59 protein-coding genes, 2 pseudogenes and 1 other annotated feature (1 of these 62 running past the window's edge) are annotated in these 57,671 nt (G+C 35.7%); of the genes and pseudogenes, 6 read left to right on the top strand and 55 right to left on the bottom strand.

What is annotated here, in order from left to right:
* The 38 genes and pseudogenes from I7822_RS11485 to gpr form a co-directional block, all read right to left on the bottom strand.
* Positions 1-509, bottom strand: partial view of a tRNA (adenine(22)-N(1))-methyltransferase gene (locus tag I7822_RS11485; protein ID WP_207978188.1) — the 5' portion only. Its footprint begins 208 nt before the window's first position; 509 of the gene's 717 nt are visible here — the first part of the coding sequence; the start codon lies at positions 507-509; the stop codon falls past the left edge of the window.
* 114 nt (positions 510-623) lie between these two features.
* A complete protein-coding gene (gene cccA / locus I7822_RS11480; RefSeq protein ID WP_066334747.1) occupies positions 624-986 on the bottom strand; it encodes a cytochrome c550 in 363 nt (120 codons plus the stop codon).
* A gap of 323 nt (positions 987-1,309) precedes the next feature.
* Positions 1,310-1,861 (bottom strand): hypothetical protein, encoded by a 552-nt coding sequence (locus I7822_RS11475; RefSeq protein ID WP_207978186.1) that lies wholly within the window; start codon positions 1,859-1,861, stop codon positions 1,310-1,312.
* Between the two features lie 196 nt (positions 1,862-2,057).
* Positions 2,058-3,173, bottom strand: a complete 1,116-nt coding sequence (gene rpoD / locus I7822_RS11470) for an RNA polymerase sigma factor RpoD (protein WP_066334743.1) — start codon at positions 3,171-3,173, stop codon at positions 2,058-2,060.
* A 149-nt stretch (positions 3,174-3,322) separates the two neighbouring features.
* Complete coding sequence (gene dnaG / locus I7822_RS11465; RefSeq protein WP_207978184.1) at positions 3,323-5,140, bottom strand: DNA primase; 1,818 nt, start codon at positions 5,138-5,140, stop codon at positions 3,323-3,325.
* A 32-nt stretch (positions 5,141-5,172) separates the two neighbouring features.
* A complete protein-coding gene (locus tag I7822_RS11460) occupies positions 5,173-5,625 on the bottom strand; it encodes a YaiI/YqxD family protein (RefSeq protein ID WP_207978182.1) in 453 nt (150 codons plus the stop codon).
* Between the two features lie 425 nt (positions 5,626-6,050).
* A complete protein-coding gene (locus tag I7822_RS11455) occupies positions 6,051-6,866 on the bottom strand; it encodes a pyruvate, water dikinase regulatory protein (RefSeq protein WP_066334734.1) in 816 nt (271 codons plus the stop codon).
* Positions 6,867-6,890: 24 nt separating this feature from the next.
* On the bottom strand, positions 6,891-7,529 hold the full coding sequence (gene ccpN, locus I7822_RS11450) for a transcriptional regulator CcpN (protein ID WP_207978180.1): 639 nt from the start codon (positions 7,527-7,529) through the stop codon (positions 6,891-6,893).
* 292 nt (positions 7,530-7,821) lie between these two features.
* A complete protein-coding gene (gene glyS, locus I7822_RS11445) occupies positions 7,822-9,885 on the bottom strand; it encodes a glycine--tRNA ligase subunit beta (RefSeq protein WP_207978455.1) in 2,064 nt (687 codons plus the stop codon).
* Positions 9,878-10,768, bottom strand: coding sequence for a glycine--tRNA ligase subunit alpha (gene glyQ / locus I7822_RS11440; protein WP_207978178.1), 891 nt, complete (start codon positions 10,766-10,768; stop codon positions 9,878-9,880). Before glyQ ends, glyS begins: the two co-directional genes overlap by 8 nt.
* Before the next feature lie 242 nt (positions 10,769-11,010).
* Positions 11,011-11,195 (bottom strand) — a binding site (T-box leader).
* A gap of 57 nt (positions 11,196-11,252) precedes the next feature.
* The gene (gene recO, locus I7822_RS11435; protein ID WP_207978177.1) at positions 11,253-12,005 is read right to left on the bottom strand and encodes a DNA repair protein RecO; all 753 of its coding nucleotides are present in this window, start codon (positions 12,003-12,005) and stop codon (positions 11,253-11,255) included.
* A gap of 33 nt (positions 12,006-12,038) precedes the next feature.
* Entirely contained in the window at positions 12,039-12,182 is a 144-nt protein-coding gene (locus I7822_RS11430; RefSeq protein ID WP_066334717.1) for a YqzL family protein, read from the bottom strand.
* A gap of 361 nt (positions 12,183-12,543) precedes the next feature.
* Complete coding sequence (gene era, locus I7822_RS11425) at positions 12,544-13,455, bottom strand: GTPase Era (protein WP_066334715.1); 912 nt, start codon at positions 13,453-13,455, stop codon at positions 12,544-12,546.
* On the bottom strand, positions 13,448-13,801 hold the full coding sequence (locus tag I7822_RS11420; protein WP_243459430.1) for a cytidine deaminase: 354 nt from the start codon (positions 13,799-13,801) through the stop codon (positions 13,448-13,450). Before I7822_RS11420 ends, era begins: the two co-directional genes overlap by 8 nt.
* A gap of 224 nt (positions 13,802-14,025) precedes the next feature.
* A complete protein-coding gene (locus tag I7822_RS11415) occupies positions 14,026-14,418 on the bottom strand; it encodes a diacylglycerol kinase family protein (RefSeq protein ID WP_207978173.1) in 393 nt (130 codons plus the stop codon).
* Positions 14,390-14,785, bottom strand: a pseudogene (ybeY, locus tag I7822_RS29910) (rRNA maturation RNase YbeY); the annotation flags it as partial. The gene I7822_RS11415 and the pseudogene ybeY, both read right to left, overlap by 29 nt.
* 99 nt (positions 14,786-14,884) lie before the next feature.
* Positions 14,885-17,041 (bottom strand): annotated as a pseudogene (locus I7822_RS11410) (HD family phosphohydrolase); the annotation flags it as partial.
* 184 nt (positions 17,042-17,225) lie between these two features.
* Positions 17,226-18,191: a PhoH family protein gene (locus I7822_RS11405; protein ID WP_207978170.1), complete on the bottom strand. Its 966-nt coding sequence runs from the start codon at positions 18,189-18,191 to the stop codon at positions 17,226-17,228.
* A 3-nt stretch (positions 18,192-18,194) separates the two neighbouring features.
* On the bottom strand, positions 18,195-19,382 hold the full coding sequence (gene yqfD / locus I7822_RS11400; RefSeq protein ID WP_207978168.1) for a sporulation protein YqfD: 1,188 nt from the start codon (positions 19,380-19,382) through the stop codon (positions 18,195-18,197).
* Positions 19,383-19,613: 231 nt separating this feature from the next.
* Positions 19,614-19,901, bottom strand: a complete 288-nt coding sequence (gene yqfC / locus I7822_RS11395) for a sporulation protein YqfC (RefSeq protein ID WP_066334695.1) — start codon at positions 19,899-19,901, stop codon at positions 19,614-19,616.
* Between the two features lie 71 nt (positions 19,902-19,972).
* Entirely contained in the window at positions 19,973-20,464 is a 492-nt protein-coding gene (locus I7822_RS11390; RefSeq protein ID WP_207978166.1) for a YqfB family membrane protein, read from the bottom strand.
* A 111-nt stretch (positions 20,465-20,575) separates the two neighbouring features.
* Positions 20,576-21,568, bottom strand: a complete 993-nt coding sequence (floA, locus tag I7822_RS11385; RefSeq protein ID WP_207978164.1) for a flotillin-like protein FloA — start codon at positions 21,566-21,568, stop codon at positions 20,576-20,578.
* A gap of 112 nt (positions 21,569-21,680) precedes the next feature.
* Positions 21,681-23,000 carry an NfeD family protein gene (locus I7822_RS11380; protein WP_207978158.1) on the bottom strand — a complete coding sequence of 440 codons (1,320 nt, stop codon included), beginning with the start codon at positions 22,998-23,000 and terminating at the stop codon, positions 21,681-21,683.
* A gap of 509 nt (positions 23,001-23,509) precedes the next feature.
* Complete coding sequence (locus I7822_RS11375; RefSeq protein WP_066334668.1) at positions 23,510-23,956, bottom strand: GatB/YqeY domain-containing protein; 447 nt, start codon at positions 23,954-23,956, stop codon at positions 23,510-23,512.
* Between the two features lie 14 nt (positions 23,957-23,970).
* On the bottom strand, positions 23,971-24,144 hold the full coding sequence (gene rpsU / locus I7822_RS11370) for a 30S ribosomal protein S21 (RefSeq protein ID WP_015595024.1): 174 nt from the start codon (positions 24,142-24,144) through the stop codon (positions 23,971-23,973).
* Between the two features lie 348 nt (positions 24,145-24,492).
* Positions 24,493-25,161, bottom strand: a complete 669-nt coding sequence (deoC, locus tag I7822_RS11365; protein ID WP_207978157.1) for a deoxyribose-phosphate aldolase — start codon at positions 25,159-25,161, stop codon at positions 24,493-24,495.
* A 373-nt stretch (positions 25,162-25,534) separates the two neighbouring features.
* The gene (gene mtaB, locus I7822_RS11360; protein WP_207978155.1) at positions 25,535-26,896 is read right to left on the bottom strand and encodes a tRNA (N(6)-L-threonylcarbamoyladenosine(37)-C(2))-methylthiotransferase MtaB; all 1,362 of its coding nucleotides are present in this window, start codon (positions 26,894-26,896) and stop codon (positions 25,535-25,537) included.
* Between the two features lie 6 nt (positions 26,897-26,902).
* Positions 26,903-27,658 (bottom strand): 16S rRNA (uracil(1498)-N(3))-methyltransferase, encoded by a 756-nt coding sequence (locus tag I7822_RS11355; protein WP_207978150.1) that lies wholly within the window; start codon positions 27,656-27,658, stop codon positions 26,903-26,905.
* A 67-nt stretch (positions 27,659-27,725) separates the two neighbouring features.
* Positions 27,726-28,664 (bottom strand): 50S ribosomal protein L11 methyltransferase, encoded by a 939-nt coding sequence (gene prmA, locus I7822_RS11350; RefSeq protein ID WP_207978148.1) that lies wholly within the window; start codon positions 28,662-28,664, stop codon positions 27,726-27,728.
* Between the two features lie 48 nt (positions 28,665-28,712).
* A complete protein-coding gene (gene dnaJ, locus I7822_RS11345) occupies positions 28,713-29,834 on the bottom strand; it encodes a molecular chaperone DnaJ (RefSeq protein WP_207978146.1) in 1,122 nt (373 codons plus the stop codon).
* 205 nt (positions 29,835-30,039) lie between these two features.
* A complete protein-coding gene (gene dnaK, locus I7822_RS11340) occupies positions 30,040-31,875 on the bottom strand; it encodes a molecular chaperone DnaK (protein ID WP_207978144.1) in 1,836 nt (611 codons plus the stop codon).
* A gap of 33 nt (positions 31,876-31,908) precedes the next feature.
* Positions 31,909-32,490, bottom strand: a complete 582-nt coding sequence (gene grpE / locus I7822_RS11335) for a nucleotide exchange factor GrpE (RefSeq protein ID WP_207978137.1) — start codon at positions 32,488-32,490, stop codon at positions 31,909-31,911.
* 111 nt (positions 32,491-32,601) lie between these two features.
* Positions 32,602-33,633, bottom strand: coding sequence for a heat-inducible transcriptional repressor HrcA (gene hrcA / locus I7822_RS11330; protein ID WP_207978135.1), 1,032 nt, complete (start codon positions 33,631-33,633; stop codon positions 32,602-32,604).
* Between the two features lie 153 nt (positions 33,634-33,786).
* Positions 33,787-34,926 (bottom strand): radical SAM family heme chaperone HemW, encoded by a 1,140-nt coding sequence (gene hemW / locus I7822_RS11325; protein ID WP_207978452.1) that lies wholly within the window; start codon positions 34,924-34,926, stop codon positions 33,787-33,789.
* A 150-nt stretch (positions 34,927-35,076) separates the two neighbouring features.
* Positions 35,077-36,900 (bottom strand): translation elongation factor 4, encoded by a 1,824-nt coding sequence (lepA, locus tag I7822_RS11320; protein ID WP_207978133.1) that lies wholly within the window; start codon positions 36,898-36,900, stop codon positions 35,077-35,079.
* Positions 36,901-37,139: 239 nt separating this feature from the next.
* The gene (locus I7822_RS11315) at positions 37,140-37,490 is read right to left on the bottom strand and encodes a YqxA family protein (protein WP_207978131.1); all 351 of its coding nucleotides are present in this window, start codon (positions 37,488-37,490) and stop codon (positions 37,140-37,142) included.
* 21 nt (positions 37,491-37,511) lie between these two features.
* Complete coding sequence (gene spoIIP / locus I7822_RS11310; protein ID WP_207978129.1) at positions 37,512-38,711, bottom strand: stage II sporulation protein P; 1,200 nt, start codon at positions 38,709-38,711, stop codon at positions 37,512-37,514.
* A 221-nt stretch (positions 38,712-38,932) separates the two neighbouring features.
* Positions 38,933-40,057 carry a GPR endopeptidase gene (gene gpr / locus I7822_RS11305; protein WP_207978127.1) on the bottom strand — a complete coding sequence of 375 codons (1,125 nt, stop codon included), beginning with the start codon at positions 40,055-40,057 and terminating at the stop codon, positions 38,933-38,935.
* Between the two features lie 692 nt (positions 40,058-40,749).
* Here gpr and rpsT point away from each other — a divergent pair.
* Entirely contained in the window at positions 40,750-41,016 is a 267-nt protein-coding gene (gene rpsT, locus I7822_RS11300; RefSeq protein ID WP_207978125.1) for a 30S ribosomal protein S20, read from the top strand.
* Positions 41,017-41,130: 114 nt separating this feature from the next.
* On the opposite strand, the gene holA is transcribed toward rpsT, so the two are convergent.
* The gene (gene holA / locus I7822_RS11295; RefSeq protein ID WP_207978124.1) at positions 41,131-42,150 is read right to left on the bottom strand and encodes a DNA polymerase III subunit delta; all 1,020 of its coding nucleotides are present in this window, start codon (positions 42,148-42,150) and stop codon (positions 41,131-41,133) included.
* Between the two features lie 339 nt (positions 42,151-42,489).
* On the opposite strand from holA, the gene I7822_RS11290 reads away from it, so the two are divergent.
* On the top strand, positions 42,490-42,624 hold the full coding sequence (locus I7822_RS11290) for a YqzM family protein (RefSeq protein ID WP_207978122.1): 135 nt from the start codon (positions 42,490-42,492) through the stop codon (positions 42,622-42,624).
* A 148-nt stretch (positions 42,625-42,772) separates the two neighbouring features.
* On the opposite strand, the gene I7822_RS30230 is transcribed toward I7822_RS11290, so the two are convergent.
* The 4 genes from I7822_RS30230 to I7822_RS11270 form a co-directional block, all read right to left on the bottom strand.
* Complete coding sequence (locus I7822_RS30230) at positions 42,773-44,233, bottom strand: DNA internalization-related competence protein ComEC/Rec2 (protein WP_279381955.1); 1,461 nt, start codon at positions 44,231-44,233, stop codon at positions 42,773-42,775.
* A complete protein-coding gene (locus I7822_RS30225; RefSeq protein ID WP_207978117.1) occupies positions 44,233-45,096 on the bottom strand; it encodes a ComEC/Rec2 family competence protein in 864 nt (287 codons plus the stop codon). The genes I7822_RS30230 and I7822_RS30225 overlap by 1 nt, the downstream gene beginning before the upstream one ends.
* Positions 45,097-45,378: 282 nt before the next feature.
* Complete coding sequence (locus tag I7822_RS11275) at positions 45,379-45,939, bottom strand: ComE operon protein 2 (protein WP_207978110.1); 561 nt, start codon at positions 45,937-45,939, stop codon at positions 45,379-45,381.
* Between the two features lie 159 nt (positions 45,940-46,098).
* Positions 46,099-46,734 carry a helix-hairpin-helix domain-containing protein gene (locus I7822_RS11270; protein ID WP_207978108.1) on the bottom strand — a complete coding sequence of 212 codons (636 nt, stop codon included), beginning with the start codon at positions 46,732-46,734 and terminating at the stop codon, positions 46,099-46,101.
* Positions 46,735-46,822: 88 nt separating this feature from the next.
* On the opposite strand from I7822_RS11270, the gene comER reads away from it, so the two are divergent.
* Positions 46,823-47,656, top strand: a complete 834-nt coding sequence (comER, locus tag I7822_RS11265) for a late competence protein ComER (protein WP_207978106.1) — start codon at positions 46,823-46,825, stop codon at positions 47,654-47,656.
* A gap of 147 nt (positions 47,657-47,803) precedes the next feature.
* Here comER and I7822_RS11260 read toward each other — a convergent pair whose 3' ends face one another.
* The 8 genes from I7822_RS11260 to I7822_RS11225 are packed head-to-tail and all read right to left on the bottom strand — an operon-like array spanning position 47,804 to position 52,837.
* Entirely contained in the window at positions 47,804-48,553 is a 750-nt protein-coding gene (locus I7822_RS11260; RefSeq protein ID WP_207978104.1) for a class I SAM-dependent DNA methyltransferase, read from the bottom strand.
* On the bottom strand, positions 48,550-48,906 hold the full coding sequence (rsfS, locus tag I7822_RS11255; protein WP_207978102.1) for a ribosome silencing factor: 357 nt from the start codon (positions 48,904-48,906) through the stop codon (positions 48,550-48,552). Before rsfS ends, I7822_RS11260 begins: the two co-directional genes overlap by 4 nt.
* A 4-nt stretch (positions 48,907-48,910) precedes the next feature.
* Positions 48,911-49,477 carry a bis(5'-nucleosyl)-tetraphosphatase (symmetrical) YqeK gene (gene yqeK, locus I7822_RS11250; protein WP_207978095.1) on the bottom strand — a complete coding sequence of 189 codons (567 nt, stop codon included), beginning with the start codon at positions 49,475-49,477 and terminating at the stop codon, positions 48,911-48,913.
* Positions 49,467-50,039 (bottom strand): nicotinate-nucleotide adenylyltransferase, encoded by a 573-nt coding sequence (locus I7822_RS11245; RefSeq protein ID WP_207978093.1) that lies wholly within the window; start codon positions 50,037-50,039, stop codon positions 49,467-49,469. Before I7822_RS11245 ends, yqeK begins: the two co-directional genes overlap by 11 nt.
* Positions 50,040-50,062: 23 nt before the next feature.
* Complete coding sequence (gene yhbY / locus I7822_RS11240) at positions 50,063-50,356, bottom strand: ribosome assembly RNA-binding protein YhbY (protein ID WP_066334591.1); 294 nt, start codon at positions 50,354-50,356, stop codon at positions 50,063-50,065.
* On the bottom strand, positions 50,350-51,192 hold the full coding sequence (gene aroE, locus I7822_RS11235) for a shikimate dehydrogenase (RefSeq protein ID WP_207978091.1): 843 nt from the start codon (positions 51,190-51,192) through the stop codon (positions 50,350-50,352). Before aroE ends, yhbY begins: the two co-directional genes overlap by 7 nt.
* Before the next feature lie 18 nt (positions 51,193-51,210).
* Positions 51,211-52,317, bottom strand: coding sequence for a ribosome biogenesis GTPase YqeH (gene yqeH / locus I7822_RS11230; RefSeq protein ID WP_207978089.1), 1,107 nt, complete (start codon positions 52,315-52,317; stop codon positions 51,211-51,213).
* Positions 52,318-52,321: 4 nt separating this feature from the next.
* Positions 52,322-52,837: a YqeG family HAD IIIA-type phosphatase gene (locus I7822_RS11225; RefSeq protein WP_372442147.1), complete on the bottom strand. Its 516-nt coding sequence runs from the start codon at positions 52,835-52,837 to the stop codon at positions 52,322-52,324.
* 375 nt (positions 52,838-53,212) lie between these two features.
* Between I7822_RS11225 and I7822_RS11220 the strand changes: the two genes are divergently transcribed.
* Positions 53,213-53,353, top strand: coding sequence for a sporulation histidine kinase inhibitor Sda (locus I7822_RS11220; protein WP_207978451.1), 141 nt, complete (start codon positions 53,213-53,215; stop codon positions 53,351-53,353).
* A gap of 226 nt (positions 53,354-53,579) precedes the next feature.
* Here the strand turns inward: I7822_RS11220 and I7822_RS11215 are convergent, their stop codons facing one another.
* A complete protein-coding gene (locus tag I7822_RS11215) occupies positions 53,580-53,735 on the bottom strand; it encodes a hypothetical protein (protein ID WP_207978085.1) in 156 nt (51 codons plus the stop codon).
* 219 nt (positions 53,736-53,954) lie between these two features.
* Between I7822_RS11215 and sigK the strand changes: the two genes are divergently transcribed.
* Positions 53,955-54,677 carry an RNA polymerase sporulation sigma factor SigK gene (sigK, locus tag I7822_RS11210; RefSeq protein WP_066334573.1) on the top strand — a complete coding sequence of 241 codons (723 nt, stop codon included), beginning with the start codon at positions 53,955-53,957 and terminating at the stop codon, positions 54,675-54,677.
* 170 nt (positions 54,678-54,847) lie between these two features.
* Here sigK and I7822_RS11205 read toward each other — a convergent pair whose 3' ends face one another.
* The 3 genes from I7822_RS11205 to mtnN all read right to left on the bottom strand — a co-directional run bounded on the left by I7822_RS11205 (position 54,848) and on the right by mtnN (position 56,786).
* Positions 54,848-54,994 carry a YrzI family small protein gene (locus I7822_RS11205; RefSeq protein ID WP_207978083.1) on the bottom strand — a complete coding sequence of 49 codons (147 nt, stop codon included), beginning with the start codon at positions 54,992-54,994 and terminating at the stop codon, positions 54,848-54,850.
* 670 nt (positions 54,995-55,664) lie between these two features.
* A complete protein-coding gene (locus I7822_RS11200; RefSeq protein ID WP_207978081.1) occupies positions 55,665-55,901 on the bottom strand; it encodes a YrhC family protein in 237 nt (78 codons plus the stop codon).
* 192 nt (positions 55,902-56,093) lie between these two features.
* Complete coding sequence (gene mtnN, locus I7822_RS11195; RefSeq protein WP_207978079.1) at positions 56,094-56,786, bottom strand: 5'-methylthioadenosine/S-adenosylhomocysteine nucleosidase; 693 nt, start codon at positions 56,784-56,786, stop codon at positions 56,094-56,096.
* Positions 56,787-57,065: 279 nt separating this feature from the next.
* On the opposite strand from mtnN, the gene I7822_RS11190 reads away from it, so the two are divergent.
* Positions 57,066-57,269, top strand: a complete 204-nt coding sequence (locus I7822_RS11190; RefSeq protein ID WP_207978074.1) for a DUF2536 family protein — start codon at positions 57,066-57,068, stop codon at positions 57,267-57,269.
* Positions 57,270-57,671 lie beyond the last annotated feature (402 nt).

The following is a 57,671-nucleotide window of genomic DNA, read 5'->3' as shown; positions in this document are numbered from 1 at the left end:
GTTTTATATGGGAGCATTGGGTTTCCTTTTTCAGCTACAAGAATCTCATATATTTTATTGTCTTCATCAATGATATCTTCATCAATTAATTGCCAACCATTTTCTATCATCCATTGTCTTATGTAAATCGCGTGGATATTCGGTTGTAAAACGAGTCGCTTGACTCCAGATAATTTTGTACTACCTTCTTCCAAAATTCGTTTAATTAGACCTCCTCCCATTCCTGCAATTGTTATACAATCGATTGAGTCTTCTTCTTCAATAACGGATAAACCGTCTCCTTGCCTGACAGAAATAACGTCTGACAGTTCGCATTTCTTTACTTGTTTCTTTGCGGATATAAAAGGTCCGTCGGTAATTTCCCCGGCAATTGCAGCTTTCGCAATTCCCTGCAAAATAGAGTAGCATGGTAGATACGCGTGATCTGAACCAATGTCAGCAAAAACTGCATCTTTTGGGATATAACCAGCAACTGTCGCAAGCCTCTTTGATAGCTTCATTTCATTCATATTGTCACCACTATTTCATGTATTGTTATTTTCTCTTGTGCATTTTCCCTATAACGCTTATTAGTTAAAGTATAAAAAAAGTCCTTCACATATGCAAAGGACTTTCTTATACTATTATTTGATTTGAGAAACCCATTCAGCCATTTCATCCAGTTTTTCTGCAGGAACTAAATTAGCTGGCATGCCACCTCTACCCTCTTTTAGGGTTGTTTTGATTTCATCAACAGATAATTTCTCCCCAACACCTACTAGACTCGGTCCTGAAACACCTTGATAGTTATCACCATGACAACCAATACAGCCCTTTTGTGTATAAAGTTCTTCAGGTGTAGCGTTTGCAACATCCTCAGTTTTTGGCTCTTCGTCACCTTTAGCTAATTCTTCATGATCGCCAATACCTTTAAATGATAAAAGGAACATAAGGCCGATTCCTAGAACAGCGATTAATAAAAATGGAATAAGTGGATTGCGATTCATCATGTAACCTCCCTTATGTAAATAAGTAAATCACCACTAGCTAGGCTACAATGCCTTCTAATGGTTAGTTGAATTATCTAGCTTTTACAGGCAGTTAACACATTAATATTTTACGCTTAACTATATTTAGGTTCTTACTGCCCGTTACTGCGGGATAAATTTCATAAGTACATTTTTTTGTAAACAACCTCTATTTTACTGTAATTTTACAATAAGTAAAAGACCTATCTTATAACATCTCCATGTTTTTCACACTTTAGACAAAAAATAAAAAAGAGAATTATTTCTTTCAAAAAACCCATTGACAATTCATTATATTAATATTAGAAGATCATAGTAGTCAATATAAATATAGCCAGACCGACACTTCCACTGATTAGAAGATATATCACACGATACTTTCTCCCGATCAAGATCCAAAGTAAGCAATTAACAATAACTGTTCCACCAATCCACAAGCGATCACCATTTGTTATTTTCTCTATTATGGATAGTGAGACAATTAATAGTTGAATAAAAGTTATACTTAAAGGCACTTGAAAAAATGCTCTTTTTCTTATAAAGTAAGCGGTAACAAACATTGAAGATACTAGAAAAAAACCTACTATGGTTATTTGCAAATCGAAAGACAATTCAGTAAAATAAATGACAAGGAGCATTGCTGGAAGCAACAATAGTAACCAGCCGTATAAAATAACTTGATAGACAGTTATTGCTTTTCTTTTTTGTTCCTTTTGTGATGTTATTTCTATATCCTTTTGATTACCTTCAGTATAAAGCGCTAACAAAAAATCACAATATGTTTCAGGCAGGAGCTTATTGTTCTTCCAATAGTGAATTTCATTAATAATGATGTTCTTTTTATTATTATTCATTTAGGTCATCCTTTTACGTCTACTCTGCCCTACCAAGAATAGCGCAAGCTCCTTAGTCAGCATCCATAGTCTTATCTAAGCACATGACTGTACCTCAGAAGTAAGAGGATGTGTTGGAGCAAGACACCAAAACTTAGTACAATATAACTTAAACTTTCTGATCATTTAAAAAGACGGACAATGTTGTCCGCCTCATCTATTCTAGAAAGTCCTTAAGACGTTTACTACGACTTGGATGACGTAATTTACGAAGAGCTTTTGCTTCAATTTGACGGATACGCTCTCGAGTAACACCGAAGACTTTACCAACCTCTTCAAGTGTTCTAGTTCTGCCATCATCAAGTCCAAAGCGAAGACGTAACACATTTTCTTCACGATCTGTTAATGTATCCAATACATCTTCTAACTGCTCTTTTAATAACTCATATGCAGCGTGCTCAGATGGTGAAGTTGCGTCTTGATCTTCAATAAAATCGCCTAGATGAGAATCATCCTCTTCACCAATAGGTGTTTCCAGTGATACAGGTTCCTGAGCAATCTTTAAGATTTCTCTTACCTTATCTGGGGTTAATTCCATATCTTCCCCAATCTCCTCTGGAGTTGGTTCTCTACCTAAATCCTGAAGTAATTGACGTTGTACTCTTATTAATTTGTTAATTGTTTCAACCATATGAACAGGGATACGAATAGTCCGAGCCTGGTCTGCAATCGCACGAGTAATCGCCTGGCGAATCCACCAAGTAGCATACGTACTGAATTTGTAGCCTTTACGGTAATCAAACTTTTCAACAGCTTTCATTAAGCCCATATTACCTTCTTGAATTAAATCAAGGAATAACATTCCACGACCTACGTAACGTTTAGCAATACTTACAACAAGTCGAAGGTTAGCTTCAGCAAGTCTACGTTTTGCTTCCTCGTCACCTTCTTCGATACGTTTAGCGAGATCAATTTCTTCATTTGCAGATAAAAGATCAACTCGCCCGATTTCCTTCAAATACATTCTTACTGGGTCGTTTATTTTCACACCAGGGGGAACACTTAAATCATTTAGATCGAACTCTTCTTCTTTTGCAAGATCTTGAACATTTGGGTCACCTTCAGTCTCACCAGCCTCACCAATTAGTTCGACACCTTGCTCACCAAGAAATTCATAATACTCATCCATTTGGTCTGATTCAATTTCAAAGTTGGACATACGTTCTGCTATTTCTTCATACGTCAAAACTCCACGTTTTTTCCCAATTTCAGTTAACTGATCTTTCACCTGTTCAAAGGTTACTTCCGTCTCATGGGTTTGTTTATCAGCCATAGGATCCCCTCCTTCCAAACTTATCACATGTTAAGATAAGCCATCGGATTACTGTTTAGCGGTATTACCTATAATATAGGAATGTGCATGATTTAAACGCATGACACATCATTTATAACTCACTTACCCTTTAATCTTCAGCTTACTTACTATGATTTGAGCGCTTGATTTAATTGAATGATTTCCATCGCAATTTGAGCTGCTTCTTTGAACTGTTTGTTTCTTTCAGCTTCATTTTTTTCAGCTTCTTTTTCTTTTATCATTAACATTTTTTGATGATTCAACACCTGTTTTATATAATCTGATAGTTCTTGCTCACTCACTTCGGTGTTTAATGTGATCATCGCAATGTTGGATACAATATGTTGTAAATCAGGACTTGGTAGCCTTGAAAGAAAAGAACTTACATTCTCTTCATTTCCTTCTTCATAAAATCCATATAAATAAGTAACAATTGCTTTATGCTCTTCAATATTAAATTGAAGTCCAAGTCGTTCGAGAACCTTTTCTGCAAAATCCTTGCTTCTTAGCATATGTCCGATTAACATTCGTTCAGCAGTATGAAAGGCTGGTAGCAGCCTTTTCGATTGAATAGGTGCTCTTTTACGATGTTGCTGGTCTAAGCTTTTCTGTGGCGAAGCTTTCTGTGGTTTTATTTGCTGTTCCTTTTGGTGAAGTTGGTCCTTTAGAACCTCCATCGAAAGGTCAAAGTCTCTAGAAATTTGTTTTAAGTAGATCTCTTTTTCAACTGCACTTTCTAGCTTACTTAGTTCTAAAATAACATTTTCAATATACTGTAGCCTTTCACCTTCATTTTGAAGGTTTTTTCCCCTACGGTAATAACTCATTTTAAATGTCATTAAAGATACGCTGGCCCCTATTACATCATTTTTGAACTTATCTGATCCAAATTTTTGGATGTAGTCATCAGGGTCTAAACCATCTGGAATCATTGCAACCTTTATTTTACAACCCGCATCTTTTAATATCTTCGATGCTCTAATGGTCGCTTCAATGCCAGCAGAATCTGAATCATAACAAATAATGATCTCAGATACATTTCTACGGATAATTTTCGCCTGTTCATCAGTAAGAGAAGTACCCATTGTAGCAATAGCATTCTGGACTCCAGATCTTGTGGATGAAATAACATCTGCAAATCCTTCAAAAAGAATAGCTTGTTGGTTTTTTCGAATATGTACTCTTGCACGGTGGAAATTATATAGCAATTTACTTTTGTTGAAAATCTTCGTTTCAGGGCTATTTAAATACTTGGGCTTTTCATCGCCAAGAACCCTTCCAGAAAAAGCAATTGTCATTCCATTGTGGTCTGCTATTGGAAACATAATTCGATTACGAAATCGGTCAAAGTACTCGTCTGAATTGTTTTTCTTAACTAATAAACCCGCTTCCTCCATCAAAGATCCATCAAAACCTCTTTTTACTAGAAATTTTGTAATGAAATCCCATGAATCAAGGGCATACCCAATCTCAAACGTATCAATGATTTCTTTTGTAAAGCCACGATTTAATAAGTAGTCTAAAGCTTGCTGACCCTCTTTTGTGTTTACTAATAAATGATGGTAAAATTTCTTTAAGAGTTCATGAGCTTCAATCATTTTTTCTGCATCTTTAGAAACAGATTGCTGCACTTGATCTACTGGAGTGAGCGACGGCATATCAATATTCGCCTTATCTGCAAGGTGTTGTGCGGCTTCAATAAATGCATAACCCTCATGCTGCATTAAAAAAGAAAAAACGTTTCCCCCTGCTCCACATCCAAAGCAATGGAAAATTTGCTTATCAGCAGAAACTGAGAACGAAGGAGACTTTTCTCCATGGAATGGACATAACCCAAAATAGTTACGACCTTGTTTCTTCAATTGAACATATTCACTTACCACATCAACAATGTCAGAAGTTCGTTGTATTTTTTCAATTAATTCTTCGGGAATTCGATTTCCCATGCTAACAACCCCGTGTTAAAGATATTCGAGATTCATTTAAGATCTCCTGCATCTTTCGACAAAATTTTTTCCATTGTTGTGATAAAATTCAAAGTGTCTTCTTCTGTGAATTTTTTTGGGCCTTTTGTATACTTGCCACCACGTCTTTCCATTGCTGATAAATATCGGAATTGTAGGGCAGTATCAATATTAGCTTCTGTATATCGTTTACCCCTAGGAGTAACAACAATAACGTCTTTCCTTAATAAAAGGCCGGCTAACCCAATATCCTGTGAAATGACAAGATCACTTTTTTGCACATGGTTGACTATGTATAAATCAGCCTCTTCCTTACCGGTATCAACAAAGATCCATCTACCACCATACGTTTTGTCTGATGTATGATTATAGGATGCAACGAAGATGACTTCAATGTTGTATTTGCCTGCAATATTCATTATTTCTTGTTTTACAGGACAAGCATCAGCATCGACATAAATTTTCATTGTTTTTTCGCCATATTTCTCTATTCTACATCACTCCGACAGAATCCTTCTAAAAATTTGCTAGAAACTTAAAATTCGTGATAACCAACCCAATTTCCTTTTGTCGAAAATTATTTTTCATTAAATCTTGACAGTTTACAATTAATAGTTTATTCCTATATGTCAAGTTCTAAACCTAAAAAAAATATTTTTATCACAATTTTTTATTATAATACAAAGTTAGTTAAATATCTATTGTTTTTTTATGTATTGAAACATAAGGAGTTTGCATGAATAATCCGTTCGATTGATTACACTTCAATTAATATACAATCTAAATGCTGTCCTAAAACAAAATACGAGTCAAACTCATCATAAAAGCGAAGAGGCTGACATTAACAAAGTGTTTAACACTCCTAAAGTCACCCCCAATCATTTACAACGCCCTACCCATTATGTTTATTCATAAAATTTGCTATAATGTTTGCTGTTTCCTCTACCGCTTTATTGGAAACATCAACTACCTGACAGCCAATCTTATCAACTACTTTATCAAAGTATTCTAATTCTTCTTTGATCCGGTTAATGTTAGCATAAAAAGCTTCATCATTAAGGCCCAATGATTTCAATCGTTCTCTACGAATGTGATTGAGTTTATCTGGACTAATTCGTAAACCAATACATTTTTGAGCAGAAACCTTATACAGCTCTTCAGGTGGTTCAACCTCTGGAACTATTGGAACATTAGCAACTTTGAAGCGTTTATGTGCAAGATATTGAGAGAGAGGTGTTTTCGATGTTCTAGACACACCAATTAAAACGATATCTGCCTTCAATATTCCCCTCGGATCTCGACCATCATCATATTTAACTGCAAACTCAATTGCTTCTACTTTTTTGAAGTAATCTTCGTCAAGCTTACGAACTCTACCTGGCTCATATTTTGCTGCGGTTCCATAAGAGTTTTCCATTTTATCAATTAAAGGACCAATAATATCATAATATATGACACCTTGTTTATTTGCCTCTTCAATTAAAAACTCTCTTAGCTCTGGAATTACGAGAGTAAAGCAAACAATGGCTTGATCTACCTTCGCTAAAGAAACAACCTCAAGAATTGTTCCTTTGTCTTCTACATATGGAATACGTTTAATTTTTGTATTAGCCGATGCACCATTAAATTGACTTGCAGCGGCTTTTACAACAAGCTCAGCGGTTTCACCTACAGAATCTGATACTACATAAATCATACGGTGTCTCATTTTTTTATCCCCATTTCTTTTTACTTAACTAATGTCATCACTCGCAAAATCCACCAAGATTTTTGTCATGTTTGTCTTTGTTATTCTGCCTATTACTTCAAGTCCCATCTCATTGTCCTTAACTACTGGGAGAGCATCTATTTGTTTTTCAATAAGAGCATTTGCAACATCTAATATAAGATCATCCTGCCTACATACAGTAATGTTAGGCATCCTGGTCATAATAATATTTACAGGAATGGATGAAAGCTCCTGTTTGCCTATGCTAGTACGTAATAAATCTTTACGTGAGAGTACACCAACTAAATAAGAATGATCATCAACTACAAATAATGTTCCAACATCTTCTAAGAACATTGTACAAATCGCGTCATATACTGACACATTTACACTTACGACAATTGGGATTGATTGAAAATCCTTTACTTGTAGTTTTTTCAGCTCGTCTGTTAAGCGCTGTATATCTGTTTTGCCTGTATAATAATAACCAACTCTTGGTCTCGCTTCAAGAAACCCTGCCATTGTTAAAATAGCTAAGTCTGGTCGTAGAGTGGCTCTCGTTAGATGAAGCTGGTCAGCTATTTGTTCCCCTGTAATCGGACCATTCGCCTTAACAATTTCTACAATTTTTTCTTGTCGTTTATTAAGCTCGATTTTACTCACCACCCTGCTTCATCTAGTTTTTATCTATAAAAATTGCTACCTAACTAAATAGGTTATACTATATAAAATTATTATATACTTTAATATCTTTTTGAAAAGTAATTTGTTTTATCTATTTTGAATACAATCATATAATGGCAAGTATAAAATTGGTAAAAATAAAAAGGGCTGACGATATAATTGTCAGACCCTTTTTAAGAAAACGTGGATGAAACTAGGCTAATTAAGATTCAATCTCTTTTTCTAGTGCTCGCTTTAATTGAACCACCTTATTGGATTTACGTTCTGATTATTACTTTACAAGGATTACATTCATTTTCGCAAATGATTCGATAAGCTGTGCGATTTTAACCATCTGAGCTAATCGATTTGTTTTGATGTTTTCGTCCTCAGACATTACCATCGTATGATCAAAGTAGTCGTTTATAACATCTTTTAACCCTGCAAGAACATTATAAATTTCTTCTTCTTTACCTTCTGCTTGTAATGATTTAATTGAATTTGTTGCATGTACAAATGAAGTGAAAAGAGATTTTTCATATTCACTATCAAATAATTGTTCATTTATATCTTGTTCTGTGCCTTTTTTCGCTATGTTCATAACGCGTGCAAGCGCCTCAATCGTTTCTTTAAATTCTTCCTGGCTTGATCTTGACTCAAGAACTTTTGCTCGTTCAACTAAAGAAGTCACTTCTAAAACTGAGGATTCTAAGACAGCATCAACTAAATCATAGCGAATATGATCTTCTGCTAATAAATATTTTAAGCGAAGTCTAAAAAATGATAATAACTCTTGTGCAGCAGCAGCTATAGCTTTATCACCATATAAATCAAGCGCCATTTGGAACAATTCTGGTAGTTCGAGCTTCCATTTCTTTGTTAGAAGAATTTGCACAATTCCGCTTGCTTGTCTTCTTAATGCATAAGGGTCTTGTGAGCCGGTTGGAATTTTCCCAATTGCGAAAAACCCTACAATGGTATCCAATTTATCCGCTAGTGCAACAACACCTCCCACCGTTGATTCAGGTGCAGCATCCTCTGCATGGCGAGGCATATAATGTTCATTGATTGCAACAGAAATGGATTCCTTCTCACCACTAAGTCGTGCATATTTTTCACCAATTTTCCCTTGTAACTCAGGAAATTCGTAGACCATATGTGTTACTAAATCAAATTTACAAATGGAAGCAGCTCGTTTAATATCTTGCTTTTCCTCATTACTTACATGTAGTTTATCTGCTAATAGGCAAGAGAGTTCAACAACACGTTTAACTTTATCACCTAATGTACCTAATTCTTCATGGAATACAATTTTATCTAACTTTTGTACAGCATCTTCAATCTTTAGCTTTTGATCTTCTTTATAAAAGAAATTCGCATCAGAAAGTCTTGCACGAAGAACTTTTTCATTCCCTCTAGCAACATTTTCAAGATGGTTATGGTCACCGTTTCGTACTGTTACGAAAAATGGCTGAAGCTCACCTTGTCGATTTCTAACCGGAAAGTAACGTTGGTGCTCTTTCATCGTAGTAACCAATACTTCGTCCGGTAAAGATAAATATTCCGTTTCAAATTTACCAAACAAAGCTGTTGGGTATTCAACGAGATTATTTACTTCCTCAAGTAATTCCTCATCAACTGGAATCACCCAAGTTTGTTCATTCTCTAGTTCTGAAAGCTGATTGCTTATCGCTTCTTTACGCTTTACTGGATCAACCAATACAAATTGTTCTAATAATGTCGCTTCATATAATGATGGTGCTACAATCTCAACCTTATTACCTAAAAACCGATGTCCGTAGCTGTATGAGTTCGTTGTTACACCTGCAATTTCAAAAGGTATAACATCTTTACCAAATAAAGCAACAATCCATTTTATCGGTCTAATATAGCGCATCTCTTGGCTGCCCCATCGCATGTTTTTAGGGAAGGTTAAACCTGTGATGATTTGACTTATATCTGCTAAAAGTAACTTCGTTTCCTGACCTTTTGTAAATTTTTGCACATGTACATATTCAATACCATTGATTTCTTTAAAATAAATATCGTCTACAGAAGCACCTTGACCCTTTGTAAAACCAATTGCCGCTTTGGACCAATCACCATTCTCATCTAACGCAATTTTTCTCGCAGGACCTTTTGCTTCTTCCTCAATATCAGGTTGTTTATCAGATACTTCTTTTACTAAAACAGCCAGTCTTCGTGGTGTTGAATAAGACTTAACAGTTCCATAAGAAAGTTTTTTATCCTCAAGCCAGTTTGTTACCTTTTCAGTAAACTGATTCATTGCATCTGTTACATAATGTGCAGGAACTTCTTCTAATCCGATTTCAATTAATAGATCCTGTTTATTCATCATGTGCTCCTCCTTCCTTATTCAACATTGGGAAACCAAGTTTTTCTCTTTCATCATAAAAGGTTTTTGCCACTTTCCGTGCTAAATTACGCACACGGCCTATGTAACCTGTTCGCTCAGTAACAGATATAGCCCCTTTTGCGTCTAGTAAGTTAAACGTATGAGAGCATTTTAAAACATAATCATATGCAGGATGGACAAGCCCATCATCCATTTGACGATTCGCTTCTTTTTCATAAGTTGAAAACAATTGGAACAACATCTCTGTATCTGATGTTTCAAACGTATACTTCGAATGCTCATATTCAGGCATTAAGAAAATATCACGAACTGTGTATCCATCTGTCCACTCAAGATCAAAAACATTTTCCTTGTCTTGAACATAGGAAGCTAGCCTTTCAATTCCATATGTAATCTCAGCTGAAACTGGTTTACATTCTAAACCACCAACTTGTTGAAAATACGTAAATTGCGTGATTTCCATTCCATCAAGCCATACTTCCCAACCTAAACCAGCACAGCCTAATGAAGGATTTTCCCAGTTATCCTCAACAAATCGGATGTCATGTTTTAAAGGATCAATACCTAAAGCTCGTAACGAATCTAAATATAACTCTTGAATATTATCAGGTGATGGCTTCATAATGACTTGGAACTGGTGATGTTGATAAAGCCTATTAGGGTTTTCACCATATCGTCCATCAGCAGGTCGTCTCGAAGGCTCAACATATGCAACCTTCCATGGTTCTGGACCAATACTACGTAAAAACGTATAAGGACTCATTGTACCTGCACCTTTTTCAGTATCATACGCTTGCATTAAAATACAGCCCTGATCTGACCAATGCTTTTGCAGCGTTAAAATCATTTCTTGAATATTCATGTTACCTTACACCTCCATATTTGATAAGGACTAATTCCGTTAATCTCATTGTTATTAGACTTACATCATCCACAGCGACAATATATTTTTGTCACTTGACTCTCATAAAACAGAGTTAGTCTAGAAGAAATTTGGAAAGAGCCTTGTGAAAACAACTTAGTAAAATCAGCATCTATACTTTGCATATCATTCATATGCTTGCTGAAATACAAAAAGCTCCCGCCACTATGCCAAATCAATGACATAGGGACGAGAGCATACCCGCGGTTCCACCCTAATTGCTTACCTAATCTACTTGCTAACGTAAGCCACTTTAAAAAGCTGCTCCAGAATGCCTTTCGTTACGTACCAATCCTTAGCTTTCACCATCCTAAGGTCGCTTAAATTGGTTTAACCCGTAAGTACTCTTTTCCTTCAACGCAAAAATGTTAAATTATATTTGCATATTAATCGAAAAATAGTCTAATGTCAACATCAGTACACCTTAAAGCTTACCTTTTAAAGAATCTAATTGATCAAGAAATCGTTTCGATTTAATTGATAAGCCGGAAAACTCTTGATAATAAGCTTGGATTACATCCTTTAGTTCCTTCTTTGTTTCAGGCTTTACTGATATATTCCCTAAACGACTTAAGTCAAAATAATAAAACAACCGTAATAATTTAACAGTTATTTGTGAAATGGGTAAACGATATGGATCCTGCTCAAAACATCTATGACACAAAAAACCACCTTCTCGTATTGAAAAGTGGAATGTACCATCTTTGTTTCCACATAAAGCACATCCATCTAACTGTGGATGAAGACCTAAAACTGTCAACATTTTCATTTCGAAAATATTTAGCAATATATCAGGATCAACTTCATCATCTAAATATTGGAGTGTCTGTTTTAGTAGTTCAAATAAGAATGGATTTCGTTCATGATTTTCTGTGCTTTTATCTAATAGCTCTGCTATGTAAGAAGCATAAGCAGTTAGGAAGATATCTTCTCGAATACCTCTTAGCGAAAGGAGTGTTTCACCCTGTTGAAGACTTCCTAATCCGCTTGTCTTCTGAAATAAAAATGTTCCATACGTGAAAAGTTGGGTAATTGACGTGAGCCGACTATTTGGTTTCTTTGCACCTCTTGCCATAACCCCAACTTTTCCGAGTTCCCGAGTATATATTGTAATAATTTTGTTTGTTTCACCGTAATCCGTTGAGCGAATCACAATTCCTTCACATTTTTGAAGCAAAATTTCCCTCACCTTCCAAAGGTTCAGGCAAGATCAGGAAATTGGAAAATCCATTTCAGCTAGTTCATCATCTTGAGAATCGGGTCCGTCATCATTCTCCTTTTCTAATTCTTTAAAAAGAAGATACGTATCAATGCTACCTGTTTGCGAAAAGACCTTCCAGGTAAAATCCAACATAAAAAACCCCACCTTTCAGTTGTTAAGACTAGCAAGCAATATGTCCAATTTCTTTACATTTATCTTGACCTTTTATTCTCCAATTCATGTCAAACAATTTTTGCTAATATTTTTACTGTATACTTCAATTCTATTTAAAATGCGCTGTTAAACTTGGTTGTTAATTTCCGCTTCAGGCGTTCGCTTTCCGCAGGCGGTTCGGGAGCCTTCCGAGGAGTCTCACATATCCGTTCCAATAAACAAAGTGTCAAAATTAACAGTGAGCTTTTACAGAGACATTTAAAAAGAAATTCTGATATAAATCCCAATTCAGCAACTTGAACGTCTTTGACCTCGGCTTACAATGGAATTCCGCATTTCATTAATACTCATCATCTCTAAAACCATAATCTCTTAATTGTGAAGCTTTGTTACGCCAATCCTTTTGTACTTTAACCCATAGCTCTAAAAATACTTTTGATCCTAGTAAGGCTTCGATATCAACTCTTGCTCTTTTTCCTACTTCCTTAAGCATGCTTCCTTGTTTGCCAATTACAATTCCTTTTTGGGAATCACGTTCAACTATGATGGTTGCTCCAACAAAAATAGCTTGATTATTTTCTCTTCTTTCTAGTGTGTCCATAACAACTGCAACTGAGTGTGGAATTTCCTCCCTCGTTAAGTGTAGGACTTTTTCTCGAATCAATTCTGTTATGATAAAACGCTCTGGATGATCTGTTACTTGATCCTCTGGGTAGTATTGTGGACCTTCTGGTAATAGCATTTCAATTTGTTGCAATAATGTATCAATATTATTTCCTTGTAAAGCAGAGATTGGGATAATTTCTTTAAAAGGATATAACTCCTTATATTGCTCGATTAAAGGTAAAAGCTGGTCAGGATGAATTTGGTCAATTTTATTAATGATCAAGAAAACGGGTGTTTTGGTTTCGTTTAATCGTTCAATGATAAATTCATCGCCACGACCATAGCCTTCCTCGGCATTAATCATAAAAAGAATCAGATCGACTTCTTTTAATGTGTTCTGAGCAACTTTCATCATAAAATCCCCAAGCTTATGTTTAGGCTTATGGATACCTGGTGTATCTATAAAAATTGTTTGTGAATTGTTCGTCGTATAAACCCCTTGAATTTTATTTCTAGTCGTTTGGGGCTTATCACTCATTATAGCGATTTTTTGACCGATAACTCGGTTAATAAATGTTGATTTACCAACATTTGGTCTGCCAATAATTGAAACAAAACCTGATTTGTATGATTGATTATTATTCATGTAAATCCTCCGCTGAAAAAGCTCCTGGTAGTAATTCTTGTACTGTTAATTCTTCTATATCACCTTGGAGGTTTGTTAAGATTACTTTCATATCCTTTGGACAAAGTTCCGCAATTACTTGACGGCATGCTCCACATGGTGGAACTGGTCGTTTTGTATCTGCAACAACTGCAATTGCAGCGTACTCTTTGTCTCCCTCAGAAAAGGCTTTAAATAATGCTGTACGCTCAGCACAATTCGTCATGCTGTATGCTGCATTTTCTATATTGCAGCCTTTATATATTATACCATCTTTTGTTAACAAAGCGGCTCCCACATTAAATTTAGAATAGGGAGTATACGCCATGTCACGTGCTGCTTTCGCTTCTTTGATGAGTAGCTCGATGTTCACTAATTTCTTCCTTTCTGAGACGGCCAATAGCCATCTGCTCTTCTTTATTTTACCTAACTTTCACACAAATTTCACGCCTTCTTCGCTTTTGTAATTTAATTGTAAGAATTTTCGAAATACAATTAAAATAAAATAAAAAGTGTGTTTTATATCCTTACAAGTACTTAGTAATTTGTAGTTCATTTGAACAATTCAAAAGATATATGATTCGAAAGGATAATTATCCCTATTATAACCGAAAGAATCGCATAAACAAAAACAGCTCCAGCTGCCGCATCCTTTGCTGCTTTTGCCAGTGGCTTAAACTCACTTGTGATTAGATCAACAACGTGTTCTAATGCCGTATTCATTAATTCGAGGGCCAACATTCCTCCAATTAAAAACAAAATGACAATCCACTCGGATTTTGTAAAATGGAGGAAATAACCAACTATTATGATAATGATAGAAATAAATACATGTATTTGAAAATTTCTTTCGGTTTTAAATGTTTGAATAATCCCACTCCACGCAAAGCTAAAACTCCTATAAAACCGCTTCCATTCAGAGATCTGAGGATCTTTTAAGTCCATAGCGGTCCAAAATATCCTTTTGTTTAGTAAACATCTCTTTTTCATCTGCCTGATTCATATGGTCATATCCTAATAAATGTAGAAAGCCATGAACTGCTAAGAACCCTAGTTCTCTCATGAACGAATGACCATATTCAACCGCTTGTTCCTTTGCGCGAGGAATAGAAATAATAATATCACCTAATATTGGGGGTTGTTCTAATCCAACAATTTCAATTTCACCTTCACCTATTTCCTCAAGAGCAAAGGAAATCACATCTGTAGGTTGATCCTTATCTCGATATTCGCGATTTACCTCTTGTATACGTTCATTTGTAACGTAAGTCACAGATAACTCGGCATCCTGGGCTACTACTTCAACTTCAGCTGCAAATTGTAATAAATCCTCGACTGTTTTTAGTTGTTCATCTACTAGTTCATTTGTTTCATCTATACTATCGATGATTAATCTCATGCTTGCTTCACCTTCTGTTTTTTTTGTTAATTCTGGGTACTCAATTCTTGAATGAAAAATCCCTTTTAATGATTCACAAAAAGACTTTGCAATAATGTCTATCTCTTTAAGGGTTAAATCACATTCATCTAATTGGTGGTCTTGTAATCTGTCTGAAATGATGGAACGAACAAGCTTTTCAATCTTATCAGGAGTTGGATTTGACATTGACCGGACAGCAGCTTCCACACTATCTGCAATCGATATAATTGCAATTTCCTTTGTTTGCGGCTTTGGACCAGGATAACGGAATTCTTCTTCATAGATCGAATCATTTGATTGTTTAGCCTGATGATAAAAGTATTTTAATAGTGATGTACCATGATGTTGTTCAGCTATATCAATAAATTCCTTTGGCATTTTATGCTTTTTAAGCATCTCTACACCATCTGTAACATGTGAAATAATGACATTTTTACTTAGCTGTGCTGATAACTTATTATGTGGATTTTCTATATTCATTTGATTTTCTATAAAATACTGTGGTCGCTTCGTTTTTCCAATATCATGATAATAGGCACCTACTCTTGCTAATAACCCATTTGCTCCAATTGCTTCACAAGCAGACTCAGACAAATTTGCAACCATAACACTATGATGATATGTACCTGGAGTTTCTGTTAAAATTTTTCTTAGTAATGGATGATTTGGATTAGATAGTTCAATTAATTTCATCGTAGACAATATCCCAAATCCAGTTTCAAAGAATGGCATAAAACCAATTGTTAAAACAGAGGAAACTAGACCTGACGCACATGCCATAATAAAATATGAACCAATTTCAACATTTGAATAGCTACCATTTCTAATTAGCATAATAGCTGTTATGACAAGGACATTCATTCCAGCAACAAACAAGCCAGCTTGTAAGATTTTAGATCTTAGATTATGTTCTCCTAAAAATAATACAGCCGCAAGGCAACCAAATAAGTAGTATACACCTACTGAAAAATTAAAGCTACCAGTAACACCTTCATTAAAAATCACACTTCCACAAATGGCAAATATCATACATGTCAAAATTGCTAGACGCTCATTCAGTAAAAGCTTTACAAGCATAGCCCCCATCGCAACAGGAACAAGATACCCAATATGTGTATAGTCAATTTTTTGAAAGAGACTGACAATCTTCATAAGAAGAATAGTGATCGCAAATATTAAACAATATAAGAGTAGGGAATTGTTTTTCTTAGAAATTAGACTATCTTTCTTTTCAAAATAATATACGACACCAATCAGAATTAGCATAATGAATAATCCTAATCCTAGGAATGGTTTAAATGATTGTTGATTATCTAGTAAACCAACTAGTCCAAGTTTACGATAAACTTCTCGATTAATTAGCTCGTCCTCTTCGACAAGGATTTGACCTTGTTTAATTTGAGCTTCTTTTACACCATCAATTGCTTGCTGTCTTTTCTCCTCAGTAGCTTCCTTGTCAAATACAACATTTGGTGTGATCGAAAAACGAGTTAGTTCTGTTGCCGCCTTAAGAACATCTGCTTTTAGTGAGGTATATCCCAATTCTTCAACAGCTTGTTTTTTTGCTTCTGTCAATTGAATGATCGGTATTTCCTTGCTCATGATATTATTAACTGCTGTAACGACTGCATCCTTTGCAAGTACTAACTCATCGTCTGTCGTACTAACTAGTGGCAAAAAGGTTTCCTTAGAAATTTTTTCAGTGATAGCAGGTGTTAATTTTTCTTGTAAACGTTTTACCTTTTCTTCAGGAGTTAACAAAGTTGCTGTAGCGTCTTCCTCCTTATTTGCTATTTCTTCCTCTTTACGGACTTCAGTAATTGCATCAAAAATCGATGAGATGAGATCTACCTGTTTTTCTGTAATTTCCTTTTTTAAGACATATTGGTCCTCTACCGCATCATAAGCCTCTTGCTCTTTTCTCGCAGTCTCGACCTTGTCTTCAACAGTTGTTGGAGCATAGATTGTTTGATCTGACACAGTAAAAAGCTCAATATCTAAAGTTTCAGGTTTAACATTACTATAAAGTGCTACAAACAATATTACCGCTAAAATAGCATATAAAATAACATATAGAAACTTATAATTTTTAAGTTTTTCTATTAATAGGTTTGGTTTTAGTTTATCTTTATTATTTTTTTTCTTCACAAGAGGCACCACCTTTTCGACGAATTAATTATCACTCGTTAATTCGTTCACTTTTCCATTATTTCCTTTTATCGAAAAATGTTCAACCATTATGACAAAATACGACAAAAAAATCAATAAAAAACATTCTTACTCAATAAAAGGCCTAAAAAGAAAGTGACCCGACTTCGGGTGCTCGGGTCACTTATCCTTCTTTGGAGTTTTCGTATGCTGAAATAATTTTTGCAACAAGCGGATGTCTAACAACATCTGATTGCTCTAACTCAACAAATGAAATTCCTTGTACATTTACAAGAGTATCCCTTGCTACAGTTAATCCAGATTTTACACCTTTCGGTAAATCAACTTGTGTAATATCACCAGTAATGACCATTTTAGATCCAAAACCTAACCGAGTAAGAAACATTTTCATTTGTGCTGGAGTGGTATTTTGAGCTTCGTCCAAAATAACGAATGCATCATCTAATGTTCTACCCCTCATATAAGCTAAAGGCGCTATTTCAATTGTTCCTCGCTCAATAAGTCTCCCAGTATGCTCCATTCCCAAAACATCATGTAACGCATCATATAAAGGTCTCAAGTATGGATCTACCTTCTCCTTTAGATCACCTGGTAAAAACCCTAAGCTTTCTCCAGCTTCAACGGCAGGTCTTGTTAATATTATCCGTTTTATACTACCGTTTTTTAAAGCATTTACAGCCATGACAACAGCTAAATACGTTTTACCAGTACCAGCAGGTCCAATTCCAAAAACTAAGTCCTTGTTTTGAATAGCTGCAATATAATGACGTTGGCCTAAGGTTTTAACTCGTATTGATTTCCCTTTGGCTGTTTTAGCTATTTCTTGAACATACAGATTTTCAAATTGATCTAATTTCTGTTCCCTTGCCATACTTATGGCATAAATGACATCTCGCTCACTAATGTTGATTCCTTTGCGAATAATAAGAAGCAAGGATTTAAGCAGTTCTTCAACGAGATTAACGTGTTCAGAGTCTCCAGATACAAAAACTGCTTCACCTCTCGTTACAATTGAAACCTTTAATTCTTCTTCCATTCGTTTTAAATGAACATCGTTGTTACCAAATAGAGCAATTGCTTCGTTTGGATTTTCTAATTGTTGACTCATTGTCACTAATTCTTCTGGCATTCTTTAGTCTCCCTGAACAATTGGTGTGGTTTTTACTATATTTTCTATCACCTGGTAAAGAACGGTTAATTTTACTTTACCATTCTCATTCGTCTCGTGCAAAACTTTTTCTCCAATTACTTTTTCTTCTTCATCAAGTTTATCCTCGATATCTTTACGACCTCGATCTAAAGCAGCTTCCTTAGCTTGTTTTACAGTGTATTCCCGACTAACTTTTTCTTTTTCTCTATATGTCTCATTCACATATGCAATTGGCAATGTGAAATTTAAAAATTGAACATGTCTAACATCATCTTCTACTTCAAAATTTTTAAACTCAGGATCTTTAAATCCCCATATTGGAAGCTTAAAGGATCCAAACTGAAGATAATGTTTAACCTTATCATCTCCAGTCAAAACATGAAAAGTCGTCTTTAATGGAATTAATATTGTTGTTTTATACCAAGTTTCCCCGAATATTTCAGCTTTTGCCGCTACTTTTTTTTGTTCATCTTCCTTACCGATCAGCCCAGACACTAATATTTGTCCTTTTTTTACATGCTCATGTAAAGTTGTAAGTGGTTGCCCTTGCTCTACAAACATTTTAGAAATAACTGCTTCTTTTTCAGCAATAATATGACGCGGACTCACAAGTTTTTCTTCTTCTGGTTGATTTTTCTCTACAACCTTTAAATGATAGGTTGTACCAGTTAATTCCACACCAACCCATGTTATCTGCTGAATATTATCTGTTAAGGATTTTTGGATATCATCAGGATTTTCTACAAAGAATTGAAACTTTCCAGTTTTAACCCCAATTCGAGAAAGCTCCTTTTTAATTAAATGCTCTGTTTCAGGTGAAGCACCTTCGACTTTTATTCCCCAAATCATATTCGACAAAGCAAAAATTACTAATAAAAAAGCAAGTACTCCCATGACGAATCCGCTATTCCGCCATGATTTTCTTACAAAAAAGGGAAAACCTAACCTTTTCTCAAAGCGGCATTTGCATTCATTCTTCCTTACTACTCTTCGCAAGGCATGTACATCTTTAAGGCGAATAAAGAAATCCATTCCATCCTTTTGACTTCTTCTAACATTCCAAATTACAATATCTTCACGTATGCAATCATTCAAAAAACGCTCTGTACCTCGACCCACGATACTTACCTTTACAACCCCAAATAACAAACTAGTCCATTGGTTTTTCATCATTATCCTCCTAAACCCTGCAAAATAGCGGTAGTGTGTAGTGACCTGCAAACCATTACTATATAGCGTTTTATAGACTTGTCTGCTGTGGTGATTATATAAAAAACGCATGACTAACTCACAGCAGACTATTGGTGTTTGTTGCTCACTAGGTTTTAAGCAGCTAGAACATATTCTTGGATGTTCCTTTTATTAGGTTGGTTACTACCATTGAAAGTTCCAGGATCCCCCTTAAGTTGCATCCAGATAAAGAACCTGATTTATTTTACCTTCTAGTAGGATTTCTTCCGGAAGGATCGTCTTTATGACAAAAGCTTCGCCTTTGATTAAAAGCTGTCCTTGCTTTAATAGAAGGCGAAGCTCTGTATCAGTAAAAGTAAGGAGTCCTCGATGATTTTCTATGTAAATATGAAGCTGGCCAACCATTGTAATTCTAGGAAGATCCATCATGACATCGGGCGGTAGTTCAATTGTATTTGTAATCCATCTAGTTAGTTGCTGTCGCCATTTTTTTGCCATAAAAAAAGACCCCCTTTCATCTCATATGTATGAAAGAAAACGGAGTCTTATAACACGATTATTGTTAGAAGTTATGAATGTCTTTTATTTCTAGTATAATGTGGGTTTTTAGATCTCGGTGCACCTAAAATTTCGCTCCAAATTACACCCTGAACTGCTTTCTGTTGATCAATAATTAAGTTATTCTGTTTTATATTTCGATTTACCTTAGGAAATTGCTCATTAAGTACAACCTTCGACTTTTTTGGTTGTTCTTTTACAATCCTAGTCTTTTCTGTTTTTTCTGTTGCTTGATTTTTCATGCTTTCATACGCCTGTTGTACTGTTTGAAGAGCAGGTTTTGCTTCATTTCGAGGGTTTCGCTCAACAGTAGTCATCACAGGCTTAGGGTTTGGTCTTGAGTTTTGCCTTGGATTTGGTCTTGGATTTGGACGATTCTCACGTTGGTTAGGTTGTTTTTTAGGTGTTTCTTCATCTTTTTTATTAGATGTGAAGAATCTAGAGAACAACCACACAAGAAGCCCCCAAACAAGTGGATTTGTTAATAATTCTGTAAGCTCCATAAGTCACTCCCTCCTTTAAATGAAGGAAAAGGATGGGAAGCTAGGCATAGACGATATAGATTGCTTAGCTCCACCATCCACCACCTTATTTAAGCTGGTATAATCTACCGATCAATATTGGTCATTATCATTTTGATCTTGATTTGTTTTACCAATTGAGTCTCTCATGTCTGTATCAGCGGAGATATTTTTAATATTCATATAATCCATTACCCCTATGTTACCAGAGCGGAGTGCCTCAGCCATAGCAAGTGGAACTGTTGCTTCACTTTCTACAACTTTTGCTTTCATTTCTTGTACTCGTGCAAGCATTTCTTGTTCTTGAGCAACAGCCATTGCTCTTCTTTCTTCTGCTTTAGCCTGAGCAATTTTCTTATCTGCTTCTGCTTGCTCTGTTTGTAATTCAGCACCAATGTTTTTACCGATATCAACATCCGCGATATCAATCGAGAGAATTTCAAAGGCAGTACCGGAATCTAAGCCTTTCCCTAAAACAGTTTGAGAAATCATGTCAGGATTTTCCAATACCTTTTTATGATCTTTTTGGGAACCAATTGTACTTACAATCCCTTCGCCAACACGAGCTATTATCGTATCCTCACCTGCTCCCCCTACTAAACGATCGATGTTCGCTCTAACAGTTATTCTTGCTTTTGCTTTTACTTCAATTCCATCCATCGCTACACCTGAAATGAAAGGAGTTTCAATTACTTTTGGGTTAACACTCATTTGTACAGCTTCTAGAACGTCACGTCCAGCTAGATCGATTGCTGCAGCACGTTCAAAGGTTAATTCAATATTTGCACGTTCCGCTGCAATTAGCGCATTTACAACACGGTCTACATTACCACCTGCTAAATAATGACTTTCTAGCTGATTTGTTGTAATACCAAGTCCTGCTTTATGTGCCTTAATTAAAGGATTAACGACCCTACTTGGAATAACACGTCGTAGTCTCATTCCGATTAAAGTAAAGATGCTAATTTTAACCCCTGCTGCAAGAGCTGAGATCCATAGTGCAATTGGTACAAATGTAAAAAAGATACCTAAAAAGATTAAGCCTAGTATAACGAGTCCAATAATTAATATTGCTGATGCTTCCATTGTTTTCCTCCTAATGTATAATGTATCAAAATCAAGCATTCCTAGCAGTCAGATCACTTTTATAAAAAAGCTACTGTAAAATGCTTGATAAAGTAACCAGCCTTGTTCTTTATTATTTCAGTTCTCTAACAACAATTCTTGAGCCTTCCACCTTAACAACTTTTACCCTTTGGCCTTGAGAGATAAAGCCACCTTCTGTTACAACATCTAATCGTTCGTCTGCAATTATAGCTGTTCCTGAAGGTCTTAATGTCGTTAATGCAACTCCTTCAAGGTCAAGTAATTCAGCTCTTGATTTATTTGACACGTAACCACTCTCGGTATTTGTTGAGTCACGCAATATTAGCTTTTTAAAAATATTCATACGTTTTCCAAACACCTTTACTAGTAGAATAGAAACTATAATTGAAACAGCTAGGGCAGTTAATAAGGAAATCGTCATATTGACAAAATCACCTGATGCTAAGTATAAACTTATAATCATACTAGCAAAGCCCAATGCTCCCATTATACCACCTGGTACAAAAAATTCAGCGATTACCAATATAATTCCTAAAACAAACAATATAATTGATTCCATACCAGCTAACCCAGCAACTAAGTGACCATAAAAAAATAAAAAAAGTGAAGTTAGTCCCATAAATCCCGCGACACCAAATCCTGGAGAATAAAGTTCAACAACTAAACCAATACTACCTATCGATAGAAGAATAGGAACAACAACAGGATGTGTGATAAATCTTGCCACTTTCTCTGCAAAGCTTTCTTCAGCCTCGATTATGGAAGCACCTGTTAAATTTAATTGTTTTAATAAGTCTTTGCGATTTTCAGCAGTTCCTTCTGAATATCCAACTTCAAATGCTTGCTTTGTCTCTAGTGTTAATAAATCTCCTTTACCTGCTCCATATTCAGGAATATCAACATCCTTATCTGCCATTGCCAACGCATATTTTGGATCACGCCCATTCCGTTCTGCTGATTCTTTCAATTCTGACAGCCATAACGATTGAGACTTATCATCTGCAGCATTACCATCCCCTGTAATGATTGCAGCAGATCCCATCTGGCTACCTGGAGCCATATATATCTGGTCCGCATTCAACGCAATATAAGCTCCTGCTGAAATAGCTCTTCTATTAATATAAGCAGTGATCGGGATTTCACTTGAACGGAGTGTATCAGCTATCTCCAAAGCTCCATCAACAGCACCACCCAATGTATCTATTTCAAGAATAATGTGGTCAGCCTCCTGAGATTTCGCTTCTGAGATTGTTCGCTTAATATATTGCGAGAGACCTTTCTCGACCGTTTCCTCAAGAGGTATGATAAATACCTTTTGGTTAGAATCAGCTTTGAGCTCATGACTAAAACCATTAAACAAAGCCAAAATAAAAGCTACGACAATCATTAACTGGTAAAAACGCTTTCTCATTTGTCTAAAAACCTCCTCTCTATAACGCCCTATACTTAATACGTTTTTAGTTTGTATTTGGTTTCAATTATTAATAAAAATTTATTACTTCAATCCGTTTCTTATGTAATATCTTTTTATGATTGGCACTTTTATCTTCATGCAAAATACAAAAGCGTTATCGCTAGCGACGATTGAACAGGAGCACTCCTTGGTTCGATGTTGACTTAGTTTATAAGGTGTGAAAAGTTCGCTAGGCGCTGGAGCTGGATGTCTTAGCGCTTATTCACACTACAAGAATTTTATAAGTTCCTTAATAACTAGGCTTTGTTAAACGTGATTGTTGATTTCCGCTGCGAGCGGTCCGGGAGACCCTCCGTGCTTTGCACCTTTGGGGTCTCCCTTAGACTGCACTCCAGCAGGAGTCTCACATATCCGTCCCAATCAACAAAGTGCAATAATCAATTGTGAGCAGCCTTTAACAGAGCCAATAACTAAAAGACACCTTGCAAGGCAAGGTGTCTTAAAATTTATGATAGCTGTTGTTGCACAAGCTTATTAACAAGACTTCCGTCTGCTTTTCCTTTAACTTTGGGCATGAGTGCTCCCATTACTTTCCCCATATCCGCTTTAGAAGATGCATTCACTTCTGAAATTGTTTGTTTAACGATTTCAGAAACCTCTTCTTCGGAAAGCTGCTCAGGCATATAATCGACTAATACATCGATTTCCGCTTGTGTTTTTTCAACTAAGTCCAAACGATCAGCATTTTTAAATTCCTGGAGGGAGTCTTTACGTTGCTTTAATTCGCGAGAAAGAACTGTCAAGTCTTCTTCTTCAGACAACTCATTTTTGCCAAGTTTAATCGCTTCATTTTGCAAAGCAGCCTTGACCATTCGAATGACAATTAACTTGTCTTTTTCTTTGTTTTTCATCGCTTGTTTCATATCTTGATTTAATTGCTCAAGAAGACTCATAAGTACACCCTCTTTTAGAATTTGCGCTTTCTAGCTGCTTCAGACTTTTTCTTACGCTTTACGCTAGGCTTTTCATAGAATTCGCGCTTTCTAGCTTCTTGTATTGTACCACTTTTAGATACAGTACGTTTGAAACGACGAAGAGCATCTTCAAGCGACTCGTTTTTACGAACGACCGTTTTTGACATTCTCTTTCCCTCCCTCCGAATACAACCAATCGACATCTTTAAATAAAACATGTCTACTAGAAAAACATGGCTTACCGCAAAGTGCGAATGCCTTAGTTTTTCTTATACTTCATCCTTTAAATATTAATTTGGATAGTATAACAAAACATGTACTTTGCAATTATAATATAACGAATAATGCAGGTCAACTCATATAGTAAAAAGTTCCGTGTATAAATTGTTGTTTGAATTATTCGATTATTATATGCTAGCTTTTATTTGTTGATTGTACAAATATCAATAAGTGAAAAATTGGTTTAAAGATTAGCTCTGTTAAACTTGGTTTGTTGATTTAACAGAGCCTAAAAATTAATAATCAGAATTTGATATCTCACCTTTAACGATTGAGACGCCAGAGCTTGCTCCAATACGAGTTGCTCCTGCCTTCACCATTGCTTCGGCACCTTCTGTGTCTCGGACTCCACCAGATGCTTTCACACCAATCTCTGGCCCAACTGTTTTTCTCATAAGTTCTATATCCTCAACGGTTGCTCCACCGCTTGAAAAACCAGTTGATGTTTTAACATAATCAGCTCCAGCGCGCACAGCAATCTCACAAGCTCTAACCTTCTCTTCTTCTGTTAAAAGACTTGTCTCAATTATTACCTTTGATAAGGCTTTACCCTTTGCAGCGCCTGCAACAGCTCTGATGTCTCGTTCTACAAGCTCATCATTTTTGTCCTTAAGAGCTCCGATATTAATAACCATATCAACTTCAGTTGCACCTTTTTCAATGGCATCTTTTGTTTCAAATGCTTTTGTTTCAGGTGTATTCGCTCCTAATGGAAAACCAATAACTGTACAAACCTTTACATCAGATCCTTTTAACAACTTTGCTGCTGTTTCTACCCAGGTTGGGTTTACACATACAGAGGCAAACTTGTATTCACTAGCTTCTGTGCAAAGCTTTTCGATTGTATCCTTAGTTGTATCTGCCTTAAGAGCAGTATGATCAATCATTTTTGCTATATTTGACATTATGTATCGTCTCCTTCTACATATAGTTGTCCGACCTCTTACATCTTAACATTATCAAAAAATAAAAACGAGTACAAAATTAATTTGCACTTATTAATTAAATTTACACATTTACTTATGAATATTTTTCTGAAAAGAACAAAAGCGCAAGTGCCTGTTTAGCAACGTATGGACTGTACTGAGCCGTAGGAGATAAAGGAAACACGAAGAAGCACGAGCGTCGATGTTGATTTATCGTACAGAGGTGAGGGAAGTCCACTAGTCGCTGGGCGCTGGAGCTGAATGCCAAGCGCTTATCCTCAGTACAAGAATTAAATAGTTTCATGGTAAACAAATAAAGGGATTGGCTAAATAACAACCAATCCCAATTGCCTTATGAAGATAAACGAATATTTTCGTCTGTTTGCAATGGCTCATCTAATACTCTTACAAATTGACCCTCATTGTAAGGGTAGCCAGCCTTTGTTATTTTCACTTTTACGATCTTACCAACCATTTCTTCATTAGCTGGAAAAACAACCTTTAAATAATTGTCTGTATACCCTACATACAATCCTTCATTTGACTCTTCTTTAAATGCTTCTTCAGGAATAACCTCTAAAACTTCATCTTCGAAATTAGAAGCATATTCTTTTGCTAATTGATCTGATAGTTCAATTAAACGGTGAACTCGGTTATTTTTAATTTCCTCATCCACTTGATCATCCATTCGAGCAGCTGGGGTACCAGTACGTTTAGAATATGGAAAAACATGAAGCTCAGAAAACTTATGCTCTTTAATGAAGTTAAAGGTTTCCAAAAATTCTTCCTCTGTTTCACCTGGGAATCCAACAATTACATCTGATGTAATCGCCAAACCTGGCAAGGCTTCTTTTAAAAGCTTGATGCGGTCAGCGAAAAATCCCATTGTATACTTTCTACGCATCCGTTTTAACACTGTATCTGATCCAGATTGAATTGGAATGTGTAAGTGACGAACAACTTTTCTTGAGTTTTTCAGAACTTCTATCACTTCATCTGATATTTGACTTGCTTCGATTGATGAAATACGGATTCGTTTTAAACCTTCAACTTGCTCATCTAAGTCACGTAATAGCATGGCTAAGTTATAATCCTTTAAATCTTCACCGTATCCTCCTGTATGAATACCTGTTAGTACAATTTCTTTGTAACCAGCATTCACAAGCTGCTGCGCTTGTGTAACAACCTCTTTAGGATCACGTGAACGCATTAAGCCACGTGCCCAAGGAATGATACAAAATGTGCAAAAGTTATTACAACCTTCTTGTATTTTCAAAGATGCTCTTGTTCTGTCTGTGAATGAAGGTACATCAAGCTCTTCATATACACGGGTTTTCATAATATTTCTTACACCGTTAATTGGTTGTCTTTCGTTTTTAAATTGCTCAATATATTCTAGCATCTTAACACGATCCTGTGTTCCGACAACAATATCAACACCAGGGATCGCCATAATTTCTGCTGGAGAAGTTTGAGCATAACAACCTGTAACACAGATTACACCATCCGGATTTTTACGGATCGCGCGACGAATAACTTGACGACTCTTTTTATCACCTGTATTTGTTACTGTACATGTATTAATAACATATACATCAGCGACTTTCTCATATTCTGTACGATCATAGCCAGCATCTTTGAAAAGCTGCCAAATCGCTTCTGTCTCATAATGATTTACTTTACAACCTAATGTATGAAATGCAACTGTAGGCATTATTCATCACCTCGATAATTCGAAATAATAAGAAACAGCTGATAATAAATATAAAGGAGCTGTCTCTGTTCTTAATATTCTTGGACCAAAGCTACAAACGAGAAAACCAAGCTCTTCAAGCTTTGACACTTCTTGCTCTGTTAAGCCACCCTCAGGGCCAAAGACAGCAAGTAAGGAAGAACCTTCTGTTAGTTCCTCAAAAGCTTTTGCTAAGTTCTTTTTCTCACCTTGCTTTGCCGATTCTTCATAAGCAACGATTTTCACATCGTAATCATTCGCTATTTTCAATAATTGGTCAAACTGGCATGGCTCAATGACTGTAGGGACTTTGTTACGATACGATTGTTCTGACGCTTCTTTAGCGATTTTTTGCCAGCGATCGAGCTTCTTTCCAACCTTTTTTTGTTCAAGTTTTACAATTGAACGAGCAGCATTAAAAGGGATAAATGAAGAAGCACCTAATTCGGTGCCCTTTTGAATAATCCATTCAAGTTTATCCCCTTTAGGCAACCCGCTCGCAATGGTTATAGTAACAGGAAGCTCACGGTTCACCGTCATCCATTCTAATATAAAACAATTCACTTGGTCATTGGTAATTTCAGCTATTTCACAAAGTGCTTCGAAACCATCCTTTGTACAACATATAACCTTGTTCCCTGGCTGCATACGTAATACCCGTGATATATGATGTACGTCATCACCTGTAATCTGGATATTAGATTCTATATGAGCTTTTTCTTCATCTACAAAATAACGTTGCAAAGCAGTCACCCCTATTAATGTATACAAATTGCAAACACAAGGGGTCTAACCCCTTAGTTAAAGAAGACTACTTCTTCTTAGCAATAAATGCAACCCAGTCTTCCATGACCATTGTTTCTTCTATCACAAAACCTGCGTTTTGAAGTGCTTCTTTCACTTCATGCTTTTTATTTTGGATAATACCAGATGTGATAAAAGTTCCATTTTCCTTTAAGACTTCATAAGCCTTATCGATAAAGCGAACAATTATTTCAGCTAATATATTTGAAACAACCAAGTCTACAGGGCCTTCTATACCATCTAAAAGATTGTTTTGTGAAACATTGACAACATTTTGTACTTTATTAAGCTTACAATTTAAACGCGCACTTTCAACAGCAACCTGATCTAAATCTAGTGCTTGAATTTGTTTAGCACCCAGTAATCCAGCAGCAATACTTAATACACCTGATCCTGTACCAACATCAATTACTTTATCATCTTTTTGTACAGTACGCTCTAATGCTTGAATACATAGTACTGTTGTTGGATGTGTACCTGTTCCAAATGCCATCCCTGGATCTAGCTCAATAATCAATTCATCTGAACTTACTGGCTCATAAATTTCCCAGGTTGGAACAATTGTAAACTTCTCTGAAATTTTTACAGGATGGTAATATTTTTTCCAGGCTGTTGCCCATTCTTCTTCATTTATTTCACTAATTGTTACATGATTTTTTCCTAAATCAATATCATATAGCAAGAGGTTGTTTATCGTAGCTTTAATCCCGTCAACTGTTTCACCCAGGAAGCTGTTGACCGGTAAATATGCTTTAACAATAACCCCTTCTTCTGGATAATCGGTTGGATCTAGTTGGTAGATTTCGCCAAGTGCAGTACTTCGTTCCTTAACTAAATCAGCAATATCCTCAATGACTACACCGCTTGCCCCAGCCTCGTGTAATATATTTGAAATGGGTTCTACTGCTTCTTGTGTTGTATGAATACTAAATTCTGACCACTTCATATCTACCAACTCCAATCCTCATACGTTTGTTCATCTTTAATAGATTACTTAATCACCTTTGAAAGCTCGTTTTACTTTATCAAAAAAGCTATCTTCATGTTCATCAGGCTTTGCTCCACTAATTTCAGCAAATTCACGAAGTAATTCCTTTTGTTTTTCAGTTAAGCTCGTTGGTGTCAATACACGTAAAATAACATATTGGTCACCTTGTCCATAACCTCTAACATTAGGAACACCTTTTCCAGTTAAACGGAATTTCTTACCAGTTTGCGTACCTGCTGGCACTTTTAATTTCACTTTGCCATGTAGTGTGGGTACTTGAATTTCGTCTCCTAGTGCAGCTTGAGCAAAGGTTAATGGCATATCACAGTATACATCATCGCCTTCTCTTTCAAAGAACTCATGCTCTCTTACGTGGAATACGACATATAAATCTCCAGGAGGTCCACCATTTACACCTGGTTCCCCTTGTCCAGATACTCGCAATTGTTGACCATCATCCACACCGGCAGGAATTTTCACTTGAATCTTTTTACGCTTTTTCACTTTTCCAGTTCCACGACATGTTCCACATTTGTGTTTAATCATTTTACCTGTGCCTTCACAGTGATTACAAACACGGCGATTCACAATTCGGCCAAATGGAGTATTTTGTTCTACATTTAATTGACCACTACCACCACAATGTGTACATGTTTCAGGTTTAGTTCCTTTTTGTGCACCTGATCCATCACATGTTTCACAAGTTTCTTCTCTAGGAATTTCGATCGTCGTTTCTTTTCCAAAAATAGCTTCTTCAAAGTCTAATGTCATTGTATATTGTAAATCCGCACCTTGTCTTGGTGCATTCGGATCACGTCTTCTTGTTCCTCCGCCAAAGATTGAGCTAAAAATATCTTCAAAGCCAAAACCATCTCCACCGAAGCCAGCGCCGCCACCAAAGCCTTGATTTGGATCAGTATGTCCAAATTGATCATAGTGTGATTTCTTTTGATCATCACTTAATGTTTCATAGGCTTCTTTTATTTCCTTGAATTTCTCGTTAGCATCCGCTTCTTTATTAATATCAGGATGGTATTGCTTTGAAAGCTTACGATAAGCTTTTTTAATCTCATCTTTATTCGCGTTCTTACTTAACCCGAGTACTTCATAGTAATCACGCTTGCTCATAATTTCTCACTCCCGATTTTCTCACATAAGGTAAATTGTATCACTCAAAAGAGAGTAAAAGCAACAAATTGTTGTTTCGAATTTTTGTTGCATCTATCACTTATCACTCTTGTTATGTCAAGTGAAAGAATTCTATAGCTTTATCTAAAAAAAGCCAAAGTCAAGACACGCCTGACTTTGACTTTTCACCTAAATGTTCTATGTTTTATTTTTTATCTTCGTCTTTTACTTCTTCAAATTCAGCATCAACCACATCGTCATCAGCTTTACCACTTGCTGCTTCTCCACCTTGCTGAGCTTGAGCTTGTTTTGCTGCTTCTTCGTAAAGTTTTACTGAAAGTTCTTGAACAATATTTTGAAGTTCATCTTTTTTTGCTTTGATTTCTTCTAAATCGTTTTTCTCAATCGCAGCTTTTAAAGCGTCTTTTGCTTCATTCGCTTTTGTTACTTCTGCTTCGTCAACTTTTCCTTCAAGATCTTTTAATGTTTTTTCAGTTGTAAACACTAATTGATCTGCTTCATTGCGAAGTTCAACTTCTTCCTTACGTTGTTTATCAGCATCTGCATTCTCTTCCGCTTCTCTTACCATGCGATCGATTTCTTCATCTGATAAACCTGTTGAAGATTTAATTGTAATTGTTTGCTCTTTGTTTGTACCTAAATCTTTTGCACGTACGTTTACAATACCATTTTTATCAATATCAAATGATACTTCGATTTGTGGTACACCACGTGGTGCCGGTGGAATGTCTGTTAATTGGAAACGACCTAATGTTTTATTGTCCGCTGCCATTGGACGTTCACCTTGAAGTACGTGAATGTCTACCGCTGTTTGGCTATCTGCTGCAGTAGAGAAAACTTGTGACTTACTTGTTGGGATTGTTGTATTACGTTCAATTAGCTTAGTGAACACGCTACCCATTGTTTCAATTCCTAATGAAAGTGGTGTTACGTCAAGAAGTACAACGTCTTTAACATCCCCAGTGATAACGCCACCTTGAATTGATGCACCTAAAGCAACAACCTCATCTGGGTTTACTCCTTTATGCGGTTCTTTACCTAAAGCTTTTTTAATTGCTTCTTGTACTGCAGGAATACGAGTTGAACCACCAACAAGGATTACTTTATCAATTTCGCTAGCTGAAAGACCCGCATCACTAAGTGATTGGCGAACTGGCCCCATTGTTCTTTCTACTAAATCAGATGAAATCTCGTCGAATTTAGCACGTGATAAGCTTATTTCCAAGTGAAGTGGACCTGCTTCTCCAGCAGTGATAAATGGTAAAGAAATTTGAGTTGATGTTACACCAGAAAGATCTTTTTTCGCTTTTTCAGCAGCATCTTTTAAACGTTGTAACGCCATTTTGTCCTTTGAAAGATCAATGCCGTTTTCCTTTTTGAATTCAGCAACTAAATAGTCGATGATTACTTGGTCAAAGTCGTCCCCACCTAGACGGTTGTCACCAGCTGTTGAACGAACTTCAAATACGCCATCTCCAAGCTCAAGAACAGAAACGTCAAACGTACCGCCACCTAAGTCATAAACAAGAATCGTTTGATCTTCATCTGTTTTATCTAATCCGTAAGCTAAAGCTGCAGCAGTAGGCTCGTTGATGATACGTTCTACTTCTAAACCAGCAATTTTACCAGCATCTTTTGTTGCTTGTCGTTCAGCATCATTGAAATATGCAGGTACTGTAATAACTGCTTTTGTTACAGGCTCACCTAGATACTCTTCTGCATAAGATTTTAAGTGCTGTAGAATGATTGCTGACATTTCTTGAGGTGTGTAGCTTTTGCCTTCAACTTCAACTTTATAGTCAGTACCCATATGGCGTTTGATAGAAATAATTGTATTTGGGTTTGTAATTGCTTGGCGCTTTGCTACTTCACCAACTTGACGTTCGCCGTTTTTGAAAGCTACAACAGAAGGAGTTGTTCGGTTACCTTCTGGATTGGGGATCACTTTTGGTTCTCCGCCTTCTAAAACTGCGACACATGAGTTTGTTGTACCTAAGTCGATACCGATAATTTTACTCATAAAATAGAACCTCCTAATATGTAAGATTGATTGTTATTGATTTACTTTTACCATTGCAGGTCGAATAACTCGATCCTTTAGTTTATAACCCTTTTGAAGCTCTTCAACAACTGAATTGGATTCATAGTTCTCATCCTCAATCTGCATAACAGCTTGGTGTAAATGAGGATCGAACTGTTCTCCTACTGAATTGATTGCTTCTACACCTTCATTTTTTAGAGCTTGAACTAATTGGTTATACACCATGTTCATGCCTTGTAGCAACGATTTTGTTTGATCGTTATCTGCTTCTATTTGTAACGCTCTTTCAAAGTTATCAAGAGCAGGTATGATTTCAGATACTAAGCTTTGAGCACGATATTTTTGAGCTGCCTCTTGATCCAAGCGACTTCGTCTTTTAAAATTGTCAAAATCTGCTTGAGCACGAAGCATTTTGTTTTCGGTTTCGTCTAACTTTGCTTGTAATTCAGCAATTTTCTGCTCAGACTCATCACCAGCTTCAGGTGCATCTTCAATGACTTCAGCATCAACAATCTCAACATCTGCGTCCGACTGTTCATTTTGTAGTGTATCTACTGCTTCTTCTTGTTCTGCAACGTTTTTTTCGTTTGACACAATGTTTCACCTCCTTAAAAGGATTGATCTATAAAATTGTTTTGCGTTAATTTTTAAAACATAGGAATCGGGTGGAATTTATTATTCCACCCATAATCAATATAGCCAAGCTTAAGATTGATGATACAAATCAGTAAGCGTTTTGGACAAATCACGTGTCATTCGTGTTAATAAACTAATAACGCGTGAATACTCCATTCTAGTTGGGCCTAGTACAGCAATCGTCCCTAATTGATTATCACCTAATGAATAAGTTGCTGTAATTAAACTGCAATTCTCCATCGCTATATTATCATTTTCTTTACCAATTTTAATCGTGATACCTGCATGATTAGTTTGTAATAAACCATACAATTCTTTCTCATGCTCAATCATTGTTAGCAATGATCTGATTCTTCCAATGTCAGCGAACTCAGGTTGACTTAGCATATTGGTTTTGCCGCCGAAATAGATTTTTTCTCCTGAATTGAGTTTCAATGTACCCGCCATGACCTTTAACATCATATCATAATTTTGAATATGATCCTTTAGGACTGAAACAACTTCTTTAAATATCTTATCCTGTAACTCTACAAGTGGTACTCCCGCTAATCTTTCATTTAGGATATTGACCATTTTTTCAATATCACTAGGATCGAGGGACCCTGGGAATGTAATGGTGCGATTTTCCACATGTCCAGTATTAGTCACGATAATTGCAACAGCTGTTTCATTGTTAATGGGGATAATTTGAATTCTCTTCAAGCGATTTTCGTTCACTTTTGGACCAAGAACTATTGAAGTGTAATTAGTTAATTCCGACAAGATTTGCGCTGATTTTTGAACTACTTTTTCTAATTCGAAAATTCTTTCAGCATAAATCGATTTTATTTGACTAACTTCTGTCTTCGTTAGACGCTGTGGTGACAGAAGGTGGTCTACATAATAACGATATCCCTTTTCAGATGGGACACGTCCTGAAGAACTATGTGTTTTCTCAATAAAGCCAAGGTCCTCTAAGTCAGCCATATCGTTCCTTATTGTAGCTGAGCTAAACGTAATTTCGTCTTTTTTCGCTAATGTTCTCGAACCAACGGGCTGAGCTGAATGAATAAAATCATCAATAATTACTTGTAGAATCAACAATTGGCGATCTGTAAGCAACTATCATCACCTCTGTTAGCACTCTAAGATTGCGAGTGCTAAATATATATAAAAAGTTATCAAAACTAAAATAAATTGTCAATTGTTAAATCACTCTTAAAATGCTTTTTTCTGGATGAATAATAAAGAATTCGCTTGTAATAAAACCAACAATCAAGATAGTCCAATGAATTCCTGAAATACTTCATTACCCAAAAGTTTACCTTTATGTGTAAGCCTTATTGATTGATCATCATTTACAATTAAGCCAAGCTTGACCAGATTGGCAATTTGTTCTGGAAAGACATCCACCAATTGAACATTAAATTTTCTATAAAAAATACTTTTACTCACTCCTGCTTCTTTCCGAAGACCAAGGAACATTTCCTCTTCCATTTCTTCCTCTTTACTAACAATATTCTGGCTATTGTATGCTTCACCAGTTTGTTCAATTTGCTCCATATATTTTTTAATGGGGCCGATATTTGATGTTCTTATTCCATTCATATAACCATGTGCACCTGCGCCAAAGCCATAATAATAATCATTGTTCCAGTAGGTAAGATTATGATTACTTTCAAAGCCTGGAATCGCATAATTACTTATTTCATATTGCTTAAATCCATGTTTCTCCATTTGCTCCATTGAAAGTTCATACATTTGTGCTTCCAGATCTTGTGGTGGTAATGATAATTTCCCCTTTTGCATCAAATTATAAAACACTGTTTTTGGCTCAACAATTAATGAATAAGCTGAAAAGTGTTTAACATTCATGGTAAAGGCTATGTCTAATGATTCTTTAAAATCATTTACTGTCTGTCCAGGTAAGCCATACATTAGGTCAACGCTCATATTGTCAAAGCCTACTTGCTCAGCTTGTTGTAACGTACGGAAAACATCTTCTTTTCGATGAACTCTGCCAATACGCTCCAAAAGTTCATCATTAAAGCTTTGCACACCAATACTCAAGCGGTTAACACCAGCATTCTTTAACACTTTCAGTTTGTCCAACGAAAGCTCCCCTGGATTTGCTTCTACTGCAAATTCAACTAGATCATTAGTTGGCATAAGCTCTTTATGAATTCCTTCTAGCAATCGATCAAGCTGACTAACAGATAAAGCAGTTGGAGTTCCTCCACCGATAAAAATCGTTTTAAGTGATACTTGCTTGTTTTTCTGTACGGTATGATGCATTTCTTTAATAAGCATCTCAATGTATTCATCAACAGGCTGTTGCTTAAAAAACACTTTATTAAAATCACAATAATGACAGATATGGTGGCAAAATGGGATATGAATGTATGCTGATTGAATCATTATTTCACCCTCTAATTAAGAAGCCGCAGCAACGCTGCGGCATAGTTTCAAACATTTATTTTTCTATCGAAAGCAAGGCTTATTATATTATGTTATATGAAGAACAAAAGCTCTGGTCGCCTGTTTAGCGATGTATGAACATAGAACTTAGTTCTCATCCATCCGCAATACAGCCATAAATGCTTCCTGTGGTACTTCAACAGAACCAACCATCTTCATCCGCTTTTTACCTTCTTTTTGCTTCTCTAACAACTTACGTTTACGTGAGATATCGCCACCGTAACATTTCGCAAGTACATTTTTACGCATTGCTTTGATCGTCGATCTAGCAACTATTTTCTGTCCAATTGCTGCTTGTATTGGTACCTCAAACTGTTGGCGAGGAATCAATTCCTTCAGCTTTTCAACAATAATCTTACCACGGTCATATGCAGAATCACGATGAACGATAAACGACAATGCATCAATTTTTTCTGCATTTAATAAAATATCCATTTTCACTAAAGTAGATTGTTTGTAACCAATTAACTCATAATCAAAGGATGCATAGCCTTTTGTATTGGATTTTAATTGATCGAAGAAATCATAAACAATTTCCGATAATGGAATTTCATAATTAATGTTCACTCGTATCTCGTCCAAGTATTGCATATCAAGGAAGATACCACGTTTTTTCTGACAAAGCTCCATTACAGCACCAACATAATCATTCGGGACCATAATAGCGGCTTTAACGTAAGGCTCTTCAACGTGATCAATTTTTTGTGGATCAGGCATGTTCGATGGATTATCAACTTTTAGTGATTCACCATCTGTTAAATGCACATCGTAAATTACACTTGGAGCTGTTGTAATTAAGTCAATTTTAAATTCCCGCTCGATGCGTTCCTGAATGATTTCCATGTGTAATAATCCTAAGAATCCACAGCGGAAACCAAAGCCTAATGCTTGAGACGTTTCTGGCTCAAATTGTAGAGATGCATCGTTAAGCTCCAGCTTCTCTAGTGCTTCACGTAAATCATTGTATTTCGCTGTATCAATTGGATAAAGACCACAGAAAACCATTGGATTAAGTTTACGATAGCCTGGAAGTGCTTCTGTTGCTCTATTTTTCGCGTCCGTAATCGTATCACCAACACGGGTATCACCTACGTTTTTAATCGCAGCTGATAAGAAACCAACATCCCCAACATTTAATTCCTTAAGCTGGACAGGCTTTGGAGTAAATACCCCTAGTTCTGTAACCTCAAATTCCTTACCCGTTGCCATCATTTTGATCTTTTGACCAACTTTAACCGTTCCTTCAACTATACGGATATAGGCAACTACACCGCGGTAAGCATCATAAATGGAGTCAAAAATAAGTGCTTTTAATGGGCCTTCAGGGTCGCCTTCTGGAGCAGGAACTTTTTCAACGACCTGCTCGAGGATCTCTTCAATCCCTATTCCTGCCTTAGCTGATGCTAATACAGCCTCTGAAGCATCAAGCCCGATAACCTCTTCGATTTCGTTTCGAACACGCTCAGGGTCAGCACTTGGCAAATCAATCTTATTAATAACCGGTAAAATTTCTAAATCATTATCAAGAGCTAAGTATACATTTGCAAGTGTTTGTGCTTCAATACCTTGTGCAGCATCGACAACTAAAACAGCACCTTCACAAGCTGCAAGACTTCGAGAAACTTCATAAGTAAAGTCAACATGCCCCGGAGTATCGATTAAATGAAACGTATAATCTTCTCCATCTTTGGCTCTATATTTTAATTGAACGGCATTTAGCTTAATTGTAATACCGCGTTCTCGTTCCAAATCCATAGAATCTAATAATTGGTTTTTCATTTCACGTTGTGTTAAAGCAGATGTTTTTTCTAATATACGATCTGCTAGAGTAGATTTACCGTGATCAATATGGGCAATGATCGAGAAATTACGAATTCTCGATTGTCTTATTAACTTTTCTTCTCTATTCATTTTATGTCTTCACTCCTACATAGCTTACAAATACACTATTTCTCATTATAGCAATTGAGATTTCAACATTCAATGGATAAAAAAATCAGCCACTATAAACTGGACATTGATTTGATTGAAATATTGATTATCCATAGTCAGTGATCATTCATTATGACATGGTTTTTAAAAAGAAGAAAAGCTGACAGAATAAGCGTTATCTTTTGCAGAAGATAGCTTAATTCTTGCCAGCTTAATTTTCACCTTAAAAATCCATTTATCCACTCTGCAAATGATTCAACGAGAGTTGACACACCATTACTTACAATAGATGCAAATTGTTTACCAATTTGAGAGAAGAAGTTAAATGCTTCAATTTGTTCTAGCTGTTCTTGTTTTTCTTGGAGGTCTTGACTTGTTACTTTATTTCCAAGAATAGATGCTTCAACATCACCTGTTTGTTCACTTTCTACTTGAAAAGCACCCTGTAGTTCAGGATCGTTATAGCCTTTCATTTTTAACATCCCTTGGTTTGCTTGCTGCATTCCGATTAGGACCCCAAACAGTAGGACTGAGCTTAGAACAAAGCATTTAAGCATGAATTTTACCATCTTGCTTCCCTCACAATTTGTTTACTTTTTTTCACTTTCTGCATTGCCATCTACCTTTTCAGCTTGCCAGAAGTATTCGCTAAAGACATCCGAAACTGCCGCTACAGTGTTTTTGAGTTCTTCTAGATTATTGTCAACACCGCCAAATTCAAGGAGAATGGCATTATTTGAAAGATCCTGATTATAGACACCATTAACACCTTTTCCTTTTTGTTCAAAAATACCGCGACTTAGACCTGGATACTTTTTATCCAATAATGCATGTAATTCTTTAGCAAGTTGCTCATTTTTTTCCGCGTTCGGGTTATCCCCACCAATAACAAAAGCAATCTTTGCAAAAGATTTGTTATTAATTTTTATAGTTGTTACACCTTTTCTTTGAGAATCACGATGAATGTCTATTAAATATTTAATATCTTGGTTAGTAGCCATCGCACTTTCAACAATTGTTCTTGAAGCTTTATACGACTTTGCGTAATTCCAGCCCTTCTGTTTAACATTCTGTTGAATATCAGTTGACTCTATTTGTGATCCAATACCTGCACTTTGTAATTCCTTACCTAAAAGCTCACTAACAATCGTTACATTTGCCTCAGAGTGAACCGCACTATTTGGGTCAGTTTCACCCTCTAAAAGCGGCAAATAAGATTCTGTATTATGTGTGTTATAAATATAAACTACTTTTTTATCACCAGTCGTTAAAGTAGGTGGGGCTTTAGGCTCCTCATCACTTGGATTTACAACATCATTTTTATTAATTGATGCTTCCCTTTCTTGCTCTAAAACTTCAGTCGGTGGCGGTGATTCATAGGGCATATTTGTATAGTTTGTCCCATTACCCGCAACAACGATTTCACTGTCATAAAGTGAAAATCCAGGCAATTCACGGCCTAAAAGACTTCGTGGATCATCTGGGTTGATACTGGTAGCTACTTTGAACAAGATGGAAGATAACTTAATTGGTTCCGTTTGATCCGGAAGGGCAGAAATGAAAAATCGATTTTCCGCTCCTAATAATTGCAAGAACGCCTCACTATCAATATTTTTTGTTAGATCATTTATTGACGAAGAGTTTAAGCGATACTCTGGTTTTAGTGATGTTAAGACACCAGAAAGTAAAAACGTCATTAAAAGGACAATGAAGCTTAGAACGATCCCTTTTTTTATGCTTGTCCCATTTAAAGTGACGATCATATTACGACTAGTATTAGAACGCTTCATTTACTTTAATCCTCCTTAAGCTTGTCTACTAATTTGTATGAACAAGAATAAGGAAGTAGAACCTTCTGTATGAAGGAAGGGTCGAACTTTAAAAACTTATTAGCAAGATTCGACTATTCCAATTAAGTATTTTAGGTTTTACATTTTGCAGACATATTAGAGTAAAACTTATAGCATTTTTTACACTTTTAATTGTGGCTCAATAGGGCTTATTCGTTAAATTAGTGAGTATATGCTCCCGAATTACCTTGGTCGACCTGTTGGTGAAGAGCAGTATTTAATCCACTAGCTATCACATTTGCCATATCATCAATAAACGTATCAACCTCTTTTGGCGTAACCATTAAATTATGACCTAATGGTGAGAGGACCTCATGGATGAACATACGCTTTTCATCATCCTCAAGACCACCAACAATCCCTAAAAATTGTTTACGCTGTTCTTCACTAGGCATATCCTCATCTGTCAAAACACGTTTCTCTCCAAAACTCATTCCAGCTGGAGTAAGTGATCTAGAAGGTTTATCACCTTCTTTTATTTCTCTACCAAAGTGTTTTAAAATAAAATCTATCGTGTCACTTGTGATAGAAACAGCATCGACAACAGTCGGTATCCCAATCGCAATAACCGGAATCCCAAATGTTTCTTGACTCAAAGCCTTTCTTTTATTTCCGACTCCTGAACCTGGGTGAATTCCTGTGTCCGAAATTTGTATGGTTGTATTAACACGTTCGAGTGACCGTGCTGCTAATGCATCGATCGCAATCACAAAATCTGGCTTCGACTGTTCAATCACACCAGAAATAATATCGCTTGTTTCAATACCTGTAATTCCCATAACACCTGGTGCGATTGCACTAACTGGTCGGAACCCTTCTTCAACATTTTCAGGCTGCAATTTAAATAGGTGCCTTGTAATCAATAAATTCTCAACTGCAAGTGGACCTAAGGCATCAGGTGTAACATTCCAGTTTCCTAAGCCAACAACTAAACAACTTGCATCCTTTGGAATATTCAAATCAGTTAAAAACTGACTAAATTGTTTTGCAAAGACATCAACAACAATTTCTTGCAGCTCAGAATCCTTTTGGCGAATCCCTTGTGTTTCTAAGGTAAGATATCTCCCTGGCTTTTTACCAACGAGTTTAGATCCTTCATCCTTTATTTCTAAAAAAGAAATACCTATCCCCTCTTCTTCCCATTCTTTCACTATCACACCAGCTATGTTACTCGAATCTTCTGTTGATTTACCCTTTGTCTCTGTTTGTTCAAGTGCCATTGCTCTTGCTTCAACAGCCAAATCCGTCCGTACGGAATATTTACTTAAGTCTAAAGACTTTCCCATAAAAATACCTCCCAATTTGTTCCTACTAAGTATGTTTGCCATTTATTCAAGGAAACATTCTTTAGATCTCTTTTTTGTCAGGAAATCGAAAAACTTAAAAGGCTCAGTTGAAGCTCACATTTGATTTTGGCGCTTGGTGATTGGAGCAGCGTAATGCGTGAGACTCCTGCGGGAGTGCGAGTCCAAGGGAGACTCATGCAGGTGCAAAGCACTGAGATGGCTCCCGGCCGCCCGCGGAAAGCGAACTCCTCAGCGGAAATCAGCAACCAAGTTTAACAGAGACCCCTATGCTAATTTATATTTGCACCATGGAGTATGAAAAATGATTACTATATAGAATGAGCGGAAATCCACGACACTACTGGCGGATATCGAGCTAGCCGAGACCACAGGGCTTTAGCCCGAGGAGGCTTGGCAGATCGTCCGCGGAAAGGGAGTGGATTGGAGCGAATGGTAATGTTAAACATAGTTATTTTCAGGGTACAATTGTATGAAATATTCTAATTTTAGAACGTAAATAGCGATTAAAAGTATGTAAATGAAAAATATTTGGGTAAATACATCGTTTCAATGGATTTTCCTTTACATTAGTATTGCAATATGAGTGGTCGTTTGATAGAATATCTTTTGTTCATGTAAAGGAAATGGTCGAGTAAAATAGATCTCGATTTACTTCTTAGGAGGTGAAAGATATGCCAAATATTAAATCTGCTATCAAACGCGTAAAAACTAGCAATGAGCGTAATGCACATAATGCAACAATTAAATCTGCAATGCGTACTGCTATTAAAAAAGTAGATGCATTAGTTGTAAACAATGATGCTGAAAATGCTAAAGCTGCACTTGTTGAAGCAAACAAACGAATTGATAAAGCTGCACAAAGCGGTTTAGTTCATAAGAACGCTGCTGCACGATACAAATCTCGTTTAGCTAAAAGTGTTAACGGATTATCTGCATAATCATAAGAAAACTAAGGCCCAGCAAAGATAGCTAATGCCTTAGTTTTTTTACTTTTTTGCATAGATCTTGTACATAAAAAACGATCCCGCAAAGGATCGTTTTTTATGTACCCATTATTTCTGGAATAACTTTAGCAAAAACAATTCTAATAATAGTTGTTTCTCCTTTTTTCCAGTTTTCATTTCATAATCAACCTCTGCAAGATCCATTAAAATATGTGCTAACTCCTCTGCTTTAAATAATCTCGCTTGCTGCAAGGCTAATTTAACTCGAAAAGGATGTACCTTGACAGTTGTTGCAATTTGTTGTTGTCCGTAACCAGTATTTGCCAGCTCTTTCGCCTGTAATATCAATCTAAATTGATTCACCAACAGGGACAGAATTTTTATTGGTTCCTCATTATTTTTTAATAAATCATAAAAAATTTGTAAAGCTTCTTTACTTCTTCGATGGATGACATGATCTATTAAATCAAAAATATTTTGTTCCAACGACCTTGCAACAAGCAACCTAACAGTTTCAGGTGTAATCGATCCACCTTCACCTACATATGTACTAAGTTTTTTTAGTTCTTGGTGCATTATCATTAAATCTCCAGCAGTTAATAACATAAGCTCTTCCATCGCTTCTTTTGAAAAATAGATAGCTTCTTGTTCAGCAATGTCGGTAATCCACTTTATTGTCTCATCATCTGAAAGTGTCTTCATCTCAAGTAAAACAGATTGCTTCTTTATAAGCTTTGTTATTTTCTTCCGTTCATCAAGCTTTTCATATGGCGCAAGAAAAATAAGAATTGTATATGGTGCTGGAGAGTTCATATATTGCTCAAGTTTTTCAATTCGATGTTCAATTTTTTCCTTTTTCTTCTCACTTGTTAAAAAGACAGGATTTTCCAATATAATTACACGTTTTTCCCCCATAAAAGGAAGGGTTTCTGCATCCTCTATAGCTGTTTCAATCGATGTTTCTTCCATATCATAAACAGACAAATTAAAGTCTTTTTCCTCTTCCATTAGAGAAGCATTTACAATTAACTGTACTGTCTCTTGCATTAGAAATGCTTCTTTCCCAATTAATAAATAAGTAGAGTGTAATTTCTTTTTTTTAATATCGTTCCATACATTAAAAATCATTTTTTTGTTCTCCAATCGTCGATTCACTTCATTTAATCCTAAAATGAAAACAAAGGTTTGGCAAGTGGAAAACGATTAGATTAATTGATAAGGGAATTGAATATGTCACTCATTCAATTCCCTCTTATCTATGTGAACGTTCCGTTTTAGGGCCTAGGTAACCTAATTCGAAACGATACCGCAATTTAATTTCTAGTTTAGCCAATGTCAAGCGGATTATTTGTTGTCTTTTCTAGCAAAGATGGAAATATGATCCTGTATTGTTAAAGAACATATGATCATGATGTAGATTTTTTTATATGAATCGCTTATACTAAGTATGATATAGGAGGGGTAACAGTGAACGAATTTGAAAAGAGTGTTCAAAGCAAACGTAATGATGCCATAGATTCCGGAGTTGGTTTCGCTGCTTCATTTGGTTTTTTCGCGATAATTTTCATTATTGCGACTGTTATTAGCTTAATTGGCTCATAAGTTGTATTCTTACATAGAGACTGCTATATAGAGTAGTCTCTTTTTCGTGCCTACAATTTCAATAAATAGTAAGTAGATGCCAAGTATTCACCCTCATGAATGAGGTAAAGAACAACAATTGTTCATTCCCGAGGAGGATCAAGTCGTTTCAGCTTTGTTTATATACTTCATCGTATGGAGGATGGGTAGAAAAGGTTCCGCTATTTCCTTTAAAATGATATAAAATTGCTCCATGTAGATCTGTTCGAAACAAAGCAATATTTCGTGTTGATAACTTTTCAAGAACCTCGGAATGTGGATGCTGATAACGGTTATTATCCCCTGCTGATACGAGTGCAATTGAGGGCTTAATATGATCAAGTAGAAGATCTGAAGTGGATCCTTTACTTCCATGATGTCCCACTTTTAAAATATCAGCTTTTAATGTTGGGTACATTTCGATCATCTTTTCCTCACCTTCTATTTCTGCATCCTCAGTTAATAGCCATTTCAGACCACCTAGCTCTGCCCATAGAACTAATGAATCGTCATTCTTACTTTCAGTAAGAGTGCTCGGAGATACGACATAAAAAGAAAAATCTTGAAAAGTCACTCGATCCCCAGCCTTTACCGCTTTTATCTTCATCATTTTTTTCTTTGCTTCTTGAATGATTTTATCTTCTAACTCCCCTCTTACAAACCCCTCTGGAATAATCAATTCTTTTATTTTAACCTCTTTCATTAACGGTAAAGCCTCGCCTATATGATCCATATCACCATGTGTTAAAAACAGAGCATCAAGTTTAGTTATACCAATTGATTTTAAATACGGCACAGTTATTTTTTCAACAATCGAATAAGGGTTACTTGATTCTTCCCATGCTTTCTTCGGAAATGAAATCCTTCCTCCTGTATCAATTAAATAACTACCTTTATTAAAAGGGCGTTGAATAAAAATTGAATCCCCTTGGCCTACATCAATGATTAATACCTTTCCGTAAGGATTTAAATATGGAAGGGCAGCTTGAATGATTAATACAAAAATGATAAAAACTGCAGGACGAATTAGCAAATATATACTATGGTAACGCTCAAATTGAAAAAACAAATAAAACGTGGAGCAGATTAATCCTATCGTTAATAAGAGAGCAGGCTTACCTGTTATAAAGGTTGTATAAGGAATTGACGATGCAAATAAAACGATTTGATGAGTTAGCTGAAGCATTTCACTAAACAAATTTACAATAGGCAGTCCAATAGAGGGTGAAACTGCAACTACTAGTGTAGCTAAAATGGAAAAAGGTAAAATAACGAACGAATAAAGTGGCACAAATATCATATTCATCGGTAAACTAATAAGGGATATTTCGTAGAAATGAAAAAGTAATAATGGCATCGCACATAGTTGGGCAATAATCGAAACAACTGTTAATTTAGTAAACCAACTATAATAGTGTTCAACAATGCCAAATGAAAGAAGTAAACCAAAGCTTACTACGTAAGACAACTGAAACCCTACTTGAAACAAATAGTATGGATTTATAAAAAGGAGAACTAAAAATGTGAAGCTAATAACATCTAGTGAAGAGACATTTTTTTTGAAAATCTTTATTAATAGGTAAAGAACCATCATAAAGGATGCTCTAACGACAGATGAGTAGCACCTGTAAGAATCATATATATTGGTAACAATACAATCAAAATAATTCTTGCCCTTTCATGAGTGATTCCACAATAGATCAATATGTAATAAAAACCACTAGCCAATAATCCTATATGTGATCCAGAAATTGCAAGTAAATGAACAATTCCAAGCTCTTGATAAGCCATGTCTAGGTCCTTATCAATTAAATTTCTTTCACCAAAAATTAGTGCTTGCACAATTCCAACTGATGAATTTGGAAAATGCTTCTCAATAAAGGATAAACCATTTTTTCTAATTTCTAATAAAAAGAATAGCCAATCCTTTTTACCTCCTTTACATTGTTCAATCTCATCAATCTGATATTGCCAATGAATATGTTGATCATGTAGATACTGTTTATAATCAAAGGCATTTGGCATAGTTGGTGATTTGGGCATTTCTAATACCCCTGTAAAACGACAAACGGTCCCGGGGTTAATCTTATAAAGAGCTTGCTTCTCCTCTAAAGAATTAATTATATAGAAAATAGTAAGCTTTTCACCATGACTAGTTTCGATATAGCCTCTAAATTGATTTCCATCAATAATAGGAATTGATGAAAAAATTCCATTTACCGTATATAAACCTTGATTCAATGCAGATTTATTAAGATGTTCTGTAAACGAGTAGACAAAAATAAAGAGAAGGATTGTCGCTAGGGAAAGTAAAAAGAGAGATTGTTTCTTTTTGATAAAAAGGAAAATGAGGAAGATAATTGTGGTGAAAATTAGAAAGGGATGGAAGTGAAAACGACACATCATGATTGAAAAACAAGCAGAAATAACTAGGAATTGTAGCTTTCCTTTCAATAAATGAAACACCTGCCTTTATCCATATGTAAGGCTGATCAAATGATTACTTAATATAGAATTAGGCTATGTTAAAGCTCACTGTTTATTTTGACACTTTGTTGATTAGAGCGTAAGGTGTGAGACTCATGCGAGTATGCGAGTCCCAGGGAGACTCATGCAGGTGCAAAGCACCGCGGAGGCTTCCGGACTGTCCGCGGAAAGCGAACGCCTTCAGCGGAAATCAACAACCAAGTCAAACAGAGCCTAGAATTAAGAAAACGAGTCAGCCTTACTCAATTATTATGAAAACAGTAAATCAGCTTTTTTATAGAGTGCTTTTAGCACCTCTTCATCGATATCTGTTTTTGCAAGCTTGTCTAGTAAACTTGAAATAAATTCATGTTTTTCTTGATTTTTTTCAACGTCTAGTGATTTATCAAGTGACACGTGCTCAACCTTAACATTCGCTTGTTTAAAAAGTTCTACTGCATATGGATGATTTTTGTAGTCAACTGCATAATAAACCTTTTTTATCCCACCTTGAATAAGGGCCTTACAGCATTGTAGGCACGGAAAATGTGTAACATATATTTCTGCACCTTGAGTTGGTACACCAAATTTCGCGCATTGAAGCAAAGCATTCATTTCAGCGTGAATTGTTCGAACACAATGATTATCGATGACATAACAACCTTCATCAGAGCAATGAACACCACCAGCAATCGAACCATTATATCCGCCTGCGATAATTCGTTTATCACGAACAATTGTTGCCCCAACTGCTAATCTTGTACAAGTACTCCTTAAAGCTAATAAGTGACTTTGTGACATAAAATATTGATTCCAAGAAATACGACTCACTAAAACTCCCCCACTCGACAATTTTCTTCCTTAAGTGTATCGAGAATACTGAATAGTCGTCAATTTATTATTTTTGGATTTTAAAAGAAAAAACATTATCAAATATGCATAATCCTTGCTAATACTAGAAGATTTAAACCTACAATCACTAGAAAAATTTTATTTTATTGTGATTTCTTCTTTAATTTTTTCTAATGACTTCTCACCTATCCCGGACACTTCCAATAAACCTTCTGGGGACGTAAAAGGTCCATTTTCATCTCGGAACGTAATAATCGCCTCTGCCTTTGACGGCCCGATACCTGTTAGTGTTTGGAGTTCTTCACTTGTTGCTAAATTAATATTTATTTTGTCTTTAGCATCACTTCCCTCTTGTCCTGCAGGTATCGTAAATTGATTATCGGTTACTTCACCCTTTTTAGGAATATAAATAACCATGCCATCTTCCAAAGAAGCCGCTAAATTAATAGCCAACTCATCCGCATCTTTTTTTAATCCGCCTGCTAAATCAATTAGCTGGTGTACTCTTGCACCAGTTTCTAATTCATAAACACCTGGCTTGTTTATTGCACCTTTTATATCAATAACCACTATAGACTTTTCCTCCTCTTCGTTATTTTTTATCTCGGTAGCTGTTTCTTCCATTCCCACTAAAGTAAGGGGATCCTCTTCTTCATGGACACTAATAATCTCTGAAGAACCGGAATCCTTTACAAAATAATAATAAAATCCAATTAAAGCTAATAAAATGGATATAACCATTATCCATTTTTTGTATTTTTGAAAAATACTCATTCACTTCACTCCTTTTTAAATAATCATAAATAGCTAGTTTGTAACATATTGTGTATGAGTGATATGCATTCTAAGGAGGGGATATACTTTGAATGTAGGTTTTGTTGGAACAGGGAATATGGGAAGAATTTTAATAGAATCCTTTATCGAGTCGGGTGCAATTAGACCCTCATTCATTTATATGACAAATCGAACAAAAGCTAAGGCAGAAGCAATTCAAAATATTTACCTGGAAACAAATGTACTGGATTCGGCAGAAGAAGTGGTTAAACGCTCAGATTTAATATTTATTTGTGTAAAGCCATTAGATATACACCCCCTTTTAAAAAAACTTAACCATCTTTTAACACCAAATAAATGTTTACTATCGATTACTAGCCCAATAAGTGTAGAACAGCTTGAATCACTTGTAGGTTGCCAAGTTGCACGAGCAATTCCAAGTATTACAAATCGTGCATTTTCCGGAGTGTCGTTAATTACTTATGGTAATTCATGTCATAAAGATACGAAAAGAACTCTCGAGGAACTGTTTGAACAAATTTCAAACCCTGTTCAAATTGAGGATGATATTACGAGGGTTTCATCAGATATTGTAAGTTGTGGACCGGCTTTTTTTAGCTATTTGCTTCAGAAATTTGTAGACGGTGCTGTTGCAGAAACAAACATCACTAAAGACCAGGCTGTTCTTTTAGTTAGCGAAATGATCATTGGCATGGGTAAATTACTCGAAACAGAAATTTACACACTCCCAACACTCCAGGATAAGGTTTGCGTGAAAGGGGGCATAACAGGAAAGGGAATTAAGGTGCTTGAAGAAGAAGTTGGCGATATGTTTGCAAAGGTATTTCAAGTAACACATGAAAAGTATTATGAAGATATTGAAGAAGTTTCTGTGCAATTTAATAAAATTCCTCATAAATAATTCAATAGAGCTTACTCATTTTCCTGCTAATAGACCTAAAAATATTGTCAAATTTTATACTCCTTTTTCTAATTACAGACGGTTTATCCGTCTGTTTTTCTATCTAAACTTAAAAGGTGAATCCCTAAGGGGATCCACCTTTTAAGCTTATTCTTTTTTCCTAGCAATGAAAAACAACCGTTCAGATGTCGAGGTTGGTGATTCTTCAAAGCGAAAATCACCGCATACTTTTATAACTTCAAAAGAAGCTGCTTCGAGCAATGATGTATATTCTTCAATCGTGTATGTTCTTTGATAATGAAGCTCATCGTAGCGCTCATATAGTTCATCACGCTTTACAAAAAAGGACATGTCATGCTCCACACTGTTCGATTCTTCAGCAGCATAGGAATTCCAAATAAGGCTGACATCTTCATCTTGGTCAGTAAAGGTCGCACCCACAAAAATATTGTGTATTTTATGAAGGGAATGAACATCAAAAATAAATAATCCTCGAGTCTTTAGCTGATTATAAACTGCATGAAATGTAGCTTGCACGTCATCATTCGTCTCTAAATAATTTAACGAATCACAACATATTGTTACCACATCAAACTGTTCTGCAAAACCATCGAGCTCTCTCATATCTTGCCGAAGAAATAAAACATCCACTTTACTCTCGTCTACCTTTGATTGAGCAACAGTCAGCATATCCTCACTTATATCCACACCTGTAACATCAAGCTGTTGTTTTGCCAAACGGATGGCAATTTCTCCAGTTCCACAGCCAACATCTAAAATCTTTTTGGCCTGGGGACTATGTGTTGAAATGGACTCATTAATGAACGTTACCCATTTATCATACGGTGCATCTTTCATAAGCTTATCATAAATATAGGCAAAGCCTTGGTAGATCATTGATTTAACTCACTTGTTAAATCCTCAATAGGAGCATCTCCCCATAAACGTTCTAGATTATAATAGCTCCGTTCATCTTTATGAAACACATGTGCAACGACATCACCAAGGTCAATTAACACCCAACGAGCTTCGTCAAAACCTTCTAAACGTTTTACATGGATGTCCATTTCTGCAGCTTGTTCTTTTATTTCTCTTGCAATTGCTTGAACCTGCTTGTCTGAATTACCATGACAGATAAGAAAAAAATCTGCAATTAAGGAAATCCCGTTCATATTAAGTGCAATGACATCCTCTGCACGCTTGCTATCTGCTGCTTTTGCTACTGTTGTTAAAATATCTCTTCTATCCATTAATTTATCTTCCTCCTGTTAATACTAAAGAATTGTATGTTTGAAATGTATCAGGATAAACTGCATGATTTTTTTTCAATAAAAACATCATCGTATTTTGTAATGATTTTATTAGTGCTAGGTCAAGATCTGATTGTGCAAGCTCCCTAACCTCTTCAACACCAGGAAAATGTCTACCCGGCTCTATATAGTCTGCCACATAAATAATTTTTTCAAGTAGCGTCATATTTGGTCGCCCAGAAGTATGATACTTAATCGCACTTAAAACATCTTGATCAGTAATCCCAACTTCTTTTTCAACTAAGTAGGCTCCAACTGGTGCATGCCAAAGTTCACTATTATGTTCTAACAATTGCTTTGACATTTGTTGTTCTTCAATGATTTGCTTCATTTCTGCTTTCGGGCGAAACTTTGCATAGTCATGAAAAATCGCAGCTATCTCAGCTTTTTTTGGATCTTCCCCATAATGTCGCGCCAATTGGATCGCGGTTTCCATAACACCAATTGTATGAACATAACGATGTTCTGTGATTTGCTCCGCCACAATCTTTAATGCTGCTTCACGTTCCATATAAGCGATTCTCCTCTATATATCTTTTCACATCTTCAGGTAGAAGATAAGCAGTATTTTTATTTACTTTTAACCGTTTTCTCAGCATTGTAGAAGAAACGTCAAATTGTGGGATTTCAATCTCGGTGATTGGATATTTCGTACTGGTTTCATATCCAGGTCGTTTCACTCCGACAAACGTAACTAATTTTACGACTTCGTCAACCTTATACCATTTTGGTAAATACTCAATCATATCTGCTCCTATTATAAAGTAAAAGGAATAAGTAGGAAATTGTTCGCGTAAAAGACAAAGAGTGTCATATGTAAAGGAAGGACCTTTTCGTTCTAATTCGATCGTTTCAATTTTAAAGTGTTCTTGTTCACTAGTAGCAAGCTTTAACATATTAAGACGATGCTTACTATCAGTAAAGTCTTCTTTCTGCTTATGAGGAGGAATTTGATTAGGCATAAACCATATTTCAGATAATTGCAATGCTTGTAAAACCTCACTAGCAATTAATAAATGGCCATAATGAGGCGGATCAAATGTCCCCCCCAAAATCCCTATTTTTTTTGACATTCTTATCCCTCCTCAGGAATCAATTAATTAGGTAAACGAAGCTGCTTATTTTCTTTAGACTCTTTATATAAAACGATTGTGTTGCCAATGATCTGTACAAGTTCTGCACCGGTTCCTTTAACTAAAGTTTCAGCAACTGTATCTTTGTTATCTTCACAATTTTGCAATATAGATATTTTAAAAAGCTCACGAGCTTCTAACGCTTCTGAGATTTGCTTAATCATATTTTCATTTACCCCACCCTTGCCAACTTGAAAAATTGGATTCAAGTGATGTGCTTCTGATCGTAAAAAACGTTTTTGTTTTCCAGTTAACATGTTGTACCTCCTAGTTTGTCATATACAATTTCTGTCATTTTTTCTATAGATGGTTCTACACCTGTCCATAATTTGAAGGCAAGTGCAGCCTGATGGACAAACATACCAACACCGTTATGTATCGTTAAACCTCGTTCTTCTGCTTCCTGTAATAACGCAGTTTTTATTGGATTATAAACAATATCACTTACGACTACTGACTGTTTCGCATGGTTTAAAGACAGTGGTTTCTGATCAATATTCGGGTGCAAACCTACTGCTGTCGTTTGAATAATAATGTCATAGTTTTCCAGCTGCTGTTCTGCATCTTCTAATGTTAAGGCTTTACTTGTATTTTCATAAGGACATTCCATTATAAGCTCTTCTGCTTTTGAAACTGTTCGATTACATAGGTCTATATCCCGGCAGCCTTGATGTGCAAGCGTAAAATAAATACCTCTAGAGGCGCCACCTGCACCGATAATCAATATTTTTTGCTCAAGTATTGGTTTTATTAGAACCTGTGTTAATGAGTCGACATAGCCATTACCATCTGTATTATGTCCGACTAATCGTCCATTTACATTAACAACTGTATTTACTGCGCCTGCAATTTTAGCTGTTACATCAAGCTCATCCAAATAAGGAATAATAGATATTTTATGAGGGATTGTAACATTAAAACCTTTTACCCCTAATACCTTAAGCGCCTGGACTGATTCACCAAGTTGATCAGGCTCCACATGAAAAGCATGATAATAACCATCTATTTTCTTTTCTTTAAAAGCATCGTTATGGATGTCAGGTGACATAGAATGATTAATTGGACATCCAATTACGCCATATAAGTTCCCCATAATATGACCTCTCCCCGTTTAAATTAACGATTTTCTTAGTGTTACATTTACTCCTTGAGGGGCAAAAGCAACTATCTTTTTGCCAGGATTATTAATTGTTACCCAACCTAAACCAGAAAAAACAACATCTGTTTTTCCTTCTTTGATCGTAAATTCATGAGGTATTAATTTAGGGAATGTATCCATATCATCTTTTCTTGGCGGGGTTAACATTTCTCCCGCATGCTTTTCATACAATGAATCGGCATTTTCTCTCTTAGTACGATGAATCGTCAATTCATTAGGGATATAACAAACAAGTGACTCTCTTCCACCTGTTACATAATCGAGCCTGGCAAGTCCACCAAAGTATAATGTTTGGTTTTCATTTAATTGGAATACCTTTGGCTTTAGTTCCTTTTTAGGACTTAATAGCTTCAAGTCTTGCTTATCAACAAAATGCGCCATTTGGTGATGATTAATAATTCCAGGCGTATCATAAAGTGATGCACCATTTTCAAGTGGAATTTCAATTAAATCCAATGTTGTACCAGGATAATGCGATGTTGTGATCACATCATTTACACCGGCTACTTCTTTGATCATTCGGTTAATGAATGTAGACTTTCCAACATTTGTACATCCGACTACATACACGTCTTGTCCATTTCGATACATATCGATTAGCTCTGCAGCTTCTCTTATACCATGTCCCCTCGCAGAACTAACTAAGCAGACATCAATTGGTTTTAAGCCTAATTCCTTAGCCTCTCTTTTCATCCAATTAATTAGTTTTTGATGTTTGACTGATTTTGGTAAGATATCACTTTTGTTTCCGATTAAAAGAATTGGATTACCTCCGACAAAACGTTGAATTCCTTGGAGCCAACTTCCGTTAAAATCAAAGATATCAACAATTTTTACAATTAATCCATTTGTTTCACCAATGCCATGTAAAATCTTTAAAAAGTCATCATCTGTTAATGAGACATCTTGTATTTCATTATAATTTTTCAACCGAAAGCAGCGTTGGCAAATAATATCATCTTTTTCTAACGCACTTTCAGGAGCAAAACCAAGTTTTTTCGGGTCTTCTGTTTGTATGGAAACACCGCACCCTATACATGAAAATTGCTGTTCTGACACGATTTTACTCCTCCCACTGAAGCATTCCTTTTCGTTTTAAGCTTTCCATAATTCTTCGCTCGATTTTTCTGTTAATTCTAGTGAAGAAACCATCTGTAGAAGCGACAGGAACAACTAATATCGTTTGAAAGCCGGTACGATTACCACCTAACACATCTGTTAAAAGCTGATCACCAATGACAACAACTTCAGCTTTTTTTAAGTTCATCTTTTTAGCTGCTCTTAAAAAAGCTTGACCCATTGGCTTTCTAGCCTTATGAATAAATTTGATATTAAGAGGCTCTGAAAATGCTTTTACCCGTTTTTCATTATTATTAGAAACAATGGTAATATCCATTCCTTGCTCTTTAACCTCTTTAAACCACTCTAATAATTGTGGTGTTGCATTCGGTCGATCCCATTCGACAAGTGTATTATCTAAATCTGTAATGATTCCTTTAATACCACTCTCTTTTAATTTTTGCGGTGAAATATGAAAAATACTCTTGACATATTCACTAGGTAAAAATAGTCGTAACATGAGTTTAAGCACCTCATTATTCATTTTTTTGCCATCTTACATCATAACCAATTTAGCACGTACTTTCAAAAGAAACTTATACTATATGCATAAAAGCTTGAATAATTATAAAAACTTTTCGACAAATTCCGAGTTCCTTCAACAGTTGTGGATAATATTATGCACATTATCCCCTCTGAAATACCTCACTTTTTACACCTTATAAACAATATACCCACAGTTTATCCACTAATATCTGTGGATAAGAGAACGGTTGTTCTATCAATTTATTCATGTTAGATTTAAATCAATAACAAAATATAACATATTAGGAAATCCCAATAAGGGATGAAATAAATGTTAGGAGGTGTAGAGCCAATTTGTTGGCCATCATACATGCGTAAACTTTCTGACGAATTGTTAATTGAATCTTATTTCAAAGCAACTGAAATGAAACTACATGATGATTTTATAGAGCTAATTAAAATTGAAATAAAGCGCCGTTCATTAGGACATGTACTTAAGGCTTCTTCTTAAAATTACTCGCCGTTTAACGGCTCTTTTTTTTGTTTTTTATCTAATCAAACTTTTATCCCTTAAGATTACAGTTTTAGTATTTCCTTTAAGACAAGTATGTATCATATAATTAGTGAATGTTATTATAACATTTGTTTACATACACCACTATATTATTTTATGAATTAACTCTGTTCATAAAGCTTGAATGGTCCTAGGCATTTTGCCTAAGGACCATTCAGGACTATTAACGAATATGATTATAATAATAATATCCCCCACCAATAACGAGCAATAAGATTAACAAAACAACGATAAATGCATACCAGTAGCTATAACCTAAGCCTCCATAGGTTGGATAATACGGATATGGACCTGGACTATAAGGTGAATAACTATACATGACTGATTCCTCCCTCATTTATTTGCTTACCATATAAATATGAACATTCCCCCATAAACGTTTAGGCTCTTGTCATATCGATGTCCAAAATCTATAAATCTTTAAAATAGTCCCTTAGAATTTTATCTTCTTTCATTGTACATGCACGAACTACCTTCCTCACACATAAACATGACTTATAGGCATTAGCCTACATAAAGATTTAGTGGAGGTGGAGGTATGTCAGGGCTCATTACAGCACTAGGGTTTTTCGTAAAAGAATTAGTGTTCTTAGTATCCTATGTAAAAAATAATGCCTTCCCACAGCCTTTGTCTGCGACTGACGAGCAGAAATATTTGCGACTTATGTCAGAGGGTGATGAGTATGCGAGAAATCTTTTGATCGAACATAACTTGCGACTCGTTGCTCACATCGTAAAAAAATTTGAAAACACTGGGGAAGACTCCGAAGATCTTATTTCAATTGGTACAATTGGATTGATAAAAGCAATTGAAAGCTATTCACAGGGAAAGGGTACAAAACTTGCAACATATGCCGCTCGTTGTATAGAAAATGAAATCCTCATGCATTTAAGAGCTTTAAAGAAAACAAAGAAAGATGTTTCCTTACATGATCCAATTGGCCAGGATAAAGAAGGAAATGAAATTAGCTTAATTGATGTACTGAAATCAGAGAATGAAGATGTTATTGATACTATCCAGTTAAATATGGAGTTAGAAAAAGTAAAGGAATATATTGATATTTTAGATGGAAGAGAAAAAGAGGTAATTGTCGGCCGGTTTGGATTAGATTTAAAAAAGGAAAAAACTCAGCGAGAAATTGCAAAAGAACTTGGTATTTCAAGAAGCTATGTTTCCAGAATCGAAAAGCGAGCGCTTATGAAGATGTTTCATGAATTTTACCGTGCTGAAAAGGAAAAAAGAAATCGTAAAAAGGAATAAGTGATTAAAAAGAGAAGAGTTGCACTCTTCTCTTTTTATATGCTTTTTCTTGCTAAAACTGTTAACTAACCCTTCAAAATAAGCTAGGCAGAATCCTTCTCTACAATTAAATGTACTAAAAGTTCAATTCTCAACATAGTCATCGCCTCCAATTATTTTTTTCATCCTGCTTACATGTTATGAAATTCAATAAATACTTTTTCTTTAGATTGTTCCATTCTTTTTTGAACTTCTAAATTTCTTTCAAATTCTTCTTTAGAATTTTTTCGTTTTGACACTGAAAGAGTCAATGTAATAAAAAATAGGTTGATCGTCATGTGTATCACCTCCTTACAAGCATTTCGCACCTCACTTGATGTCTAAAACTTAGGTTGCCAAAACTGTAGAGGATGTGTACGCCTATTTACGGAGTACATATTTATACTTGAAAATGTAACAAGAAATTTAAGTATAAAAAAACGCCACAGGGCAACCTATGGCGTTTTGATATTGCATATAAAACGCCACAAGCTGATCTAATCAACCTGTGGCGTGATTTCACTTAACTAATTACTTTCTCAAGTAAATAAAAAGGTGGATACACCAAAATGGTCGAATAGATGTTTAGTTTTTATGTTTCGTGTAGTTGGTTGTGTTGTAATTGACATGATCATCTTCTTCGACCTCCTTAGTTTTAATTTCCTTATTATTGGTAATTATATCCACAATTTCCAAATCTGTAAATAGTTTTTGTTGGTTTTGTTAATGTTTTTATTTTCTGAAAATTAAGAACAAAAGCGCAAGCCCCTTGAACAGCCTCGGGCAAATAAGCCGCTTAAGAATAGAAGGTGTTCTTTACCTTCAATTCTTTAGCGGCTGTAGACCCAAGAGGGGCTAGGCGCTGAAGCTGGATGCCAAGCGCTTATCCACAGTACAAAAATTTTATAACTTCCTAGACATAAAAAAAACGCCCCAATTAACTTGGAGCGTTCATAACAAAACCATATTCTATTTATGCTCTTCAGTTTGATCTAATTGTTTTTTAAACTTCAAGGATGTTTTGAAACAAACAAAAGCACTGATTAAACATAAGATTGTCGTGATCATAAGAACGTTATCGTAAATTTCTGCTTTACCTTGATCAGGTAATGTAACTCCTATATATAAAAACACACTTACAGCTAATAGAATAAAAGCATATTGCTTAAAATCAACGATAAGTGCTTGTAGTTTCTTTTTATTCATATCATACCCCACCTACTTGATGTGTTATATATTCACCTTAACATAGTCTACAAGACTATTAACCATGTAAATTTCACCAAGTGGGCGGCTATTGGGTTGTAAAATATTTCATCCTTGACATAAGTTTAAATTAAGCAGTCTGACCCCTTATAGCGAGTCAGACCTAATAAGCTTCCAAACTAACTCTCTTCCTTATATCGCTTCAATCATTTTCAACACTAAATCTGCTGAATGCTTAGCAGCCTGTTCTAAAAACTGATCAAATGATACATTTGATTCTTTACCAGCAATATCTGATAATGCCCTAATTACAACAAACGAAACATTAAATTGATGACATACTTGAGCGATAGCAGCTGCCTCCATTTCCCCTGCGTAAAGATCTTTAAATTTACTGCGGATGAATTCAACTTTAACAGGATCATTTAAGAAAGAGTCTCCTGTCACAATTAAACCTTTTGCTACTTGGATATCACTAATTTCTTCCGCCTTTTTCACTGCCACATCAACAAGCATTTCGTTAGGTATGTATGCTGCTGGCAATCCAGGAACTTGTCCGTATTCATAGCCAAAAGCTGTAACATCAACATCGTTATGTCTGACTTCAGTCGAAATGACAACATCACCTACGTTTAAAGATGGATGGAATCCACCTGCAGACCCTGTGTTGATAACATAATCAGGTTTGTAGCGATCTAAAAGCAATGTTGTACTCATAGCTGCATTTACTTTACCAATGCCAGATTTTAATAAAATAACCTCAACACCTTTATAGATCCCCTTTGTAAATTCACTGCCAGCAATAATGTCTTGCTCTTGATTTTCTAACTTGTCTCTAAGTATTGTTACTTCTTCTTCCATTGCTCCAATTATTGCAATCTTCATTATGTCAATTCCTTTCCATTATGTATCAACATTTCGACTAATCAGTCATCCATTTATATATTTGCTCAGTACATTATTTTACTAATAAATTTGTAGTAAGCCTCCAAATAGAAGTGTACATATTTCATGCACCTAAATCAAGGTTCGTCTAATCTTTGGTGAAAAAAGATTATTCTATCATTTTTAGAAAATATATCATTAAATGCTTTTCAATCCTGTTCATCCACTTCAACATTTGTTAAAATTTATTCATAATCTGTGTACGATTGAGGTGGAATAATGAATTTTCAACTTGATATTATTAAAGATAAAATTGAAATATTTGAAGCTACTACAATCAATGAGCTTGAAAAAAAGATTAATGAGCAAATTGTTCATAACCAAGCAATCTTATTGGCTGTTCATTCTGTCTCCCATCAGATGTATGTTTCTGAAGAAGGCAAAAGATTTTACAGTGCTGTTGTTCATTTTAAAGCTACATAAACAAGAACAAAAACGTTAGCTTCTTGGGATAGCTTATGCTTTTTAGAACTATATCTGATTGGCGAGCTTATACACGAATTAAAGAACAAAAGCGCAAGCGCCTTGAACAGCCTCGGGCAAATAAGACGCTTAAGAATAGAAGGTGTTCTTTACCTTCAATTCTTAAGTGGCTGTAGACCCAAGAGGGGCTAGGCGCTGGAGCTGGATGCCAAGCGCTTAGCCACAGTACAAGAATTTTATAATTTCCTAGACAACAAAAAAAAGCATTGGCATTGTGAACTGACCCATCTAAATGAGACTTAGAAAAAACACCTAAGCTACTTGTTCTCCAAACTCTATTGGAGACTGGTAGTTTAATTTTGCCTGAATTCGTATTTGATTATAATAATACATGTATTGATT

This window comes from Metabacillus bambusae, from assembly GCF_017497975.1.
GTDB classification, from domain to species: Bacteria; Bacillota; Bacilli; order Bacillales; family Bacillaceae; genus Metabacillus; species Metabacillus bambusae.
This window is presented reverse-complemented; position numbering and strand designations above follow the sequence as displayed.

What these genes read in the sequence shown, in the direction of transcription:
- cccA (WP_066334747.1), bottom strand. Translation starts at nt 986, where the DNA reads ATGAATCGCAATCCACTTATTCCATTTTTATTAATCGCTGTTCTAGGA.
- I7822_RS11475 (WP_207978186.1), bottom strand. Translation starts at nt 1,861, where the DNA reads ATGAATAATAATAAAAAGAACATCATTATTAATGAAATTCACTATTGG.
- rpoD (WP_066334743.1), bottom strand. Translation starts at nt 3,173, where the DNA reads ATGGCTGATAAACAAACCCATGAGACGGAAGTAACCTTTGAACAGGTG.
- dnaG (WP_207978184.1), bottom strand. Translation starts at nt 5,140, where the DNA reads ATGGGAAATCGAATTCCCGAAGAATTAATTGAAAAAATACAACGAACT.
- I7822_RS11460 (WP_207978182.1), bottom strand. Translation starts at nt 5,625, where the DNA reads ATGAAAATTTATGTCGATGCTGATGCTTGTCCTGTAAAACAAGAAATA.
- I7822_RS11455 (WP_066334734.1), bottom strand. Translation starts at nt 6,866, where the DNA reads ATGAGACACCGTATGATTTATGTAGTATCAGATTCTGTAGGTGAAACC.
- glyS (WP_207978455.1), bottom strand. Translation starts at nt 9,885, where the DNA reads ATGAATAAACAGGATCTATTAATTGAAATCGGATTAGAAGAAGTTCCT.
- glyQ (WP_207978178.1), bottom strand. Translation starts at nt 10,768, where the DNA reads ATGAATATTCAAGAAATGATTTTAACGCTGCAAAAGCATTGGTCAGAT.
- I7822_RS11430 (WP_066334717.1), bottom strand. Translation starts at nt 12,182, where the DNA reads ATGTTGGATTTTACCTGGAAGGTCTTTTCGCAAACAGGTAGCATTGAT.
- era (WP_066334715.1), bottom strand. Translation starts at nt 13,455, where the DNA reads ATGAATAATAATCAATCATACAAATCAGGTTTTGTTTCAATTATTGGC.
- I7822_RS11420 (WP_243459430.1), bottom strand. Translation starts at nt 13,801, where the DNA reads ATGGCGTATACTCCCTATTCTAAATTTAATGTGGGAGCCGCTTTGTTA.
- I7822_RS11415 (WP_207978173.1), bottom strand. Translation starts at nt 14,418, where the DNA reads ATGGACTTAAAAGATCCTCAGATCTCTGAATGGAAGCGGTTTTATAGG.
- I7822_RS11405 (WP_207978170.1), bottom strand. Translation starts at nt 18,191, where the DNA reads ATGCCAGAAGAATTAGTGACAATGAGTCAACAATTAGAAAATCCAAAC.
- yqfD (WP_207978168.1), bottom strand. Translation starts at nt 19,382, where the DNA reads ATGAAAAACCAATGGACTAGTTTGTTATTTGGGGTTGTAAAGGTAAGT.
- yqfC (WP_066334695.1), bottom strand. Translation starts at nt 19,901, where the DNA reads ATGGCAAAAAAATGGCGACAGCAACTAACTAGATGGATTACAAATACA.
- I7822_RS11390 (WP_207978166.1), bottom strand. Translation starts at nt 20,464, where the DNA reads ATGGAGCTTACAGAATTATTAACAAATCCACTTGTTTGGGGGCTTCTT.
- floA (WP_207978164.1), bottom strand. Translation starts at nt 21,568, where the DNA reads ATGGAAGCATCAGCAATATTAATTATTGGACTCGTTATACTAGGCTTA.
- I7822_RS11380 (WP_207978158.1), bottom strand. Translation starts at nt 23,000, where the DNA reads ATGAGAAAGCGTTTTTACCAGTTAATGATTGTCGTAGCTTTTATTTTG.
- I7822_RS11375 (WP_066334668.1), bottom strand. Translation starts at nt 23,956, where the DNA reads ATGAGTCTTCTTGAGCAATTAAATCAAGATATGAAACAAGCGATGAAA.
- rpsU (WP_015595024.1), bottom strand. Translation starts at nt 24,144, where the DNA reads ATGTCAAAAACGGTCGTTCGTAAAAACGAGTCGCTTGAAGATGCTCTT.
- deoC (WP_207978157.1), bottom strand. Translation starts at nt 25,161, where the DNA reads ATGTCAAATATAGCAAAAATGATTGATCATACTGCTCTTAAGGCAGAT.
- mtaB (WP_207978155.1), bottom strand. Translation starts at nt 26,896, where the DNA reads ATGCCTACAGTTGCATTTCATACATTAGGTTGTAAAGTAAATCATTAT.
- prmA (WP_207978148.1), bottom strand. Translation starts at nt 28,664, where the DNA reads ATGAAGTGGTCAGAATTTAGTATTCATACAACACAAGAAGCAGTAGAA.
- dnaJ (WP_207978146.1), bottom strand. Translation starts at nt 29,834, where the DNA reads ATGAGCAAGCGTGATTACTATGAAGTACTCGGGTTAAGTAAGAACGCG.
- dnaK (WP_207978144.1), bottom strand. Translation starts at nt 31,875, where the DNA reads ATGAGTAAAATTATCGGTATCGACTTAGGTACAACAAACTCATGTGTC.
- lepA (WP_207978133.1), bottom strand. Translation starts at nt 36,900, where the DNA reads ATGAATAGAGAAGAAAAGTTAATAAGACAATCGAGAATTCGTAATTTC.
- I7822_RS11315 (WP_207978131.1), bottom strand. Translation starts at nt 37,490, where the DNA reads ATGGTAAAATTCATGCTTAAATGCTTTGTTCTAAGCTCAGTCCTACTG.
- spoIIP (WP_207978129.1), bottom strand. Translation starts at nt 38,711, where the DNA reads ATGAAGCGTTCTAATACTAGTCGTAATATGATCGTCACTTTAAATGGG.
- gpr (WP_207978127.1), bottom strand. Translation starts at nt 40,057, where the DNA reads ATGGGAAAGTCTTTAGACTTAAGTAAATATTCCGTACGGACGGATTTG.
- rpsT (WP_207978125.1), top strand. Translation starts at nt 40,750, where the DNA reads ATGCCAAATATTAAATCTGCTATCAAACGCGTAAAAACTAGCAATGAG.
- holA (WP_207978124.1), bottom strand. Translation starts at nt 42,150, where the DNA reads ATGATTTTTAATGTATGGAACGATATTAAAAAAAAGAAATTACACTCT.
- I7822_RS30230 (WP_279381955.1), bottom strand. Translation starts at nt 44,233, where the DNA reads ATGGTTCTTTACCTATTAATAAAGATTTTCAAAAAAAATGTCTCTTCA.
- I7822_RS11270 (WP_207978108.1), bottom strand. Translation starts at nt 46,734, where the DNA reads ATGAGTATTTTTCAAAAATACAAAAAATGGATAATGGTTATATCCATT.
- I7822_RS11260 (WP_207978104.1), bottom strand. Translation starts at nt 48,553, where the DNA reads ATGATCTACCAAGGCTTTGCCTATATTTATGATAAGCTTATGAAAGAT.
- rsfS (WP_207978102.1), bottom strand. Translation starts at nt 48,906, where the DNA reads ATGGATAGAAGAGATATTTTAACAACAGTAGCAAAAGCAGCAGATAGC.
- yqeK (WP_207978095.1), bottom strand. Translation starts at nt 49,477, where the DNA reads ATGGAACGTGAAGCAGCATTAAAGATTGTGGCGGAGCAAATCACAGAA.
- I7822_RS11245 (WP_207978093.1), bottom strand. Translation starts at nt 50,039, where the DNA reads ATGTCAAAAAAAATAGGGATTTTGGGGGGGACATTTGATCCGCCTCAT.
- yhbY (WP_066334591.1), bottom strand. Translation starts at nt 50,356, where the DNA reads ATGTTAACTGGAAAACAAAAACGTTTTTTACGATCAGAAGCACATCAC.
- aroE (WP_207978091.1), bottom strand. Translation starts at nt 51,192, where the DNA reads ATGGGGAACTTATATGGCGTAATTGGATGTCCAATTAATCATTCTATG.
- I7822_RS11225 (WP_372442147.1), bottom strand. Translation starts at nt 52,837, where the DNA reads ATGTTACGACTATTTTTACCTAGTGAATATGTCAAGAGTATTTTTCAT.
- I7822_RS11220 (WP_207978451.1), top strand. Translation starts at nt 53,213, where the DNA reads ATGCGTAAACTTTCTGACGAATTGTTAATTGAATCTTATTTCAAAGCA.
- I7822_RS11215 (WP_207978085.1), bottom strand. Translation starts at nt 53,735, where the DNA reads ATGTATAGTTATTCACCTTATAGTCCAGGTCCATATCCGTATTATCCA.
- sigK (WP_066334573.1), top strand. Translation starts at nt 53,955, where the DNA reads ATGTCAGGGCTCATTACAGCACTAGGGTTTTTCGTAAAAGAATTAGTG.
- I7822_RS11205 (WP_207978083.1), bottom strand. Translation starts at nt 54,994, where the DNA reads ATGACGATCAACCTATTTTTTATTACATTGACTCTTTCAGTGTCAAAA.
- I7822_RS11200 (WP_207978081.1), bottom strand. Translation starts at nt 55,901, where the DNA reads ATGAATAAAAAGAAACTACAAGCACTTATCGTTGATTTTAAGCAATAT.
- mtnN (WP_207978079.1), bottom strand. Translation starts at nt 56,786, where the DNA reads ATGAAGATTGCAATAATTGGAGCAATGGAAGAAGAAGTAACAATACTT.
- I7822_RS11190 (WP_207978074.1), top strand. Translation starts at nt 57,066, where the DNA reads ATGAATTTTCAACTTGATATTATTAAAGATAAAATTGAAATATTTGAA.